Source organism: Acinetobacter sp. V102_4 (assembly GCF_031799005.1).
Classification (GTDB): Bacteria; Pseudomonadota; Gammaproteobacteria; order Pseudomonadales; family Moraxellaceae; genus Acinetobacter; species Acinetobacter calcoaceticus.
On sequence record NZ_JAVQNR010000030.1, the window covers coordinates 1 to 57671 of the forward strand.

The following is a 57671-nucleotide window of genomic DNA, read 5'->3' on the forward strand; positions in this document are numbered from 1 at the left end:
GCTAAATTCATCTAACGTCTCCCAATTTGGTTGAATTACATAAGAAGACCAACTCGATAATTTTTTATTTTCTGTCTAAATAAGAGATAAGTAACTCTTTGATCATTACGCATTAACAGAATCCACCCCACCGAAGTGAAGTGAGTTCTATTCAATTTTAAACCTTAGTTTTTATCAATTACTGTCCTGTTCCAAAGGTCCTACTACCCGAATTAAGTTTGACACGCAATCGCTGATCGTATTTTTCTGGAGTAGCAAAATAAGGGATATATGCAATCACATTCTGACATTGCTGAGTATTAGCTCTCTCAATACGACCAAGAGCTAAAGTCCCTTTTTCTTCAAATCGAGCTTTGGTAGTAGGTTCATTGGGTGTATAGAAAGTACCTAGCCCATTCGTAATCTCTTGCCAATAATTCCCAACAGCTAAAGCAAGACCAAAATCATTCTGGTGTTTATGTCCATCGTAAATCAGCATTAAATGGCAATGGAATCCCGCTGAGTGTCCACCCTGCTCTAATGCCCAAACAAACCCCTCTAAATTAGAAAAACAACGGTCACCATTTGAAATCCGATTACGGAGAATTTTCATGTGCTGATCAAATAACTGGATATTTACTAAACTCTGTACATGATCTGGATATTTCAAATCCACGCGTACAATCAAAGAGCGTGATTTTTGCTGTAAAACACGCTCAATATATTCAGTTAGGCGTTGTTGATTCCGTAGCTCTTGCATTTGAAATGCATGACACTCATTAAGAACATTGGAGTAATTGGTTTGTATTACTTGACGTAAAGTCACCACTTGATGCTCTAGGAGCATATCTAATCCATCATAGCTTTGCCCTTGTAAATAACTCTCGATTAAGTGAATTAAACAAATAAAAATTTGAATGTGTTGGCTGTACCACACATTCGGACAATACTGAATATGAAAGGCGGGAATCAGTTCTTGTAACTCTCTAAGAATCTGATCATTACTGATTTGATTATTCTGGATTCTCTCGATGAAGCTTTCGATTGCAATGAGAGTTTGAGCTTGGTTAGACATTGTACTTACCTAAGTTAAGTTTAAATCATAGGTAAGTCATATCGATTATTTTTTAATGGTGATTACTTGCTCTATGCTTTTAGGCATTGAGCTTAGATAGTTTGAATAAGGTGAATTAGTTCTTCACTTAAGCTACAGGAGAATAGATTTCTAGATACATATTTATATGTTGAGCTACTAACACTGAAATGGATTAATTGTCTTAGGTAAGAATAGATCTATGTATTAGATAAGAATGAATCCAATAGATAAGAGTACTAGACAAGAATAATTAATATACCTGCCACTGGAAACAAATTCTTCTCACGACATTATGAAGAATAAGAAGGTTCATCTGATAGGAAAGCCTTACAAGAAATGAGATCCATAGCAAGCTAAAGTTACAACAAATCCCTTCGTATCAATCTAAGTAAAACTGAAGTTATATAACTCCCTAACGGAGATCTACTGAATCTAAATCAGGGAACCTCTTATACTCCAGCATTTATTTTTTATTGGGTTGCTCATGGTATGTGCAAAACGCACGCATTATTTTGAAAGGAATAAACCATGAATGCGTCAACAAACCAAACTGTCTTTGTAATGAATAAAATCATCAACCTAAGACAGGTTATTGATTTCACTGGTCTCAGTCGAGCAACTATTTATAACCTGTTAGATCCAAAATCTGAATATTACGATTCATCATTCCCTAAGCAAATTCGCTTAACTACAAACCGCGTAGGATGGTCAGCGTTAGAACTCAACATATGGATTGAATCAAAGCTAGCACAACGTTGAGTTGTGTTAGTCATTTGTTCGATAATAAATTATTGTGAAAATCTACGTTTAGAAGAGTTTCTCTCTTTATAATTAAGTTTCCCTCTTATAGATTTTTGAGACACGGGAAGAGAGTAGCATATGCAGTAAAGATCACGATGTGCTAAATAGAAGCACTAAGTTCTTAAATACTTTTTCAGATTTATTTTTGGAAGAGTAGTTTCTTCTTTCATAACTCTCCCTAAAGTATAAAAAATATTTAATTGAACAATTAAATTATTTTCATTTATCTAAAATCATTTAATAGCATAAAAGCTATATCTTCACCTTTTTTTAACACTCTTACTCATCCTGTTATTGAGATAATAAGCCAAACAATTTGAATCACCATCAAGGATAGAAAGATAAGGAGTTTCGCATAAATCTTCACCACATAAAATATCGACAGAAAGAGGAAGATCAAAGATTACATTTCTAAATTTATTTTTTTCATAAAATCTTAGGACCAATACAATCAATGACAAAGAATTTTAAAAATCTCAATAAAAATATATTAAAAAAATCACAACATTATAGTGAACATAAAAAATAACTTACAAATTACATTTACTCATCAAGTAACTGCAGAAAAATAAAGTTGTTTTATATAGTTATTTTAGAAAATTTAACAGAATTCCAGTTCAAGCCTAACATTAAATTCACACCTATAATCAATTGAATAGAAGAGTACAATGATTATTTAAAAATATAATAAAAACAACCACACAAATAGGTATCACTACGTGAGTTAATCTTTCAAAATCTCAACCCAATTAATTTTTTACTTTGAGTAATTATCCGATCTTTTCCTGTTTAGTATGAAATTGTTCTTTCTAGAAATAAAACGTATATTCCGACAAAATTACAAATATTGATAAATGCAAGTAAAGGTATCTAATAAATTCTTCAGAAAGCTGACCCATGAATTCAAACTAGCACCAAGCACCAAGCACCAAGCACCAAGCACCAAGCACCAAGCACCAAGCACCTTGTATAAAATCACAATAATATTAACTCTGTAAATCCACTGTATTTCTACAAAAAAACTACATATTTTTTATTTTCTATTGTCAGTTTTTCTATGTATTTCCCGTTATAATTAGGGAAATTAAGTTTAGTAGATTTTATAATGAAACAAGATTATTTAGAAGAAAGTATTTCCTTTTTCTCTGAAAACTCTAATCGCGAATTAGAATTTTTCTGGGTGTACTTCAGACCTGACTTAGAACCAAATATTCAGTACAACTATGATAATCATACTGCTCCATTACTCCCCCCTCTTGAAAAAATAAAAACAGACTTAACTGATCTTTTCAATAAATATAATGATTTAGAACCTCTCCTTATACAAATTAAAAAAATAAAAATAAATAGAATATTGGAGTTAAACCATATAAGTTGGATAAATCAGAAAAATGAACGTCAACTTAATTTTGTATTTTCAAAAATACAAAATGAATTTAAGGAACTAGCCATTAATAACTCATTTGATACTACAATTAAAGTTCAAAATAATAGATATTTTGATAATATTTTGAAATTTAAAATACCGCAAAAGCAAGATGAAAAAAACCAAAAAACAGAAGATTATACATTTACACCAACTTCTTATCAGATAAATATATCTATACCATTACCTTTACCAAAAAAAACATCTAGAAATAAATATGAAATTTTAATTTATAATATAGATTTATTAAATATAAATTTAGAAAAAAAATTAAAACTACTAGAAAAAATTCGAGAACAATGGGAAATTAGCATTAAACAAAACGATAAATATTATAGTTGGATAGATTCAAATAACATTGAGCAGATAAAATGGATTTTCAATTATTTAGAAAAAAAGGGGATGTATATGAAACATGGTTTTTATTTCAATGAGGAAAATTTTACTCCTTATAATAAGCTACTTATTATACTTGACAATATAAATATTCTTATTTTTTTTCAAGAAGAAATTGCCATTTTTAAATTTTTTGAAAAAATTAAAAAATCATGGAGTCAGCAAAATTATAGGAATTCAGGAAAATTAAGAAAGCCTTATCATCTTCCATTAACAAAAGCTGCTCAAACACAACTCGAAAAATTGGCAGAGCTTAAAAATACAAAAAAAGAAAATATTATTGAAGAATTAATAGCTCAAGAATATTCAAAATATACAGACTCGAATGGAAAATTTAAATATTAATAATATTAAAGAGCCAGACACAATGCTGGCTCTTTATAAACTATAAGTTTAAATCACTCAAAAATACCAAACTTGAGATTTCCAAATTACGCAACGCGTCCGTTGATTTAGAGGAAGAACATTACCTTCTAAATCAAAGATTCTAATAATTTCATTATTTGAATCACGCTGGCAATTCAAAGTAGCTTCGTCCCCTTCACTTTGCATAAGACGCACTAAATTTTTACCCATATTGCTAAACTCCTTTCTAGAAAAAGAGTTTAATCACTCATTTCATAATTAAAAGAGTAATGCGTCACTAAATGACGCTACACTATGCTTTATCTTTTCAATTGTTCATTTTAGATTCACTTACACAAATTCTTAGGCCTCGAAGTATTCTTAAGTTTCACGCAAAAGCTTATGCAAGAAAAATTATCCAATACAGTTAACTATACAAAGAAGCACTTTTGACTTTGTATCTTCACTTTAAAAATGAATTAATGATAGTTTAATAATACATGGATGAATTTTAACCAAAAACCTAGAGTCGTTTAAAGTGGTGATATTTCAACTATTCCAATCCAAGTTTTCATGAAGGCCAAATTACAGAGAAGAAATAATAGATAAAAAATAAGCCGATGTAAAAACAAAGGCTTATTAGAATTTGTGGAGAATACTTTTGAGATCCAACTCTACAAATACCATAAGATTAAACTATAGTCCTTAGGACTATTCTATATATTTGACTCTCATTTTAAATCTATATTTAAAATGGCAGAACATAAAGACTTACCATGGGCATCCAATGATAATGATCGAGTAACACCTCCTTTTAAAATTCCGCGAATTACGAAATTTAAAGCTCCAATTCTAGGAAGTTCATATCGCTCAATACTGAATTCATCTACCAAAAAGTGTTGTAAGGCTGGTTGTAATTGTCTAGCAATAAGGTCCGTAGTTAAAATTGCACATAAATCATCATAATCCTGCACATCAAATGCAATAACTGAAATATTGGAACTGTCGCCTTTATCTCCAGTACGGCTGTGTGCAACTTCATATAATTTCATATTTTTCATCCCATAATGACTTGAACTTGAACTCGATCACGAGATAAAAATGTTGATGCAACAGCCAGTACCTCTTTTACACTTTTTACTGCACCACCACCACCATAAGGTCCATTGGTATATAAAGATTCAACTTCGTTAGCTACCGCAACTGCATCATGTTTTTGCTGACAACGTGCGGCTACGCGTAATCGTACGTCCCAAGGATTCTGTGCTTCTTGAAGAGAATAGTCACCAAACAAAGAATCTACACCTATCATATCCGCTCGAATTTCATCGAACTTAACATCTGTTTGTTTTAAACGGCTAAGAACGATATCTCTAGCAAGTTTTGTTCGTGCTTTAGCATTTGGCCCACCATAAGAGATTTGTCCCTCGCCAATAAAACCATCAGAAAAACCAACCGTCACTTTAAGGTTTTGAGGTTTCTCATAGCCCGTCCCTCCATAAACAGCAACCTGATCTGGTCCAATTTGTTCAAAATAGACATTAGAAAAATCAGCTGTTACATCAGGAGTTTTATAAGCATTAGGTTGATGAATTTCATATAACAGTTGCTCTTTACAGGTGGCTTCACTGACTAAACCACCAGAACCTTCAACTTTAGTGATTACAGCTTGTCCTTGACGATCAACTTCAGCAATCGGAAAACCTAAACGGTCTAGGTTTGGCACATCCTTAACTCCAGGATCTGCAAAATAACCACCTGTGACTTGCCCTGCACATTCAAGTAAATGACCGATTAATGTGCCTTTCCCCAATTTATCCCAATCAGTATTTGACCAATGAAACTCATGGATTAAAGGTGCAAGAAATAAGGAGGGATCGGCTACTCGCCCTGTAATAATAATATCTGCATCTTGTGCAAGTGCTTCTAAAATTCCATCAACTCCTAAATAAACATTTGCAGAAACTATCTGTGAAGACAATTGCCCAGCACTTAGACCATTATCAAGAATCAGAGATTGATCAGTAAGCTCAGTCAATACATCATCACCTATTACAGCTGCAACCTTGATATCAGCAATCTTAAGTTCTGTTAATATTTCCCGAATTTTTTGGATTGCAGCGACAGGGTTTGCTGCTCCCATATTACTGATGACCTTAAATCTGGTTTTACCTTCTTTATCCTGAATAAATGGCAATACACCACGGAAACGTTTTTCCAATAGAACATCATAACCATCATTCGGATTTTTAAGTTTAGCTTGATTAGCCAAAGCAATTGTTCTTTCAGCCAAACATTCAAATACCAAATAATCAAGGTTACCTTTTTCGGCTAATTCAATAGCTGGTTCAACTCGATCCCCCGCATAACCCGCACCACTACCTATACGAATTTTATTTAAAATATTCATAATATTACGCCTTTAGAATGGAAATACGCCAAATACAGCCGCAGCAATTGTCATAATTACAGAAGCTGCAAATAAATATGGAATCGTATATTTTTGATGATCAGCTAAATCTAATTTACATAACCCAACAATCAGAAATGTTGCGGGTGTTAATGGGCTCACTGGAAATCCTGTAGTCATTTGACCCAAAATTGCAGCCTGTGCAACCTGTACGGGTTCAATACCAAATGCACTTGCTGTATGTGCAATAACTGGCAACACCCCAAAATAAAAAGAGTCCGGATCAAATAATAAAGACAGTGGCATTGCCACAATGCCTAAGGCAAATGGAATATGCTGCCCAGCACTTGGTGGAATAAAATTTACTGCATGTTGTGACATTTCTTTCAACATGCCCGTTCCTGTCATCACACCTGTAAACACGCCGGCTGCCAATAAAATGCTTACCATGCTTAAAGCAGCCTTTGCATGTGCATCAATACGTTGTCGCTGCTCATTGATATCAGGGTAATTAATAAGCAAAGCAGCAACTACACCAATCATAAACATTACGACTGGATCAATTTTGCCGCTGATCATTACACCTAAAACAAAAATTGTAATGAGAACATTTGGCCAAAAACGATGTGGGCGACGTAAAGCCTGACTTTGTTCATCAATGTCATATGTTAAGAAATCAGAATCACCGGAAAGATTTTTTAATCCAAGGCGTTTTTCTTCTTTTTTTCCTAATAGATAAGCTACAGTAAATGTAAAGATCAAACCTATTATCTGGACCCAGATTAAAGGTGTAAAAATTTCTGTAACCGGAATATTTAAAGAAGCAGAAGCACGAATGACTGGCCCAGTCCAAGGTAAAAAATTAACCCCACAAGCCAAAGATGCTACACAGGCTAAAACCCGTCGATCCATTCCCAACTTATCATACAACGGCAGCATTGCAGGAATCGTAATAAGAAATGCCACCGCCCCTGAACCATCCAAATGAATAATTAAAGCGAGAAGCGCAGTTCCCACAGTAATTCTCGCTGGCTTTAAACCAACGGTTTTCAATATACGGTTAATAATTGGGTCAAGCATTCCCGCATCAGTCATGATGCCAAAAAATAAAATAGCAAAGACAAACATCCCTGCCATTGGGGCAATATTTTTAATTCCTGAAATAATAAATTTACTGGTTTCTAATCCAAAGCCACCAAGCAGTGAAGCTATGATTGGAATGGTAATTAATGCAATTAATGGTGATAACTTTTTTGTCAAGATACTGACAAATAATAGAATAATCGTGATTAATCCTAATCCTGCTAACATAATATTCCCTTTTATTAGCTCCTATTTTCACTTTTATCCTATGTGTTTTTATACTTTCACTGAATCAATATTATTCAAATTTAGTATTCGATTTTTCTGAATATAAAATAAAAAAGTATCTTGGATATTATGTTTTTTCTGAGATATGAGTGTTAAATTGAAGAAAATTTAACTTTAAAAAATAAATAATGTATCTTTGAGCTTTAGAAAGCCTATTAATTTAAAATTTCTGAACAATGGAATGTAGTAATGAAACAAGGATTAAGGCACATCAGAGCATTTCTCACTGTCGCTGAACTCAAAAATTTTGCACGAGCTGCTAATAAATTATGCATATCACCTTCAACGCTTACTCTACAGATTCAGCAACTAGAAGATGAACTTCATTTAAAGTTATTTGATAGAACTCGTCATAGCGTCAAAATTACCCCAGAGGGACAACAAATGATCATTCCTCTGAAATCAGTATTATTAGAATATGAGCACGCATTGGAACTTAGTCAAAATATTTCCGAACATGTATTAGGAACAATTAATATTGCCGTTTTACCAACGATTGCCAGTTCATTACTACCATGTTGGATTCAAGAATTTAAAAAAGAATACCCTCTAGTCAAAATTGTAGTACATGATTTAAATGCAAATGAAATTCATGGGGCTGTCAAATCTGCTGTAGCTGATATTGGTATTGGTACTATTGAGACTGTTGATCCTCACTTAGCTTTTTATCGTTTATTTGATGATGAACTATTAGTTTTTTCCCCAGAGGGGCATGATCTACAATTCAAAGAACAAATCTATTTTAGGGATGTCATTTCGTTCCCTCAAATTGTTACCATGCCCGGAAGTAGCGTGTATAAGACATTTAATCGTGCTCTTGAAAATATTGATTTATCAATTGAAAATATTGATGTCGCATGCGAAGTCAGATATTTAACTACAGCAATAGGGCTCATTAGTTCCCATATTGGCATCGCTGTTTTACCCGAATCTACCCCAATATCACTATATGAGAATAAAGTAATTAAACAAAAAATTATTGATTTCCCATTTAGTCGAACCATTAACTTGATTAAACTAAAGTCTACACATCAATCTATTATTACTGAAAAATTTATCAAGATTGTTCTTAATACATTTAAAGATATAGGCTAAATTAAGTAATCCTAATTTAGCTCTTTCTTATCCCTAATTTCATCCTAGTCTCACATTTAAATAAAAATTATTTAGTCAAAAAACACTTTAAACTTAGGCTATCTATGAAAGTTACTTAAATCTATTCAGAATTTCGCCACCCTCGCTCGGAACGGCCCAGAAGTCACTCAGCTATAACCTTAAATAATAGTTTGTTTTCTAGAAGATCAAATTAAACTCAATTTACCTACTATCCAAAGTCATCTAAATTATTCTTATTTTGACTATTCCAATCCAAGTTTTAATGTGGGGTAGTATGAGGGGTAAAACAACAGACAAAAAATAAGCCCTTGTAAAAACAAGGGCTTATTTAGAATTTTGGCGGAAGCGGTGACAGTCATACTAAAGAAATAATATACTGATAAATAAAAATAAATAATTACACTATTAATATTTTACTACCATTTTTACTACAATAAAATTTCACTATTTTTTTATGTAATTATTCACAACCAATCATGTTTCATGCTGCCCTATTCTATGAAGTACATAAGTCAGGATAATCTCATGCACCACTCAGAACAATCATACATCAGACAAGTTGCTATACGAATTCTTCAACATTCCGATGACTTCGCCAAAAACCTTGACAAATTTACCCAATGCTTAATCTTACTCATTTTGATCTTAAGTACTTTATTTCCTAAAAAAGAGAAAAGTCTAATACTAAGATTTAAGTTACTTTTGTATGGGAATACGCAAAGCCATCTAACTTTTGCAATGCAAACTGAATATGCTCTGCTTTGAACAAATCAGATTTTCTTTTTGCCCAACGTTCACCAGCACTCCAGTTCGCTAAACCGTCCTGAATTGCTTCAACATTAGGTTGATAACCTTCTTTATAAATGAGCCAGTCTACTGTTGCCAAAAGCTCCATACCGAATGGCGATTCAAAGCCTTCAATCAATGTTGCGGCTTCTTCTACAGTAGCCATATAGTCTTTTGCTTCACTTATCAAATAAGCCTGAACTTTACTTTTCTGCTGATCATTGAACCATATTACATCTAAAGGATCACAATCAGGAATACGTTTATCTGATTTCAAATAGCTACCGTCCATCGCATTCAACAAATGGTCTAAGTAGCAGCATAAGGTCCATAATAATTCGCTTGGAAATTCAATTTTAATTCATTCGATAGTTGTTTCTGTTCAACAACTCGCTGTAAAAACCATGCTAATTTTTGGATTTCTAATAAACTACATTCAATCCCTAATACCCAGTAACGACGCACTAATTCTGCAATCATAGCTCGTGCAGGTGTAAGTTGAGATATACCTGTTTTCTTTGCTACGTTTTGATACTGTGTAGTGGGTTCAAAAATCAAGATATCTACATGTTCTAAATCAGATAATTCTGTCTCAATTTTTGATTTAACATTACTCCAATTTAATCCACCATTACCTGCACCTAATGGTGGAATTGCAATAGATTGGACTTGATGTTCAACTATAAATTTTTTGAGGTCCTGCAAACCCTCTTCAATCCATTGAAATTTGGATTTATCCCGCCAATGCTGCTTAGTTGGAAAGTTAATAATCCAACGTGCCCCCATTAACTCATTTGTTTCAGTCACAAACATTTTTCCAGTCACAACTTGCCCAGCTTTACATGCTTGACTATAAGCAGCCATGTTTTTTGGAAAACGCTCCTTAAACATTAAAGCAATACCTTTCCCCATGACACCAACTGTATTCACGGTATTCACCAATGCTTCTACAGGAGCATCTAACAAATTTCCGGTTGTATAACGAATCATTAGAAATACACCCCTTGTCTTACATGCGCAGGAATATTGACATTTGCTTGTTGCAACCACTGTTCTATTTGAACTTTGCCTTCTTTAGTATAGCAGATCACCCTAATCAATGCTTTTGTCGGGCAGTGTTGATGAATTAATGCTTCAGCTTGATAGCGTTCAAATTTTGCAGGATCATCCATATCTCTTTGAAAATCTCTTGTTTGCAATATAGACCAATCAATTTTATCTAAATCTGTATAAAATTCACTCCATTGATAATAGGCATGGCTATTTGTAAAAACAAAAGGAACTTGCTGTTGTTGTAGCTGATACAAACTAGCAACTAAAATAACAATTTCATCATTAGTACGTTGACGTACGCCACCACGACCACTTTTTATATTCAGTAACATTGGAGGAAATGGCGTGAAATAAAATGGAATATAATCACTTAGCACCCCCTTTATTCCAACAGGAACAGGATGCTGTCGCCGTTTCTCAATCAGTTCTGGACTACCTATCTGAACCCAATTGGCACATTGTGTTGAACTATTATACTATGTAAACCATTTTGTAGTATCCACGGAATATTGTCACGATGCACAATACGCCAAATCAATGCTTTTTGCGGATTGAGTACATCACTATAATTTCGTCCAACCATCTTGCACTACAATGAAAATAAACCTGATAAAACATAGCATAGATTCAGACTCCCCCTCTATAGTTTTAATATAGGCCGAATATGTCTGTTTTTTATATCCATAAATAAGTGTCCACTTATTTGTTAGTGGACACTTGAAGGATTGGACTGCTAGAAAAGTAATCATTCACCAGATGCTTATTGTCCACTTCCACATTATTGACCCAAAATAAAATCGAGTCATTACTCCCCATAGTTTTCGTTCAACTTCCCGTGATTGATCAGCTGACAAAACTGATTATCCCAGTGAAGTCTGTGAACATGTATCCATAAGCTACCTGATGAAGTTGAAGCAGCATATTTACGTGGAGCTTATCTTGAGATAACGTAAAGGATTGATGACTGATTGGGCAATCATATATCATGCACAAATAACCTGCAGCCAAGTATTACAGTTCAAAAAGACTGCAATCCCAATTACAAAAGCACCAAATACAAAAATAAGAGATAGAGGAATTTTATCTCTTATGAGTCTGAATTTTAATTGCTCATCTATCCAACTGATTTGATGTTCCCCAAAAAATTTGTAATGAGCATACCAATTGCTAAAAAGTATCTGTTTACTTATGCAAAGAGGAAAATATCTAGTTTCTATATCTTGTAACCTAGCTTGATAGGCAAATACATCTGAATTATCAGGTAAACATTTAACATCAAAATATAATGATTTCAACTCATTAAAAAGCTTCGTTAATTCTGTGCCTGCATTCTCATACCTATTTTTGTCTTTATCGTAAAAACTGATGTACAGTCCACATATACCGATGATTACAAAAATAGCAGAGACTAATTTTGTTGAAAGCGCGTCAATTACTAGTCCAAGAATACCGACAGCCGTTGATATAAATCCAATCCATCCTGGTAACTTCTCAATAAGATCATATGTTGCAAAATTTTTTTTTGCTCCGAATCCGACGTTATATCCTGTTTCAGCAATATATTTTAAAAGCCCCGCTTTATTCATTTTTAATCCTCAATGGGTACATGAATACGGTCACGGGCAACGACCACACCATTCTGAATGATGTAACATTCAACTAAATGCTCGCCATTGAAGCTCGAATATTCTTCAATACTTTTATTTCCATTGTCCTCAATAATTTGCCCACGAATACAGTTACGTCGTTTAGCCTCTTTACCTCTATTTAGAATTTTCCATTTAACTGAGTAATTTTGTAAATTTGTTGGCGTTGTATTTTCCTCAATATAAAAACTTAAGCTGCGACCATGATTTAACTTTTTCTTTCTACGTTTAAAACCTCTTAAGAAATCAATAAACTCCCCATCTTTTGTTACTCTAGACTCAATTTTGAGCTTATAGCGAATATCTACAGGATATCGATCTTCAATAAATTGTTCTGTATGTTCATAGCGCATATCGTCGATACGAATAGACATACTCGCTTTTTGACTTGGCGCTTTAGGGAAATTACGACCATAGATCATTCGCCACTTAGAATAAGCTTTATCATCAGTTCCTAATGAAATTGCTTCTAAACAAAGATCATAAGCATCTTGTGCGACATCTTGAAATTTAGCCTTAACCTTTACATCTTGATTGCTACCCAAAGCTTGATAATGATCACGATCAGGCTGATCTACTAAATATTTAAAAAATCACGACTTAACCAATCGTAATATAGATAACTCTTATCATCATATTCTGTTGTAGATTTTATGAAATTATAAGCTAGCGTATCAATGAGTAATCCTCCCATTGATATACCATGCTTATTTTTCCATGCACGTACCATTTTGCATAAACGACGTAAATTTCGATTCTTAGCATCATTCATGACTTTCATTTCATCAATCTCTGCTTGTGGCTTTGTTATCTTCCAACTTCCCCCATTATAAGTATCAGGATACTTATAAGATCCGTCCTCCTGTTTAAAAACAGGTTGTACTTCAACATGAAAGTTAGTGTATTGAACACACACGACTAAACGATCTACAAAAACTGTAGTTCGTGGGTAGCGCTTTAAAATTGCATCTTTCGTATCTTGTAGAAGTTTTAATTGCCCACTGTCCTTATAACTCTCCCATTTTGAAGAATGGCATGATATACAACATGTCTAGATCAGAAATACCCTCTATTGCAGTCCAACGTCCATACGACCCCACTTGCAAACAATTATCAGTTTTAGATTCAGTGCTACGGAATTCTTGATTTAAAGCCTTAGTAATCTCTTGATATCTACTTGTAATTTGATCTTCATTATCAATTTTAAGGTTACTTAAAAAATCTTGGAACATTTGTGAAACTGACATAATTTAACCTTTTAATTCAAGATAATTATATAGTTTCACTTTAGCATATCCGAATGTGTTTAAAATATAATAAACTAATTCATACGACAATTTATGACGCACAACTCAAATGTAAAACTTTAACTTTTATAATTCTCAAAAAGAAAGTTCACCAATTACTGCAAGCATTACTGAATATCCTGAACATGGTCAAATCATAATTCTGTTGATGTTACACTGACTTTAATTTATCCGTGTAAAAACCCTCAACAATATTTCCTCCTCTTTCCTTCCCACCTCAAAGCTGGCATTAGCATATCTATGTCGTGCTATATGGCAGAGAATTGAAAGGGTTGGTTATTCTGAAAGTGCGTATGAAAGCTGGCAAAGAGCATCAAATGCCTCTGTCAAAACCAGCCTTTGAATTATTAAAATCCATTCAGGTAGACACGTAATCTCCAGGCTATATTGCCCCTAAACAAAATCAAGTGATTACAACTCATTGTTTCCGTTCTACATTCCGAGACTGGTCTGCTGATAAAACTGATTATTCTCGAGAGGTCTACGAGCATGTGCTTGCCCACAAACTCAGATGAAGTAGAGGCTGCCTATTTGCGTGGAACCCATCTTGAAAAGCATAAAGCATTGATAGCTGATTGGACAATGTTTTTGCAATTTCCCAATCTACAACACCATTAGAGGTCAGATAAATTAATAGTGAATTTCTGTGAGAAGCAATATAAGTTCAACCTAAATATCTAATTTTGGTAAATCTTTAACAATCTTCATTGTCTCCAAACTTACCGTAATCACACGCAAAAACAACTCAAGCGAGTATGCCGCATTATTCATTGTTTCAATAGCCCAATCATTTGCATCGTTTACGATACTGCTCTCTTTATGCGTAGAAACGCCTTGACGCTCCATAACCCACTCAAGTGCAGACTTCCCATTTACTACATATTCATAAGCTTCCAAAGGAATATTTCGAATCGTAATTTTTGAATTATAAACTACCGTTTCTTTCTCACCTTTTTTTGCGAATTTCATTTTTTCAACATAGAAATCATCATCTGTTAACTGTTCATAGGCTATATTGCCCGTATCTAATGGTGCTGGATAAGTGTCTACATTTTCATAATTCAAATGCCAATATGCTAAATCACGACCTGACTGACTAAACACCCAAAAGTCTTTGGCTTGTTTAACACATGGGATACGGGGTAATTCTTTAGTTAAATTATCTGCAAAGCGTGCACGGTAATCTTCACTATGAAGTAAGCCATAAACATAGTAAAAAATATCTTCTTTCGTAATGACTTCACCAGGATAAGCTTCTTGAAAATGCTCTAATCCTGCATCGCTAATTCCATCTTTACGAACAAGCTTAGGCTGCTTTTGTTGCATATTTACTTGATCATTATCAGTTTGGCTTTGAACTTGTTCTGTAAATAAATCACCTTGTGATTTTTCAAACAACTCACCTTGATCTAATGTGTTTTGACTCATTACTTGTTCTCCTCTGTTTCGTATAGGTACAAAGGAAAGCATTGCACATCTCCGATTAGATGCAGATCTGGAATCATATCTGTCATTAACACTGAAAAGCCTTTGTTGCCAGTTATCGTCAAACATATTGCAAGATTCTGGCTCATTTGTTGCTCCTCTCGTTGTCTGTTCCGTAGAGATAGAGTGGGAAGCACTGTCCATTGGCTTGTAGTTGTATGTCTGGAATAGTGTCCGCCATAATAACGGAGAAGCCCCTGTTTGCCATTGTGGATATACAGATAACAAAGTTCTGAGGTTGATTTGATGGTCTTTGGGGTGTATAATTTGCGTTGCGTTGCGTTGCGTTGCGTTGCGTTGCGTTGCGTTGCGTTGCGTTGCGTTGCGTTGCGTTGCGTTGCGTTGCTCAAAGATTCAACATTTAATTGTTCTTCATAAGTATAGAGTGGGAATCCCTGTCCTCCCGAATGTTGCATATTAAGATCGGGAATACTATTTGTAATAATCGCAGAGAACTCTCTACCGCTATTTCCAGTTCCACTACAATAGATTAATTTATTACTTATTAATTCTATTGGAAACATATAAGGCATTTGATACGTTCGCTCAATTAACTTTTTATAATAAAATAAATTAGTTTTACTAAATGGGCGATACAAACTATGACAAAAATATTTATCTTCTTTTTCCAATAAAGAAGATCTATTAAGTAATGATTTTAATCCATCGCTCCAACTAATTTTAGTACTATCATAAGTTAAAGCAAACTTATCAAAAGCAATATTCTCTTTATTAAACCTTTTTAATTCAGAATTATAAGTATTAATCAATATATCGATACTTTCATCCAATTTTTTCTTTGAAAAATTATATAGCCATGCATCTCTCCCTGTAGCAATTCCACGAGAATGATTCTCAAATAAAGAAATAACAGTTTTGTCTTTTTTATTTCCCATCCCAATATATTGACTAAAGCTATCATCACGTTGCTTTACCCAATCATGATGCTCATCTGGAGTAATTTCTTGCCAACCAATAGTACCTTCAATTCCATTGATACTTTTGAACTCTGAGATTTTTTCTAATTTTTGCTCGCGAGTTAAATAATCACCAATATCATGGAAATAAATTTTCCCTTGATGTGCTGCATGAGGATTTTTCACTAGAATTGAAATTGCAATGGGTGCACGACTACCGCTACCAAATATTTTCCCACCCTCTTGGCGAGACTTTTCTCCAGAAGTTCGTTGGTTTCCTCTCAAATGAAAAATATATAAAGAACTAAATTCTTCTACTAAGCATTTTCTCAAACCATCTGCAGTATTTGCATCAATCCACCCAGCATTCGTCACAAATCCAATTACACCTTGCTGTTTAATACGATCACTTGCCCAACGAATTGCTCGTATATAAGAATCATATAGTGCATTTTTATTAGTAGCTTTTGAGTTTTCCGCATAGGTAGTACGAATACGTTCATCAAGCAATGGATATTTTAAATTTGCATTATTATCATTTGCTGAGTCTTGCCCTGCTGAATAAGGGGGGTTCCCAAAAATTACCCGTATATCTAATGCTTTTTGACGTTTACGACGCGCACTATTATCCACTAAGACTTCACTAATCAAATCATCCTTTTCAGCCATTTGAAAGGTATCTGTTAAACATATCCCTTTAAATGGTGAATATTCATCTATAATTTGACTATGATAAACAGCCTCAATATTAATTGCTGCAATATAATAAGCGAGTAAAACAATTTCATTCGCATGAATTTCATTTTTATATTTATAAACTAACTTATCTTGCGGAATTAACCCACTTTGCAATAGTCGAGAAATAAATGTCCCCGTACCAGTAAATGGGTCAATAACATGAACCCCTTCATCGGCAAAACTTTTACCAAATTCTTTTTGTAAAATATCATTGACACTGTGAATAATAAAATCTACAACCTCAACAGGCGTATATACAATCCCCAAACGCTCTGTCATACGAGGGAAAGCATTACGGAAAAATTTATCATATAACTCAACAATAATTTTCTGTTTAGCTTCCGCACTATCAATATTAGCAGCTCGTAATTTCACACTATCGTAAAAACGTTTTAATGCTTGAGTTTCGCTATCTATCTGATGTTGATCTAACACATCTAAAACCTTTTGCATTGCAAGTGCCATAGGGTTATTAGAAGCAAAACTATATTCATCAAATAAAGCATCAAATACGGGTTTAGTAATAAGATGCTGAGCTAGCATTTCAATGACTTCATCATCACTAACCGCATTGTTTAGATCATCACGTAATTCATTTGCAAACTGCTGAAATACTTCTCTTTCATGAATACATTCAGGACGTTTTAAAATATCTGTTATTAACTTGATATGCGTTTGTGCAATTTTCGCAATATCGTTTGCCCAATCTTCCCAATGGTGTTTATTTCCTACCTTTTGAACAACTTTAGCAACAATTGCCCGTTCTATTTCTGTAGATTCAAAGCTAAAAGATTGCTGCGTTTGTTCATCGTCTTGTTCTCTTTTTGGTCTTGGTGTTTTACCAATAACTGTCCCACCTTGACCAGCACTTTGTTTTTTAGTTTTCTTTGCAACTTTATTAGTGATCGCAATCACTTCCATTTTAGAACGATCAATGCCTGTCAAATCCATTTTATTGATCATGGCATCAAAACGATCGTCATGAGAGCGTAAAGCCTGTAATACTTGCCACACAACTTTATAAGTTTGATTGTCATCTAATGCTTTATTCGGTTCTACACCTGGTGGAATTACAACAGGCAAAATCACGTAACCTTTGGTCTTATTCGGTGCTAAACGCATCACGCGTCCAACCGACTGCACTACATCGACTTGTGAATTACGTGGAGTCAAGAATAGCACAGCATCAAGTGCTGGAACGTCTACCCCTTCTGATAAACAACGGACATTACTTAAAATACGGCAAACTGGTCGTTCATTACCATTTTCATCAAATTGCTTTTCAGGATTAGCTTTGAGCCAATTAAGCTTTTGTTCTTTTAAATCAGCTCCCATTCCACCATCAACATGGTCAGCTTCACAAACTAATTGATGTGAAATTTCATTTCCTTCTTTGGCTTCTGCTTCCTGATAAGCTTCTACAACTTGCTGAAAAATACTTGCAATATTTTTCGAACTAACTTGATGTTTTCGGGCTTTTTGAGATTGTTCGATGACCTGACAAAAAGCCAAAGCTCGTTGCATTGGGTCTATATCTTCCGCAGTGTCAGCATGTATCCCTTGTTTAGATAAAGCCTTCCAACATCCAACAATACGAGCTGCATCATCTACAACAATTTCATTACTATCCGTAATGGTTTTACCAATCTTTTCAATAATCGTATCTGAATCAACAGTTAAAACAATAACTTTGTAATCAACAAGTAAACCTAATTTAACCGCTTCTGAGAAGTTAATTGTATAAAGAGTTTCACCAAATAATTTAGTGTCATCCATTGAGTACAAAGTAAAATCTTCTGCTTTATTTTTTACATCATCAGAATATACACGGGGGGTTGCTGTCATATACAGACGTTTTTTCCCGAGAATAAAACCAGAGTCATGAATTTTGACAAAGTTTGAATCATTTTCACTATCATGTGTTGCACCAGTTGTTCTGTGTGCTTCATCACAGATAATTAAATCAAATTCCCCCATTCCATAATCATTTTGGGCATCACTAATAGTGTTAATAGAATGGTATGTAGAAAACACAACTGTCATGTGTTCACTATCGTGTAAATTTTCTACTTTTTCTCGTAATTTTTTAGCATCTGTTGTTGCTGGATACTGAAGTTCATGTGCTAGTGTCGTAATCTGATCAATAATAGAATTCTTTTCTTTCTTTTTACCTACTTCGCTATCCGAACATACAGCAAAACTATGCAGAGGCGTTGTGGACTCTTGTGTCCATTCCGTCAATGTTTGAGAAAGCAATGATAAGCTTGGTACTAAAAATAAGACTCGTTTTCCTTTACCTGCACATTCTTCTGCAATTTTTAAACTAGTAAAAGTTTTTCCTGTGCCACAAGCCATGATCAGCTTGCCACGCTCTAATTTTTGTTCATATAAGCCTGCTTTTGCATATGTCAAAGCTGCCTTTTGATGTTCTCTTAATTGTTTTTTTTGTTTAAAAACAACCTGTTTCTTATCTGCAAACTGTGACCAATCAATCTGACTATTTTCTAAAGTAAATAAGTCAATTTTAATTACTGGTGGGTCTTGATTATCTAATGCGTCTAAAGCATTGACAGACCAATTATTAGTTGTGCTTACAATAATACGATGCGCGAAGTATTTTTTACTTGCTGCGGTAAAGAAGCTATCTATATCTGTCTTTTGTAATTTATAATTTTCTGCATAGAGTTTACATTGAATTGCATAAAACTCACCTTCATTGGTGGTTGCAACTAAATCTATACCTGTGTCTGTACCTTTTAACCCTTGCTCAAATGCCCAATCAGAATACATCTGTACATTGGTAAATAAATCAGCATAATAAGATTCATTTTTAAAATATTGGATGCAAAGCTGTTCAAAATACGTTCCTTTTTCTCGTTCTGTTTTTGCTGTTGTTCTAAATGTATCTATCAATTGAAAAAAAGATGACATATCGTCCCCTAAACTAAAACTATTATTGTCGCTAACTTACTATTGTACTGATAAGTAAAAAATTGGACAGATGGTATTTAAAATTTTTCTATCCAGAATAAATAAATTACCGCTATGCTAACAATATATAAATATCCTCCTTGTCTTATCCATATCCAAACTTCTCTCCTTTCTGCTATGCAGCATAAGGAACTAAGGTATTGGCTGCAACTTGAATATCGGTTTGTCCACCAAGAGCACCTGTAACTGCCATCGTCACTGCATTCAGCGCGCCCACACACCTGAACTCTTATAAATAAATCGCATTTTGGCGATACAATGGTACATGATCTGCATATTTACTAATAAAGGCATGAACCAATAATTCTATTGTAGGTATGCTTTTATCAATTACCATTACAGGCATTGGTTCTTGTTTATGGGCATTTTTATGTTTTTAAACAAAGCCAGTTCGTATTTCTTGTTGATCATTTCTAGGAGTTTGTTCTTTTGTTTAATCTTTTCTTGTTTTGCTACACGTTGATGATTCGTAACATTTAGCTTTTCATTTTTATAAGCAACTGTTGAGCAAATTCCAGCAACTGCTCTGAAGACAAATGTGATAAATCTGGTGAAATGGTTTTATTCATTCATCCAGTATAACTAGATGGATGAATAATAATGAATAGTACTTATAGGGAATTGTGAAATAGAAATACTAGAGTAAATTTCGGTGACTACGTCTTCTAAACCAATTCTCTTCCATGGCAGACCCTGAATGAGCGCCTGTAGTTGTGGTTGATTGAGTACAAGTTAGTCATTGTTCCAGCTTTAGGCCATTGGAATCTACCTTCTTCTAGCTACCTTACACACAGCCAAATACCGAGTCCCTCATGCACTAATACTTTCATATACTTCCATTTCGTTTACCTTTATTGATAAAATCTAATTTTTCATTTATAAAAAATAAAATTATTATTAATAATTAAAACTTATATCATAATACCTCTTTAGCTACGACCATTAAACAAAAGCACCCATTTAGGCGCTTTTGTTAATATTAATTACACTTTAAATTTATATTTAAACAATCCAATTAAAAGTATGTTTGATGCTAACTTAGCAGAAAAATCTAGAGGTGTATTTAATACCAAAAGATTCGCTCTTTGTTCAATATTAGCAGTCACATTAATCACAATATTATTGGAAATATTGAAGCCAGTTGACTGAGTAATTAGACCATGGCCTGAAATATAGTTCGAGATTACTGTACGTTCTGGAACACCAGGAACAGGTAATGTAATTGATAGCTTTCCGCTTGTAAGAGCTGAACTAAGTAAAATTGAGAATTCAACAGTAATATATTTGCCTTCGACACTATAATAGCCAACAGAATCTGCAATAGTTAGATCCGGATTTATAGCACCATTAACTAATATATTGGGAGTATACGAAAGTCTTTCATCTGGAAAATTATTATCAGTCGTATTATCACGAATAATAATAGTGCTATTAACAGAAACAGGTCCATCAATCCACTTTTTGGAATATGATGATTTTGAACTAAATGTGTTATTTATGATTTTTAGATTTTCTGGTTGGAGTGTTGCTTGGAGTACACAAGCATTATTCTGTAGATCACCAAAACCATCAAATATATTATTTAAAACCTTTATATTCTTAGCAATTCCAGTTGTTTTAACCACACCAAAAACTAGATCTTTTGCAGTTGTACCCATAATCAAAAGACCATCTACGTCCGTATATCTATGAACAAATGAAATCCCTTTATCACGTGAATTTGCAATATTGTTTTTATTAATAAAATTTGTCCATGTGTTATTGAGATCCTTAACATCAATAGCTCTAGGTACTGATACAACACCTTCGTATGAGCTTGATTTAAAACTAGCAATAGCAATGTTATTAGAGAAGGTTGGCTTAATTAATGTACAATCATCAGAATAAACAAGCCGACCCGCAATAGTTATCTCATTATGAGAAATCGATAACCCATTGATATAGTCTTTGATAGCATGTGTTCCTGTTATTTTTACAAGAAGTGAAGTAACATCAAAACGGTTATTGTGAATTTTAAAATGCCGCATCCCACTCTCTAGAGAGTGCATAGCTGGGGTATCACCGGCAACAATTAAATCAGAATCACAAGCAATTTCAAGAAAGCCATTTGCTCCACCCATTCCAGCTCCGCCATTTCTAAAAGTAAAACCTCGACCTGAAACACGAGCAAATGAGTTGTACCAAGACACATCACAATCATCAAAAACTGCATCAATATCTAAATATTTATACAAGAGTTTAAAGCGAAATATATATGGTATTGCTGGATTATCTGAATCAGGATAGACAGCTTTTAGTGAACCATTAAATCTTATTGAACGATATCTGGTATATTCAGATAGAACTTCAATTCCATTTCCGGTGGGATCAAACCATAGATTAGTCGAAGAGCCATCCCCGTACATTTCAAATCCAAAGCCACTATTAGGGGCCAATATTGTTAAGCTTGATAATCTAAAATTTCCACTTGGGATATACATAAATCGCTTACCACCTTGTCGCATGGTGTTTTCATTCGACATGATGTAATCAATACATTTTTGAAAAGAAACCGTATCGTCATTACCTATTTGATTTGTAGCGTTCCAATTCCCATAGGCACCAAACATATACACATCTGGCACTACAATATTTTGACGAACCCAACCTTTAAGGACTAAACCACCATCATTTATTACTGATTTTGTTAAGTCAAAACTGAAATTCCCACCTCCTTTTCCTTTACCAAGATAATAGGACTTCACATATACGGTTTGACCATTTTCAGGATTTTGAATATTCAATAATTCACTAATACTTTCATATACTTCCATTTTTAGTTACCTTTATTAATAGAGACAAAGTTATTTATTCGAGTACCACATTTTGATTATTCCAATTGAAATGTTTGCAAAACTTTCCCTCCAGATTATAAGCAATAAAAAAGCCCAATACTTCAAGCAAAGGGCTTCCTAATTTTTTACAAATAAGACATTTCATTAATATTATTACTTTTTGTAATTTTATATATCTAAAAATATTAAAAAACAGATCGATATATCGCTCCAGGTCATTTACGAATGATAAATTGATACTCTAAGTTATTACCGCCCGTTACATCATTTCGAAGCCAGAGCCAACCATTGGTATCGATATATCCCCATATATTAATTGTATTGAGCACGCCTTCCGCATAATAAGCAGTAGACAATTGTGTAGGTGAATTAGCATTTGTTGATACAGATGACTTTTTATAACCAGCAACAGCTGACTCAAAGTAACGGTCATAAGCTGGGTTTGTGCAAATTGCTTTTTCAATAAAGAATCGGCCACAATCCCCTACATAAGCAGATTTTTTATAAGTTGTACCAGTAAAAACAACCTTAGAATAAATTGTACGGTCTACCTCACGATATCCTGTAGATGTATATTCAGACAATAATCGTGAATCGGATAATTTATATGGAAAGTCCTTGAAGTAATCGTTGAATGTACAATTTTCAAAGCTTACATTTGGCGAGCTGATTCGAGATAAGAACGTATACTTTTCAGCCTCAGCTTGTGTTCTATTACTGAATGTTTTTTCCCAATCAAAACCAACGAATTTAATATTTGATTCATAGTCGATTTTGATTTTTGGCACTGTAGTTGAAATATCAGCTGTATTATAACTGCGTCCAGTAATCACAACACCACGGCTATTTGTAAAGTAAAATTCCGTTCCTTTGTGATTCTCAACAGATGCCAATAAACGTGTTGAATGAGTCAAGGAACCTTGAATAGCATTAGCACCATCTGGTGAGCCTGTACCACAGCCATCAGCATGTACAGATAAATCTGAATAAGTGAGTGCTGAAAGATCAATACCGACACCCTGAGAGTTCGTAACATAAAGATTACGTCCCGTTACTGATGTACCGGATATAATCCCAATACCAAGTGAGACAGTATTATCCGTCAAAATATTGTTAACTTGGGACATCCAGCAATCAGTTTGGAAATACCCTTTATCACACCCAACTGCCCGTAGGTCATTTCGACTTCCATAAATATTTGCTCGTAAATAGAAGCCATAACCTGTTCCAGCAACTGAACCATATCGATAAACAGAAATACCTTCAACACGATCATACATACCGTATAAATCACCATCTTTAGGGCATGCAAAAATAACTGCATCAATATTATCCGTAAGATAACCACTACCCACATGATTAGTCGTAGTTTTGATGAATTCAGTTGCTCCACGTCCTGCACCTATTAATTTTGGTACTCGATAGTAGACAGAGGTTCCTTGTGCAGCATGGATTTTAGAAATGATAATAGGATTAGTCGTTCTAAAAGTACCTATCCCAATTTTAACAGTGCGAGGCAAATTGAATGACGCTGCATAATACAATGCCTGATTCACTGTTGCACAAGACCATACAAATGTTGAATCTTGACTCAAGCCATAATTCTCGGCATCAATTTCAGAACTACCGTCAATGCGAACCCAACAACCATTTCCTGTATTGGCAGGGTTGTAATAAGTATTAAAATTAGCAAAAGCTGGTAAAGTTATTAATGGATCAATAGTGTATCCACCGTCATGCTTACTTTTACTTTCTGTTCCGTTCCATACAAATAAACCGCCACCAGTCCTAGGATTTATTAATCCAGACATTGGGGGATGGTAGGATAAAACTCGAACAATCTGACCATTTCTTCTCGTGACCACACTAATAAGATCATTAAGTGTATTAACCACTTGAATAGTTTTATCGTTAATTTGTTCTTGGTTTTCTAAACCATCAATTACATCGATTGCATTTACTGTTGCCATTTTCTCACCTATTTGGAATTAAGATTCAGAAGTACTTAGAGAAAAGTGATTGAAATAGTTCTAATTTGAAACTTTTCATACACTAAATATAACTATAAGAATGTATATTGAGTCGCCATTTATGAGTCCTCTACAGTTGTTAATTTTTATATCAGCCCATGTCAACCGTATGGAAATTTTTAAATTGATTGTATTTACTACCATTTCTGCTATGCGAGTTGTTTGATCGTTCGTGCGTGCTTTACAATAAAAAAAGCCCATAGCTATTAAGCTAAGGGCTTAGTAGTTTTTTTGCAATTTAGTTTGAAATCATTCCAATATATTGAAGATTTGTTGCATTCACTGTAATAGTTGCTGTTGTTCCAGAAATGCTTACGGAAACTGAACTACCTGAGGTTGGTAAGGCTGCTATTCCACTCTGAGAGATATCAATAATTACATTATCGGTTTTCAAGGCTCCAGTTACTCCTGATTTAACAATTAACCCTAAATCACCAAATGCCTGCAATGAAAAGTTAGCTGTATTCGATGTACCATTGCCAACATAAAAATCAAAATATTTTTTCCCATTGAACCTACAATTGGATGTGCTTATAAAATGTAAATCATTTCGGAAAGCATTAGCATCAGCATATGTAAATTTCATATCACGCACTAAAATTCGATCTTTTGCTGTACTTTGCGCATCAAAATAAACAGAATCATTCGTGTTTTCTAATTCACCTCCACTAAAATTCACAATTGGAGAGAACAAGCTAAATCCCCCTGAATATTCTCTATATTTAGCAAGCTTGGAGTTAGTGATGTTAAATACCCCATCTGCTTTATTAATTAGAGTTGCAGGTGAGTTATCAAATCCGCGTAACTTTTCAATGTTGGCATAAACTTTTGTCCCTACACCTGCATTATCTAGAATATTCAGCGTACCCACTGGTGTATCAATAATTTCAAGAATCACACCTTCGTTTCGCTTTGCGAACCTATCTAAATAGATACTTAAAAAATCATTATAGTTAAACTTCAGGTTATCTATTTTGATATATCGAGGTAGCTTAATACTTGAGCTAGCTGGAGATTGATTCGAATCAAAAAGTGCCATTAATACATTGGATTTAACAATTCCGCCATTGATCACAAAAGTCTCAAAGAACTCATGACGAATTGGACTTCCTGCTGGAATAGTATTGAGAGCATTCCGTTGACAGCGAGCAAATGCAATTTCAGCATTTAACTCACCTTCAATAATTGGATTGGTAATAATCAAGTTACCATTACACCAGCCGCCAGTATCATCACGACTACGTAAGATACCGTCATTTTGATAGGCTTTTCGCAATAAGAAATGAGGATTCTCAATAATAAGATCCCCTATCATCGTTACCAAAATTCCCCAGTTTCCAATTGTGCAGTCTTTAATTTTTAAATAATCATGACATGGCTTATGGAAATCAATTCGATTAAGCTGGCTGTTCTCAAAAGTCACACGCTTACAGTTATTAAAACCTATAGCTCCCCAACCATAGCCATCTGAGCAAATGTTACTTAACTTCATCTGAAAGTTTTCACCTGCCCAAACTGTATAATTTGAATCATTATTACTATTAATAAATACGCTGGATGTATCAAGACCATCAATTTCGATATCGTGACAAGTCGTTTCAATTCCTATTTTAGATTTTATATTCGTTGCCAAAGAACTATCATCATGAAAACGAAAACCTGAAAGTCGATAACGGTTCCCATTTTTAACTCTAACAATAGTCAAACTACTAGAAACTAAAGTTTCATCAATTGATAATCCTTTACCAATAAACTCAGTATCAGCAACTTTTTGAGATTTAACTTGAGTTATGGCAGACATATCAAAATCGTAAAAAAAGGTTGATGCCATTTGCCCTTTCTTATATACGCGATTTAACTCAAATCGTGTCATTGTATCGCCACGATATAAGTACATTGGAGTCGAAGCATATATTGTTATAAAACTGTCATTAAGGGTTGTATCACTCTCCAATACAGGAATATAGGTCGCATTTGCTGACAAAATTCCTTGTGTTTTTAAGAGTGTTACAATTTCACTTGTGCTGTCATAGATGGTTATCTTAGCTCCACGATCAACTACAAATCCACCAGAAAAATTAGGACCAAGCTTAAAGACCGTTCCAGTCAAATCGTAATCAAAACCTATTGTGATTGATTCAGCCCCATCTAAATAATATGTTCCACTGAAATTCCTTAAGGGTTTCCTATAGTTTTTAGATGCTTCAAAAGCTTTAATGATCTTGTCATCAACAGGCACATTACCCTCATTCTCAATCGAGAGCATACTAAAATCAATGTAATCATTAAGCTGCCGAACCCAACCATTAATAATTACAATTTCATCATTCTGTTGAGCTTTTTCTGAATCATAAATAAAGTGACCACCACCACGGTTTTGTCCTGAATAGTATGATTTCACATACACAGTTTGACCATTTGCAGGATTTTGAATATTTAATAATTCACTTATACCTTCTACTACATTCATTTTTAGTTACCTTTAATTTGTGAAAATTGAGACTTCTCTTCTGCTGACATTTTGGTACATTCTACCTCATGTTCAGGAGTTTCGATTTTGAGAACAAAAGCCGAGCAAGAAACTGTCTATAAATTAAAAGTAGGGAGTCGAGTTGAAAAATACCTATCAAATTCACTATAACAACAAAGCTTTTCATTTATTCTTGTCTAATAACATTTAAATTATTAATCGCATTCAAATGACCCTGTTTAGCCGATTTTTCATACCAGTATTCAGCTTGTTTTTTATCTTTTTTTACATAAATACCTTTCTCAAAAAAAACCCCTAAATTATATTGTGCTTCTGGATTACCTAATTCAGCAGATTTTTTCGAAAACTCAAATGCTTTTTCGTAATTTTCCTGATCTAAGTACATTTTCGACAACCCATCATATGCTCGTGAAGGGTTATCTTGAGTACCTAATAAGTACCAACTTTCTGCCTTTTCATAATCTGGTAATTGACTAAAATCTTTGCTCCTATATAACTCCGCCAAATTTACTTTAGCGTCTTTATTTCCTAATTTATTCGCTTTTAAATAGTATTCCTCAGCCTTTTCAAAATCTCTTTCTCTACCCATTCCTGCATAAAAAATCATTCCTAAAGAATTTAATGCTTCATTATTATTAGATTTTGCTGATTTTTCAAACCAATAATAAGCTTTATCAAAATTAGGTTGAACTTTTTCAGCGCCATTAAGGTATACCCAACCCATTAAATTTTCTTTTTCATCCAAAGTTAATTCTTTAAGATCGAATATCTCACATTGCTTACTAATACTCCCAGCTTGCTTGCACTCTTCTTCTAAAGTAAGATTTTTGTCATTTCTATCGAAATTTGTACAAGATAGTAATCCGCTAACGGCTAAAAATATTAAAAATTTTTTCATAAAAATCTACCTACAATAATTAACAGCAGTACAAATTGAACCAGTAGCTCCTGCACCTGCTCCAACTATCACATTACCTGAATATGTTTGAGAGCCATCTGTATTCTGGCAAGCTTGCGCGCCTCCTCCAATTAGTGCAGCACCTTTAGCACTACCACAAACGGAACCACCAGTAGAAAAACCAGATGAAGTATTTGTATTTGTATAGCTCTGCCCACCACTACCATAAGCACTTGCCTCAGCTCCTGCACTACCACAAACTGTTATTGCTATACATTGCATAATTTTTCCATATTGATCTTGTGTATGTCCTCCACCAATACCAACTGACGCTCCAGCAATAGCTGTTACTCCTAAATTTACATTTGACATTGTTGTATAAGGAACATGTGTCGCGGCTTTTACTGGCGCTGGTGGTATCATTACCTGATTTCGATAAGCGGTGTCATTCTGCATTCTCCAGTTATGTTCAGACACTTTGGCCCTCCCATATTCCATTAGTCCAGGAGGAAATGCATTTGCCCAATCTAGCCCCATTGGATCAACCCATTGATTTGGGTCACTTACATAAGTAGAAGTATTCATACCTCCCTCTAACCCAATCGGATCTTTACTGATATATCTTGCACTATAAGGTTCATAATAACGATAGCGGTTATAATGCAGCCCTGTTTCTTGATCGTAATATTGCCCTTGAAAGCGTAAATTATTTTCTTCGAATGGGTTATCTTGATTTAATTTTTTAATTTCTAATGCCGTTCCCCACGTATCTTGTAGAATTTCCCAGACACATTCTCCTCGGGCATCCGTCATGCTTTGTGGCATTCCCACCTGATCACAATGGTAAAATGTAATTTGCTCTAAATCAGTTCGCTTTTTACGAAGATCACGGTTCCAAACGGGGTCTTTATAAATAGAATATGGTTTTGTTTGATACTCCTGATAATCAGGAGTCTCTATCAGTTGAATGAAATCCTGATAACCTGCTTGTAGTAATGGAACAAAACTATCAGGCTCATAAATATAATGTTTGGTATAACTGGCCTGTTCCGATTTGAGTGATTCCCATATCATTAAATCGCCATCCCAACCAAATAATGTGAATGCATTGGCTGTCTTTTTGTAGAGTCGGCGACCAAATACATCGTAACCATATTCTGTAACGAGACCATTATTATCGCTTCGAACGAGCCTGTTTTGATTATCCCAAGTCAGTTTCAGGTTTTTACCCGCTTGAATCATCTCTATCACATTACCTTGAGCATCGTATTGGTAATGTTTACCTTTATAACTTCGAATAAGGTTATTCTTAATTTGGCTTGGACTGAATCCCGAGTCAGAGTCAATCAAGTTACCCGCTGGGTCAAAGCTAAAGCGCTCTGCTTTAGCTGCACTTTGAGCTGCGATTAAACGCCCAATGGAGTCATATTGATAATTAACTTTCCCCAAACGGCTATCTTCAACTTGACTCAGCAAGTAGTTTTCATCGTAGTGATAATGTCTATGTGCTTGGTACTGTAAATAGTCTTGGGTGTCTTGCTCCGGTTGAATGAACTGTGAACTCAACAACCCTACATCATTATACTGTTTGCTTTGAATGAGCCCATTGACTAATCGTCGTGTTGTTTCTCGATGCAAATCATCACGTTGAAATGAAGCAATCTCTTGATGATTTAAACCTATTGCATAAATGTATCCTGAACCATAAACAAGATGATTTAATGTTTGGCCATCAGGTCGAATTGTTTTAATTAAATTTCCAAGCTCATCATATTCATAGCGCAATACTGCTGTGAGTGGTTGAAGCCCTGAAATTTTATAATGTTGATGTTCTCTAACCAATTGTCCAAGCGCATTGCGATAGAAGTCAATTTGGCTAACATCATTACGGGCTCGGCTCAGTTGACTATTGAGGTTATAGTCAAATTGTTCTGTTTGTTTCTGCCCGGTATGTAAATGAGTAAAGCTTTTTGATGCAATCTGTCCATCTGCATAATAGTCGAATTGGGTCAGAATATTGGGTTGACGGATTTGAAGTAACCTGCCGTTTTCATTGTAATTATAGTGCTTTTCCTCTCCATCAAAGGCTTGCTCACGTACCAAATATCCATACGAGTTATATGCAAACACGTATTCTGCCTGATTCTGATTGATCAGCTTTTGGATACGTCCTTGTTTATCCCATTGATAGGCTATGCGATGTCGATTGGCATCAATACGCTGCGCTAACAAGCCAACTTGATTGTACTGATACTGCGTGACCAAGCCTTTCGTATCCGTATGTTGAAGTAAGCGTCCTTCTTCATCATGTTCAAAGTGTTCTTTTAGCCCATCAGGATAAATAATTGTTTCTAGCTGGTCCTGGTTTTTACCGCTATAGATAAATTGTACTTTCTGCATATCGGCATTATTTTGAGAAAGTAATTTTCCACTTTTATCATATTCCCAGTAACTACTTTTATCAGAGCAATCAGTATATGACGTCATCTGTCCCAATTCATTATATTGAATTTTCTTAACACCACCTTTTGCATCAATGACCTCAACCAATTGATTATCATTATTGTATTTATATTGCGTCATCTGCCCTAATGGGTTGATCTCTTTACTGACATGACCTCGAGTATTATATTCACGTTTCCAAATGTTACCTTCAGCATCTTTAATTTCGATTGGCATATTATTTTTATCATATGCAAAACGAATCACACCGCCATTGGGCTGGACAATTTTAACAAGCTGATCTTGATCATTATATTCTTGTTGCGTCTCTCGCCCTTCAAAATCAATTTGACGAGTAATGCGCTTTTGCCCATCACGGCTGTACCATGATTCACGTCCATCAGCTAAACGAGTTCGATATGTGAATCCATTAAGGTCAAAGTAATAGTAAGTTGGAACATCATAAGCATCGTAAACCGCCACTTGACGTAAGCGCGGATGCCATTTTAGTTTGGTATGGAAACTGCCATCATCTGCCCATTCTTCGATTGCTTTCGCTTTGGCATCAGTGGATTCATAACGGATATTTTGTCCACGCCCTGTACGGTCTGTATAGCGTGTTAGTTGATGGAATGAGTTATATTCATAGGCTCTTATATGACCATTCTGGTCAATAACTTGAATCAAGTTACCTTGGGTATCATAGTCATAACGCGCTAATGGTTCAGCTTTATCATCTATAAACACCGCCATGATTTTAACTTGCTCATTAAAAGCAAATTTTAATTGGTGTTCGGCATGCTCTAATTGAAAGTCAACACTTTGCAGATAAGCAACTTCATCCCAAACAAGGTAATTTAAATTGATCTTTTCTTGTGTTTTTTCATTAAATTGTTGAATGAGTTGATAAGGCCCTCCAACTGAAAACTGATGGAATTGAAAAGTCCATTCCCCACCAAAGTTTAAAAGCAAATCTCCATTTTTAAGAGGCTGAATCATCCATCCTTCATACGGAACTTCATAAGCTTCAAATATAATAGATGCAGGCAATTGATGCTTACGCCCCTTACTATCGATAAATAAATAACCTTGGGCAGTCTGTTGAATCATATTGGAAAATGGCATCATCCAGCGCGCACCGATCATACTCTGCTCAAACTCATCCATTTGTGAGTTATATTGGCGTATAAAAGAAAAACCTATTTTTGGTAAATAGAAATCTGCATGTTGAACCCGCTCAGCACCAATTGAGTAGCTAATACTTTTTCCTGATTGTGAATCATCCCCCTCACATGGTGGAGCATTTAAAGCATCTGCCTGTAAACTCACAAACTCTAAAGTATCTCCTTTGGTATGCTGTTCATATTCACCCGTTTGGTTAATAGGCACACTCGCATTACCTTTATTTTCTAATGCTTGTATCGCTTTTAATGTTTCTTGTAATAACCATGCCAATGTATATTTTTGGCCCGCATTTGCTTGTTGTTGTAAGGTTTGGCTTAAAGTTGTTACAGCTTGAGTGGCTTCTTGTTGTAAACGACTTTGAATATTCGGTTCAATCTTAGGGGTTAAATTTGCTTGGGTGGGCTTCCCTAATAAATCAATCAGTGGAACGGCCCAGTTAGTAAATTTAAGTTTTGGGTCTCGTTTCTCTGCACTTGCACCTGCTTCAGTGCTTATTCCTACACTTATACCTGTTGTAGGGGTCGCCATGCTCTGTAAGATGCTGTTGCCCAGTGTTGTAGCACTGGTCAGTAAACTGCTTAATTTCGCCTGAGTTTCTTCTAAAAAGTTCTCTAGATCTCCAGCAATCATGGCATTCAGGTGTAATCCTAAACGCTTAATATCCGTTTCTTTAATTTTTCCATTTTCCGGATATAAGCATTCTGCCATTAAACCAAACATTGGACGTAATGCCATGCGAGCATGTGCTTCGTTATTGGGTTCTAAAAATAAACCAATTAGATTTGCAGCAAGAAGGGCCCCACGCTGTACAGCGATATCTCCAGTTTTTCTATCCGTTGCGTACAACATGAGGTCGAGTACACTACCCGTCAATGCAAAAATATTAGCCACTGTTGTTATATTGGCTTTAACTTTGATCTGTTCTAATGTTGTGTTACCACACACTTGTAAATAAAGCTGCACCTGACTAGCGATCATTTGCAAGTCGGCTACATCGGTCACGCTGTTTAAATTAAAAACAGCAAGTTCAACAGTAGGTTGTTCTTTCATTTCTTTCTGTTGTGTATTCTCTTTAACCATCAATATAAAACCTTTAAATCATTTAATGACAACAATGCTGATCTACGTTGGATTACACTATTCATCCAATCTATTTTTTTGTCCGCACAAAAGTATCCATAACACCTGGCTGAATCGGAGAATCTAGTGGTGTGGTCTGAGTTAATTTCGCTGTCATTTGATCACTCAAAAAAACTTTGCCTTGTTCTTTAATTACGGCAAGAGACTGGCTTGGATGTATTGCCACTTGAGCAAGACTTTTCATTTGATCAGCTGATAGAGTGAGATTAAGTTGTTTTGATACTGTGTTAAGCGCGGTATGGGCCACTTGATTTTTAATCTGCCCTACTGTTTGGTCAACTAAATGAGTTAAAGTATTCTGACCCAAGTCTTTGAAACTATTTTTATCCATTGACAGAAGATGATCTTTCAACTGAGATATCGTATTTTCTCCCACGGCTCCTAATGCATTTTTCATGAGTCCTTGAGCGCTTACAACTAGCTCAGCCCAGGTATAATGACGATTAAAATCACTACTTTGTACCCATGCACTGGTCTCATCTTTCTCAAAAACCACTTTAGCAGGCCCCGGTGCAATACCTGTTACTTGTGCAAAACCATTTCCATCGAGTTTTCCAGCAATTTGTTTACCTAATGAATCAATCACCTTATAGCTATTTTGCTTGAAGAAGTTTTCTCCACCATAACTTCTGAGCAATTGCAAAGCGCCTTGCATTGGCTTCGCTTTAGGTAACTGAGGACTGTCTGCGCTCACACTTGCTCCAGCAGTAAACAGATGCTGCCCAGCCTTCACCTCAAACTTGCCACCTGTAACAGGGAAAATACCTGAACCATTGATCTTGATTTGGGAACTACCCGAAGTGATGACAATTTCTTTAGCCGCAGTAATTTCAATTCGGTCTTCTGTAGAAATAATCTGGATACCTTTACGGGCAATAAAGTCAGCGCTATCATCCTGTGCCTGTATCTCAACCTTGCCCTGACCCGCATAGAGTCGTGCCCCTTCTTGAGCCGAAAAAAGGCTGATTTTATTTTGGGCATGCGCAATCAGGTTCTTTTGGGTGCTTAGATTAATACTATCACCAGCAGTTTGGCTTAACTGACCATCTGCACTTAAGTGAATATCTTCATGACTCTCTAGAGCGATGCTATTAGGTGCACTTAACAGCATAATGGCTTGTTTAAATGCTGCGGCCTTCTCTTGATCCTGCTGCTCAATCTGCTCTAAGAACGCTTTTAGGTTCTCAAGCACCTCCAATGGATCAGTTTGCTGATTTTTAGCGACTTCACTGAGTGCCTTAGCATTGTTAAGACTATCTTCTATTTGCTGCTTAGCTTCATTTGTATCGAGGTGTACCCCTTGGGCTTGGTCCTGTTGATGAGTCGTCATGAGTAAACCACTGCCTGCTCTGACTGTCCCCCATTGATCAGTCCTTAGTTCAAAACCTTCTCCACGACCTTCGCTTGTCGCGTTGTCTTTTGGATAGCTTAAGTTACCCAAGTTTAACTGACTGGCAGCATGGCTGCTTTGTAGCTGGGCACTGATTTGCCCAGTCGTATCATCAAAACGTAGCTGGTTAAAGCCTTTTCCATCTATTTCTTCTGAGCGAATACCACTCAACTTTTTTGTGTCGGGTAACTGGCCTTTCTGGTCAAACTGAGTTGGGTGACGTTCGGCTTCGTGGATACGTCCGACTACAAATGGACGATCAACATTACCGTCAAAGAAATCAATCACCACGATTTCCCCCACGCGTGGTAAGAAGCGTGCACCATAGCCCTCTCCAGCCCATGGGGTCAATACATCAACCCACGCTGAATCGGTGTCATTGTCATTACTTCCCGCTCCACCATCATGACGATGGTCATCACTTCGGGTAAACAGGAAACGAACCTTTATACGCCCCCACTGGTCAACATGGATAGTTTCACCTTCAGGCCCCACTACACGGGCACGTTGCGGTGAGGCTTTCGGTCGGTTTTGTAGAGCTTGGTATTCCGGGACTGTCTTGATATGACGACGCTGTAAAATCAGTTGATTGCCTTGCCGTTCTTCATGATCATCAATCTGACTGTTGATGAACCAATGGCTTTGTTGAAGCAAGGTCTGAATTTGCTGGTTTAAATCTTTCGGTAAGTTGTTCTGATTATAGTAATGCTTCCCAATGATCAAAAACTCTTTGTCTGCCCCACTATGCAGATCAATTTCAGGATGTTCATTGAGTTCAAACCAATAACCAACGTGTGTATCTCGAACTGTGGTTTTTGCAATAAACTGCTTGGACTGGGCATCATGGTAAGCCGTTAGATTCTGATTGAACTTATCCAGTTGTTGATCGCTTGCGGATGTTGCACCATCTTCCCCATTCAAATCCTGCATCCATGCCGGACTAAAGTGCCAGGCATCTTCCAGACTTAAGCTGTGGTTGTCATAGCTAGCACTATGTTGATGTTTACTTTGTACATTGCCAGCCCCATCTGTTTGTTGTAATACATCTGACTGCCAACGCTGCACAAAAACAGAAGTGGGTTGCAAACGACGTCCAGCGATTAGGCTGGTCATGCTATCAAATTGTTCTGTTGCACTGCTACGATGGTAACGAATCGTTCTTCTTGTCAGTGTCTGATACTGGTTATTGTCATCAATCAGACGCAACTTTTGTGGCTGAATATGATCTGTATTGCTCGCTACTGTAAGCTCCTTTTCATCAATCAACCAGTTAATGCCTTCACTTCGCCATAAACGGGTTAAAAAGTCATAATCACTTTCATTCAACTGCATCACGAATGGACGTATATCATACTGCTGTTCTAATCCGCTTAGATCTAAAGTCAGACTCGCAGCAAATAATGGGCTTTTCCCTTGCCATTCTTGAAAAAGAATTTCAGTTATTTCTTTCACACTTTTATTCATAAACACACGACTGTTTCTGCGTTTATGCCAAAGATAGCTTGGGTCATTGATTGTGAGCTTATATAAAGTTAAAGCACCGTCACTTTGTCCCTGTGAGGCTGCTGTAATAATACCTGTCGTACGAAATAGTTGTCCTTGATCTGTCACCTGATCAACAGCAACCTGTAAACCAATAAATTGCTTGAGTGCAATGTGGGCATGGGTGGATAAACAGATCAGCTCCGCTGTCATACCCTGATTAAGATGTTGCTGCCCATCAATACGTTGTAAAAAAACTTGACTATTCAGGGATGAATCTGAAAACTGAAGATATATCACACGATGCTGTGAGAGAAAACCAAAACCCTCTAGAATTTGGAAGATATTATTAAACATCACTTTTTTATAAATTTGAGTCATAATTGATCATATTCTATAAAAAATATACAGGACTGTCTATCCAAGGTGATAAATTGATGCGACGTACTTCAGGAGCTGTAATGATTTGAAGAAACCAAGTAAAAAGCAAAAAATGATTTTAACGACAGCAATGAAGCTGTTCACACAAGAGAGTTACATCCCTGTCGGTGTTGACCGGATTATGACTGAATCTAATGTCGCCAAAATGACTTTTTATAAATATTTCCCCTCAAAGGAAGAATTAGTACTAGCCTGCTTACAAGAATTAAAACTCGATATTCAAATGGGTGTGGAACACAGTATCTCTGGTCAAACACACCCTTTAGCAAAGTTATATCAACTCTATATGTGGTATATCAACTGGATCAGTCAAGATGAGACCAGAGGATGCCCATTCCATAAAGCACGCATGGATGTCGGAGAGCTATACCCTTCTATTTTTATCGTATTAGATGAATATCAAGACTGGTTGTTCCAACTCACATTGTCTTGATTTGAACAATTAAACGTGAACAATCCTACAATTTCAGCTCGCTTATTCATCAATATTCTAGATGGTGTAATCAGTGACTCTGCTTATGATAAAAGTCGGCTTCAGCCCCAAAAGACATGGGCTTATATCAGAACATTGATTGGATTTGAAATCCGCTAAAAGGTAAATCACCTTTTAGCATTGTAATCGTATTAATAAGATAGAGATAAAAAACAAAAAATAAGCTTTTACAAATTTTTAAATCAATTCAAGATTTTGAAGAAAATGCCCAAGCATCTTGCGAGTTTGTCATATCCGATATTAATCTAAAACTAGCTGGACCATAGTCTTCATCTACAATCAAATACCCTTTAGTATTGTTTTTCATTGCATCACATTTGTTGTTCTGCAAATGATAGCTAGCAGTATTTACCAATAGGTTTCCCGTGATTACTCCAGTGAATATACAATTCGCATCTTGCGAAGCCATCTGTCCTTGAGAATTAATTTCAAGGGGAATAGTCACATCATTTGCCAATGATAATGTATAAGTACCACTCAATGAAGCGATATTTACTTTTTGGCCGGTAATTTCTTCAACATGATCAAAATGCTTGATGGTAGTAACTTTATCCGCTTGATTGGTATACCACATCTGATTTTTAGCATCATATGTTATAATAATGGATGCTCGGTCCTGCTCATCATTAAAGACCAGAAGCTTATTACCATCAATACCTGAATAATATTTACCAGTCATTGGTAATTCTTGATCAGTTTCAATACTAACAGTATAAGTCCCTATATCTAAACTTGGAGCGAGCTCAACTTTTGATGGTGTATCTTTTTGCTCTTGATCTTCATTGCTACTATTACATGCAACTAATCCTAAGCTGAGAAGTACAACAATTAAATACTGTCTCATAGCTTCCCCCTATTTATTTAAATAAATCTTTTAAACGAATTTTTAACCATTCTTGAGCTGCAGGGCGTTGATCATAAGCAACTTGCATGGCTGTGACAGAAATTTTACTTTTGACAACAACACTTTCATCTGACATTTGAGAAGTAGTTGGAGCTGCAGTAGTAATAGTGGCGCCCATATTATTCGTTTTTGCATCAAACTTTAATGTATACTCGTCATAAGTACCTATTTTAGCAAAAGCAAATGGCGTACTTGTTGTAAGTGTTGCTGGGAAATTAACATTTAAGGACATGCCATTAGGTAATAGTTTACCTTTTGCTTTAGTTTGTAATTCATTAATCAAGCTAATTGTACGTTGCGCTACAATCTTGGAGTTAGCATTATTTATATTAGCGTTATCAGTCGTATTAGCATCGGCACTTAACGCAATCGATGGAATACCTCGGCCTGCTGATAATTGCACATTACCAATCGTGCCAGAATTAGTAACCACTTTACCAATATTTTGACCTTCATTAGGCCCAGACAACACTAGATCTGGTACTTTCCCCCAGCGGTTCATAGCAACAACATCTAGGCCATACATAGTTGCCATAACTGGAGTACCATGCACATAGTGCCAATCACCATTCGTATAGCCTGATTTAGTAAATGGACCTACAGACAGTACGGCGTTGCCCTTATCCAGCAATGACTTACTATGCGCAATCCGCACAATGGGTTATAAAAGTAAAGTGACAGGTCATGGATTTCGGGGTTTGGCATCCACAACCCTACACGAACAAGGCTATACGCATGATGCTATTGAAGTACAACTAGCACATAAAACAGGTAACGCCGTTTCACAAGCCTATAACCATGTCCAACACTTAGAATACCGAATCAGAATGATGCAAGAATGGTCAGACTTTATAGATCAACTTAGAAATAATCTGCTTCTATACCCTAAAAATAAACGCGCCTAAATTAGTGCGACGAATAAAGACGCTCCACAACATGCAATGAGTAGCAATTACTTTATAATAACCTTGTTAAGTCTAGGTTAGCTCCCGAAAGTCGGACAATCCAATCCGATTGACTTAACTTTTTCATTGGGAGTTGTGGGAGACGTTTATGGGCTTATTAGATTTAATTAAGGAAGATGAGACCTTTGAGTTTATTTCATTAAAAGAGGCTATCAATTTACTAGCAATAAAAACAAAATCCACCACTTTTAGCGTCGCTACCTATCTATTGAATAAGAATGTCGTATCTACCCTTGCTTGTTATCATAGAAGTACAGACTATAAATTATATGTCTTCAGTACACCTAGCTATAAAATATTTATATTCAGTTCAACCTACAGAAAATATAGAGCTCTTTAACTTTAATATTTATGTCACTTATAAAGTATATAAAAATTAAACACAATAACATTATTGGTTTTTTAAATTAATTCAGTGGTCTATTTTTTATTTTAACAAACGGTCAATTAAATGAAGCCTACATCGACTAAAAAGAATGCCTTGCGACTGGTATTTTGTTTAAGCCCTCTTTTGCTTGCTGCTTGCGGTAATGATAAAGATGAACAACTAGGTACAGCTAACAATGCTCAAATTGCTTTTATGTCAGACGTTCATTTTCTTGATATTTATGGGAATTTAGGAGCATCCTCTTCCTTTAAAGGTATTCCAACAGAACATGGCAATGCAACAATTCGAACCATGTATGCTGAATTGACATCAACCCGTTTGTTCAATGAAAACTATTTTGCATTTCGTGCTGCATTGGACAGTGCATTAGCAAAGGGAATTAAATTAGTCGCATTTCCAGGAGACTATTCTGATGATGGTCAACCGATGAATGTCAATGGTTTTAAAAAAGTGCTACAAGAATATGAAAAGAAAGGCATGCGTTTTTTTATCGCACCAGGTAACCATGATCCAGTTTCACCTTATGATAATGAAGCAGCAGGTAAAAGTGATTTTATGGGGCTGAATGGTCAACCTCAAAAAGTTTATGGTCTGCAAAATCAAGCATGTTTAGATGCGGAATCAGATGTTGCTTGCACCAATGCCATGATGGAACAAGGTTATCATTCTCTAGTGACCACATTGGGCGATTATGGCTTTATGCCAAATAAAGCTGATATTTATTGGGAAACTCCGTATAGTAAATATACAGAGAAAACTTATAATTTTGCCCAAGCAACAAATGAAGCAAAAATTACAAACCGCCAATATGAAATCTGTAAAGAAGGTGAAGGTGGCGTATATAAACAAGTAAACTATACGAAATGTACTAATATTCCGGATGTCAGTTATTTGGTTGAACCAGTACCTGGTGTTTGGTTACTGTCAATTGATGCTAACGTATTTGTACCTACAGATAAATTTGATCCAACCAATCCACAAAAATCTGATGGTTTTGTTGGTGCTGGTAATGCTGGTTGGAATCAAATGGTAACTCATAAAAAAACAACAATGAAATGGATTACTGAAGTCGTACAAAGAGCGAAGAAAGAAAATAAAAAACTAGTTGCATTCTCACATTATCCAACAATGGATTTTTATGCGAATCAAACAAATAATATTAAAGCTGCTTTTGGTGAGAAAAGCTTCCAAGCAGAACGTGCTCCGTTAGATATAACTACAGCGCAAGTTGCGACAACAGGTCTACCCTTACATATTGGCGGTCACATGCACTTTAATAGTACTAACGATTTTAAGGATAGTGCTGGAAATTATTTAGTCAATGTACAGTCACCATCATTAGCTGTTTATGGTGCAGCTTATAAAATTGTAGACTTTATTAGTCCATCAAAAGTGGATATTAAAACCATTAAACTTGATGATGTACCACGTTTTAATGAACTATTCCCTTTATATAAAAAGGAATATAATTATATCGTTTCAACGACTTCTGAATCCGATCCAAAACGATGGAACAAAGCAATTTTAGATACGAAAAATTATAAAGAATTTACGCATTTTTATTTTGGACAATTATCTCAACTGCGTTTCATGAATGAATATTGGCCATGTTATATGCGTGATTTAGCAGAACAGTTGAATTTGGCTCAAATATTGACCATGAGTCAATTAAATACAGCTGTGACCTATGCACAAATTGGTGATATTCAAAATACGTTGAAACTTAAAGTGAGTGAAGGGTGTCTAGCAACAAGCCAACAAACACTTACAACATCTTCGACACAATTTACAACTGACTGGAATATTGCGAAATCAAAAGCAGAACAATTGGCAAAAAATGCTAGTTTAAATTTGAGTGATATGGAAAAAGTCTCTGCTTATGATTTTTATGGTGACTTCCATAGAACAATTTATGCAGGTGGCTTAGCATTAGATGATATGGGTGCTACACGAGTAAAACAGTATAAATTACTGATGAGTAGTTTCCCACAATCTACAACTGCACCAGTGCTGCTAGAAGGAAAAATATCAGATAGCAATCCAATTCATGTACCGTTCCAATATAAATTTAAACAAGTATTCAATATTTTGAAAGGTGTAGGCTCTGGAAAACCAAGCGACCACTTTATTATTGATTATGCAGATAAAACTGTAAAAGAAGCAGGCTCTAGCGGCCTCTCATTTAATTAAAACCAAGCTTTAGTAAACTAAAAAAGTATATACAAAAATATCTTTTAGTAACCGCACTCAAAAGTTAGTCATCTAATTTTTGAGTGTTCTTATAGTTAGATTACGATCCTATAGCTACTATGTGGGATTATGAAGAAATAGACTGGCTTGGAAACAACTCTAGATATGAGGAAGCTTCAAATTTTATATTTTCAGCAGTAAGAACAAACCTATTTGAAATATTCTCCAATGACAAATACTTCATTACATCTGATAATTTGAAGATACTATCAACCGAAAATGGGCATTATATTGATAGAAAAAATAAATCCAATAAGCAGTTGATATTTAATAAAGTATCTAAGGTTAGCTACTTTATTCACTTAGGTAGCTAGGGCTACCTTTATTTTTATTTGCTTTTATCACCCCATCAAGCCGTTGCAATGAACTGCAACAGCTGTCTATTTCAATCTATGAATAGGATGGGTACTTAATGTCACCACTTAATCAAGAACAGTTTTTACGAATCAAGGACCTTGCCAATTATCCTGAAAAACAAGCGACCACCCACACATAATCCATGACCAATGCACCAACCAATGGCTTCAACACTTCACAGGCATTTAACAGAGCCATCATTTCCTGACGCGCTCTAGAATTTGGTATTGAGTAGTAATGAAATCTCATCTACGGCAGGCTTGAGCTCGGGATCGTCATTCTTGGCTTTAAGGCTTCTTCCATTTTGCCAGCAACTACAGACAATTCTTAACTGATGCAACTTGGCTCTCGTAAATCCCCCATCCATTTTCTACGTCAGGACCGTAACAGATAGTAATCAAGTGGCATCAACCGAGACTGGGATATGCTTGATAAAACTGCTCCCTGCCAAATGAAGAAAGTGCTTTTTAAGCTCTTCTGAGGCACGTAATAACCGATATGTTTTATAGGGGCCTAATACTTCCCAACTCAGTATTTCATTATTCCTATACTCACCACGACTCTAACAATGTGATGATACATTCAACCATTGAATGACTATTCCCATCATGGTATCGCTGTAATTTGTCACATTGTGATTTTAAAACTCATTTATTCAATAGATAGAAGTAAACCCCCATTAAAATACGGAGTCCAAAACACTGATGTGGAGGCAAAAGCCTATAATAAATTAAATAGCTAATAATTTAAGTACATCATCTGACCAGATGAGTAACATACTCTTAGTATTAAGTTGATCCAATCCTATTCTCCCACAGCAATACAACGTTTTATCGATTTTTTCTTAGGCTGTATAATTTTTGAAATGTTCAATTTTAAAATCAGCTGGTTCAATTACTGTTCTCACTAATGCATTCAAAGAGTCATATTTATAACTATCCTTATCAATGCGCCGAAGTCTAACCCTAAGATAATCATTGAACTTCTTATCTATGCATGTATGTATTTCATTTTTCTCAGCTTCTGAAATTTCACTCATCTCAACCCACCCTGAACTCAAGCAAAACTATATGTTAAATATATATTAACAATAGTATATTCAATATAAGTGAAACTTAAGTATTTCATGAACGGATCATTGAAAGAAAGCTGTTTTCTCATTAAGTCAAAACTAAATACAGTTAATTTAATGATAGAAATATCTCATCAATAATAGCCTTACTGCCTCATCGAAAATTGATTTCATCAACAGACTGTATCCCCCTTAGATGAACTTTCTTATACGCAATATGGTAGAGCTAGTACTAACCAAAGACAAAAGTCGATATCATTAGTAATCTAGGGAATAAGAAACATCAAAAGTGATAAAGCGCGTTCAGGAATATACTTGAACCAGTTTATATTGTTCCTCTTGCCTTTCCTTCTTCTAGCCACCAGCATTGATCATGACTTTTCAATTGTAACAGTGACTCGATGACCTTATTTATTAAAACTTAGTTTAACCCACATTACAGCAGCACTCAGATAATGGAATAGCTCGTAAATGCATATGGTCAGAGTTAAATCATTGTAATTTTGGATCGAGAAGAGCCCAAGGTACCTACTTCAGTACTTCAGGCACTGGTACAAAATTTGGTATATTTAATTCGAATAGCCATTCCAAATGGTATAGGCTTAATTGACACCTGAAAACTGCCTTCTATTTTCATAAATCAGATCCATTAAAAAGCCGCTTTAAGCGGTTTCATAATTATGCATAGAAGTAATCTCTTAAAATTCGTTCAAAAAATTCTAATACTTCTTTTTATTATCACCTTTAGGTACTTACCCCAAATAAAGGATTCTATTTTTTCAGTAGTAATAACTAATCCTTTATTATCAAATGACATCATCCTTAAAGTGCCAAGTTCTTTTATTTCTGCACTCATAGTAACTAAAAACTTAATCCAAGCAAGCATAAATATAAAAATTTGAGACTCAAAATAACCAAAGACAATAATCAACTCCCTGCAGGACCTTATATGCCATAATTCCAATGTACCGACAAGACTTGCCTAAGATATTCAATTTAAGCAACAAGCTCAAAACCAGCGGCATAAAGCATATAGATAAAGAAACCACAGGTTTCCTCAATAAAGAACAACACTCTAAAGCATATATAATGATTTACTTCAATATATTTTTTGTTTAATAATTCCTCAACAATTGCAATATACTCTATCCTCACCTACTATTTATAAAATCGCTAATGGGGAACAACAAAAATGATATATGTTTATTATGCTCTCTTATGTTTCTTCTCAAAACTAAGCATAGCTGGCTTAAGTATTGGCTTTTATCATGAGGATCTATTTTTCACTATAACTGGAACTCTATTTATTTTGGCCTCATTCCTAACCTATTTAATGATCAAAGAAGTTCGCAAAGATCCCTTTGACAAACACTAACTAATTGGAGAAAGTCAGAACTAGTAGATTTAAATTTTCAACCTAGTAAGTCTACAATGCAAGAAGCCCACTCATATGAGCGGGCTTCCCTACTGTATTTCAGGGCCATGCTATAATTATAATTCTCAAAAATTCTATTAATCTATGAAAACCTTCTCTTTTGGTCCATAGTAAAACTGACAAGTTACATATTTTCATATCAACTTAGCTCTGCAGTCCACATAAAAAAGCCTATTTCTACTCCTCAATAAGAAATGGGTTTAGTGAACATCCACCCAGCCCTGAAATACAAACGAAATAGTGAGCACCTTACCCAATCTCATTGGTAAAATAACAGTCACACATAATAATATATATTTAAATATTTTATTTTAAATACACTATAAAAAACATTCAGTTCATTGAGAGTCTATCTAATGAGTTCAATAAAGCTTTCCATTATAAATTTTTCTCTTATGGATTATTCTAGAATAACCCTAATCCTGTTTAAGCTATCACTTCACTAACTTGAATCGTTGGCTTATATGGTTATTTTACTTGACTATCTGAAATATGCTTTGGAAGAAAATACACTAAAAATGCACCAATGAAAGCAAAAGCTGCAAGGAAAAACATGCCTCCATCAGTTGATCCTGTCAAATCTTTTATCCAACCAATTACAAAAGGGCTAGTAAACGCGGCCAAACCAGCAAATGCATTAATACCCGCAATACCTGCCGCTGCAGTTTTTCCGTCTAAATAAGCAGTCGGCAAGCTCCAAAAAAGCGGTGAACAGACCATACAACCACCGGTAGCAATTGACAACATGATAATTGCAACAGCTGGATTATGGCCAAAAACTGTTGACAGAATTAACCCCGTACCACCTACAATGAAAGGGAGAATCATATGCCAACGACGTTCACTAGTTTTGTCAGAGTGGCGACACACTAGTATCATAGAAATAACAGCACAGGCATTTGGAATCGCTGTTAACAAGCCAATTTCAATTAATGAGCTAACGCCTGTTGACTTAATCACTGAAGGCGTCCAAAAAGCCAAACCTGACAAACTGGACACAGTACAGTAGCAAATCAGTGCCATGTATAGAACACGCTTGTCCTTGAGGAAAGCCATCAACGAGCGATGTTCAACTTTTTTGCTACGCTCCATTTGAATATTTACAGTCAACAATTCTTTTTCAGATGAACTGAGCCATGAGGTCTGTTCGATACTATCATTTAAGAATCTATAAGCCACGAGTGCTAAAAATACCGATGGTAAGCCTTCTAAAATGAACATCCACTGCCAACCACTTAATCCATATAAGCCATTGTATTGCTGCATAATCCAGCCAGATAGTGGCCCCCCAACAATCCCTGCAAATGGAACTGCTGTCATAAATATGGCAATAATTTGACTGCGGCGTATCGCTGGAAACCAATATGTTAAATACAAAATAACCCCTGGGTAAAATCCAGCTTCAGCAGCACCCAGCAAAAAACGGCAGACATAAAACTGTGCTGGTGTATGTACCAAAGCCATACACATTGAGATGATGCCCCACAAAATCATAATACGAGTGATCGTCTTTTTCGCCCCAATCTTATGCATTAGCACATTGCTGGGAACTTCAAACAAAAAATAACCGATAAAAAATACACCAGCACCTAGGCCATAAACCACCTCACTGAATGCTAAGTCATCCAGCATTTGCAGCTTTGCAAACCCCACATTAACCCGGTCTAAAAATGCTACGATATAGCAAAGCATAAGAAGAGGAACAATTCTTATTGCCACTTTTTTGTAAAGTGCATCCTCATTTATTGCTGTTTTAATTTGATCACTAGTTACGCTTGAAGCATTGATTTTTCCAGCTTTTGAAAAATGTTCAGTCATACTTGCACCTTTTTTTAGGAAAAAAAATCCTGCTAGGCGTGCAGAACACACCTACTTTTTTACTGCATTAAGAAATTAAAACTGAGGGATAATGGCGCCTTTCTGTGCCGTAATCAGACCATAGGCCTCTGGGCGCCTGTGCTTTTCAAAGTTAAATATTGTTGACTTATAAGACGTACATAAATCTAAGTCACAGCTTGCAATCGCCAGCTCATCACCTTTAGTACTGCATGCTGCAACAACCTCGCCTGAAGGCGCAATAATACATGTACCTCCGATCATTTCACAATTCTCTTCATTACCAGCTTTCGCAACACCTACAACCCATGTGCCATTCTGGTATGCGCCAGCCTGCATGACCAGTCGATTATGAAACATAGACAAATCATCATGTTCAGGAGCAGGAGGATTATGTACTGGGGTGTTGTAGCCCAACAAAATCATTTCAGCACCTTGCAACGCCAAAACACGGTATGTTTCAGACCAGCGCCTATCATTGCACAACGCCATCCCGAAGATGCCATTAAATGCTGGCCAGACACTGAACTTTTTCCCGGCTTCAAAATAACGCTTTTCTAAATGCTGAAATTCGCGCCAAGGCTCATGCTCTTGATGGCCTGGCAAGTGCACTTTGTGATATTTGCCTATAATTCTGCTATCTTTACCCACTAAAATTGAGGTGTTGTAACGATGGTATCTATCCTCTTCCTTAGAGAGTTCGGCATATCCCAAACAAAAACCTACACCAAGCTTTTTAGCTGTATCAAACAGAACTTGGGTTAAAGGGCCTGGCATTTCAGTTTCATAAAATGCATTCAGTTCCTCTGGGTCTTCCATATACCAACGCGGAAAAAAAGTTGTCAAGGCCAGTTCAGGAAATACCACAACATCACAGCCCATACGGTGCGCGTTATACATATGCGCCAGCAGCCGGTCAATCACATCTCTCTTAGAATCACTCTTTTGAATCGGTCCAAGCTGCGCTGCAGCTACATTTATTATTCTCGACATCGTTCATTCCTCAATTATTTTTCCATTCGCTAATTCATAAACCATGTTCAGCAGCAAGTTAGCTCCGACTTCAATATCTTTGCTTTCTGTAAACTCTTCGACGTTATGCGACAGCCCCGCCACACTGGGAACAAAAATCATTCCAGCGGGACACATGCGTGAGATAATCTGCGCATCATGTCCCGCTCCGCTTGGCATTTTTTTAACCTTAAGGCCTTGTATATTTGCCATTTGCTCAATCCGGTTCACAATTCTCGGGTCAAAGCAGACAGGATCAAAATTTGCCAAATCATGATGCTGTAGCATCAGTCCAGCATCTTCAGCAACCTGACTAGCAAACGTCAAAAGCATCTGTACCGCAGCATCCAGATATTCCTTATCTGTATTACGCAAGTCCATAGTGAATTTGACATGATTCGGAATGACATTAACTAAATTCGGCTTCTGCTCAAATAGCCCCACTGTCACAAGCTGATTGGGGAAGCGATTCGTTAATTCATGCCCAAAATTGACAATTTGCATTGCAGCCAAACCTGCATTATGCCGCAAATGCATTGGCGTAGTCCCAGCATGATTGGAAACACCCTGAATATTGAACTCGATCCAGCGAATGCCTTGCACACCGGTAACAGCACCAATTTGGATGCCTTCATGCTCAAGTACAGGGCCCTGTTCAATATGCAGCTCTAAAAATGCATGCAGCTGATTATTACCAACAGAGTTATCCCCCTTATAGCCAATAACTTCTAAATTTTCTTTAACTGTTGATCCATCAATCCCAATGGTTGAGTAAGCCTTTTCAAGATTCAAATCCCCCTGATAAACTAAGCTGCCCATCATATCTGGAGCAAATCTGGAGCCTTCTTCATTGGAAAAAAAAGCCACAGCAACGGGATGCTTCGTTTGAATATTTGCCTCATTCAAACTTTCAATTACTTCTAAACCGGCCAAAACACCCAGATTGCCATCATAACGACCTCCAGTCCGAACAGTGTCAATATGCGAACCCATCATGACAGGAGGACAATCCAGTGTACCCGCGCGAATACCGACAACATTGCCAATTGCATCAATTGAAATATTAAGATTCAGCTCTTCCATCCACTGAACAACCAAATCACGACCTAACTTATCTTCAGCGGTTAATGCCAGCCGGCATACACCACCACCATCAATCGCGCCGACTTCCGCAAGCGCCGCAATACGCTGGAGCAAGCGTTCATTATTAGTTTTTCTCACAATCTTGCTCTCCCCCTTTGATCTGTGTTGCCGATGCCCCTATGATGCTTTGATATAAATCTGGATCTGTAGCACCTTCACTGCCAATAATCAAAATACAGCTCGCTTCATTCAGCTGAAAACGTTTTCGCATCACCGGATCTAATGTCGCCGCTACACAGCCAACCAAACCAGCAACTGCGGACTCACCTGCGACCACTGGATGGGCAGCAGCATCTTTAGCTAAAATTTTCATCATTTCTAAAGCTGACTGGTCATTGATCGTCATGAAATAGCTAACAGCATCTTTCAATATTGTCCATGCCAATACGGAAACCTCACCGCAAGCCAGCCCAGCCATAACTGTGTTCAAGTTTCCCAGGACTGCAACTGGCTCACCTGCTTTTGCACTTTCATACAGACAAGCAGCCTCTTCTGGCTCAACTACAATAAACAGTGGCTTGTCCTGTTCCAACTTTTCCCAAAGGTGGGCTGTAACTGCAGCAGCCAAACCACCAACTCCGCCCTGCAGAAAAACATGGGTGAGTTTTTGATTACTCGGCAGTTGAGATAAAATTTCATCCGCCATAACGGCATAGCCCTGCATGACATCTTTGGGAACATCTAAATATCCCTCATATGATGTATCTGAAACGATAAAGCGGTCATGCTTTTTAGCATCTTCATCAACTTGACGAACTGCATCATCATAATTTCCTAAAGTACGGATGACTTGTGCACCATAAGATACAATCGCATCGGCTCGCCCCTGACTAACAGTACTATGAATATAAATAATGCATTGGCAGCCAAAAGATTGTGCGCCCCAAGCGACTGAACGCCCATGGTTTCCGTCAGTAGCGCAGGTTACTGTAATATGCTGAGTAATATCTGAATATTTACGTGAAACTAAATCTTCTGTAGTTACAGTTTCATTTGGATACTGTTTATTAATTTCCTTAATTAGCAAACGGCTAACCGCATAAGCACCTCCAAGTGCTTTAAAACTACTAAGGCCAAAGCGCTCAGATTCATCTTTATAGTAGACTTCAGCAACATTTATCTGCTGAGCGAGCTTGGATAATTCTAGCAATGGCGATTTTGTATAATTGGGCCATTTTTCAATTAAAGATTTGGCCCGTTCAAAATTCCGCCCACCTAGAATGTCTAAATATTCACAGCCATATGGTAAATTTAAATTAACATTGGGGTTGATAATACTCTGTACATCATCCAATTTAAGATCCTCAAACATTTTGTTCATCATCTTCCCTCTATATTTAGATAATTTAATTGATCATGTAATTTTTCAACTTTTTCCAATCTCAATTTAGCCTGCTCCCCCTGCTCAAATGCAAATTGTGTACAAAGGCCGTTAATCAGTGAAAAAGCTGCAATATAAGAATCAAACATTCCAATACTGTGAGTCGCTGTACGGAACACTACATCTGCATGAGTGGCTAAATCTGTAAGATTCAAATCTGTGAACATAATGACTTTTATATTTTGTTTTTTTGCATGCTCAACAATTGGGCCCAGTAAAGAAACACGGCGACGGTAGTCCATCACAATCAAGCAGTCATCTACTTTCATATCTATAATTTCTTCAGTAATATTCATGCTGCTTGCAGAAGGCAAAAGCTGAATATTCTCCCGCAGCTGCGTCAGCATTCCCCAGGTATATTGGGCTAAATTTTTTCCGTTGCGGAAGCCTACGACATATACATTCTGGCTGTTTTTAATCAGTTCAATCGCTTTCTTAATATTCTTCGCATCAAGATGTGCATAAGTCTGCTTTAAGTTTTTTACTTCACTTTCAACATAAGATTCAAAATAATCAGAAACCTGATTTTTATTTTCTTTTTTGGCTAAGCCATATAAAGGAGAACCTTCATCTATATACGTACGTACCTGCAGACGTACTTCTGAAAATGACTTATAACCCAACCGTTTAAAAAATCGTACAGTAGTGGCTTTCGAAACCCCTGCAAGTTCTGCAAGCTCAGTTGCAGAATATGTTGCTAAGCTGCTGATGTTTTCAAGCGTGACTTGTGCTAAACACTTTTCACTCTCCGTTAGAGAATCACCTGCAACATTAATACGGTCAACAATGCTATCGTTTTTCATATGAACCCATTGAAACTTTTATTTCACTATGTAAATATAAATGCAACAAATGGACCAAAAATACAAAATAGCTAAAAAATTTAAGATATTGATATTGTTAAATAATCTTAAAATAAATATATATGCATGGAATTTATAGCAAGTAGCAATCTGTTCAAAATTGATTCATAATAATTTTTTCAAAATCAAATTGCTCACTATTAGTTCATTTTTCTTTTATTTATATTCGATACAAAATATAGAAGTATTGACTTACCTGCATGTTCAGGGCAATTAGTAATTTCCTAATTAGCACGAATCAAGAAGATGAACTGAACAATTTAGTTTTTTTAAGTTCCTTCTATGCCCTCATACCTTTTATTCTTAATATTATCTGCACTAATGTAGCTCTATTGTATTTTTGCTTATCTACAAGAATATATAGATGTGAAATCTGAAAAAGGGATCACCGACAAGCAGAAAGCTTAACTGTCATTTTTGACTAAGTGTTCAAGCATCTTAGTATTTATACTATACGGATGATCTAACTCAACTGATTCTATAAACAAATGAAATTCACAACTGATCGAAATTTTCTACATATGTTTGTAATAGATAAAAGGTTATGACTAATGGTAATTATTTATCCTATAACTTTTTCTTCTGATATTTTAAGGGCATAAAAAACCACATCATTGCTGGCATGGCTTATCATGCTTTCTATAGTGAATATACTCCGTTCAAATACAGCTCACTATCCTAGTAGCCAGCTCCAACCCTCCAAATCAATCCGTGTAGTATCAACCCGATACTTACAGAGAAAAAGATCAAAGCTATCTAAAATAGTTATGCATAAAAACCCACTATTATGATCATATAACTTTTATGTATATCTCCTCATGAGAATTTGAACACTTATCACATTGCTCCATCAGTACAAAACAAACCAGAACTAGTCTTAGCCTAAACTATCACTAGCTCTTTGAGAATATAGGAATATTCATCCTGTAAGTCATCGCGTTCTCATTAGCATTATGCTGTTACAATACCTGCCGATGCACTCAGCAAAACAACGAACCAAGGTGGTAATTTCCAAAACGTCAATAACAAATATGCCGTTACAGCCAAAGCAAAATCAATAGGTCTCAGTATCGCACTTGTCCAAACTGGATGATAAAATGCAGCCAACAAGATACCGACGACTACAGCATTAACTCCCATCATTGCACGTTGTGCAGCAGGATAATGACGTATTTTCTGCCAGAAAGGTATTACACCAAACACAAGCAGAAATGCCGGCAAAAATATTACAATTAAGGTAATGAACCCTCCCAACCAGCTATTAGGTGTTGGTTGGGCAGCAGCTCCAAGATATGCAGCAAAAGTGAATAAGGGGCCTGGTACAGCCTGCGCTGCACCATAACCTGCTAGAAAAGTATCATTGGTAACCCAACCTTCACCAACCACTGATGCCTGCAAAAGTGGTAGTACAACATGCCCACCACCAAAAACCAATGCCCCAGCCCTATAAAAACTATCTATCAACATGATGAGATGGTTATGAGTGATTGAGGCCAATAAAGGCAATATCAGCAGTAAACTAAAGAAAAAAATCAAGGACAACACACCAACTTGCCAACTCACTTTTGTAGTCAGCATGGTTTCGGGCAAAGATGGTACTTTCTTTAAGAGGGTCATCCCGAAGATACCACCACCAACAATCACAATAATTTGCCCCGATGTACTGGGTATCAAACTGAGCATTACAGCAGCAATAATAGCCATGCTTGCTCGCAAGCGATCTGGACAGAGATTTTTACCCATCTGCCATAAGGCTTGTGCCACGATGGCAACAGCCACAACTTTTAGGCCATGCAAACCACCATCCAAAGTACTCCCCAAATGAGATAATCCCAGTGCAAATAAGATTAAGGCCACGGCCGATGGCAAAGTAAATCCGAGCCATGCAGCAAATGCTCCCCAATAACCTGCACGTGACAGCCCAAGTACAATCCCTACCTGACTACTTGCCGGTCCCGGTAGAAATTGACATAGTCCAACTAGATCTGCATAAGCATGGTCACTTAACCATTGGCGACGCTCAACAAACTCAGTACGAAAATAACCTAGATGAGCAATCGGTCCACCAAAAGAAATCAAACCTAATCTTAGAAAAACAAAAAATACCTCCCAAACTGAAGCTTTATCGATAGTATTATGTTGTTTAGTGGATTTATTCATGACAAGCTACTCAGAACCCCATAGAAAAATGTGAGCATTAGAGTATGGACTCTCTTGATTAACATATTTTGAAAGTTATTCAGCCGACACTTTACATTCAGAATAACGGTCTATGAAATATCATTAATTTTCGAAATTCAATATGAATGACTCAAATCTACAATCAATTGAAGGATGGGCTTAACCAGATATTTACTGTCTGAACTGTATACTAATCCGTCTTCTGGAACCCGACTACTAAAAAGTACTTCAAATAGAAGCTCAGTAACTATCCCCTATGCACAAAAAATCAATTTGTTGATCTTATTATTACCAAATTACGTATAAAACCTGCCAAGATTTGGATGGAGCTGTTGATCACTTCTTGTTACACAAAATGGGTTCTATATCACCAGAGCTTGGTACTATATTGTTTAATGCTAACTACCTTATATCTTTGTTCTTGTTAACTTCAATTAAGCACAGTCCATGTTCTAGGCATTTTTGATACCATTAACTTCATCTCCCCAGCCTATCCTACTAGATTAATAAATGCTTGAGTTATAAAGAAGCCTTCTTAAAAGGGAAATAATTACAGATATATTTTACTCTATTTCAAAATAATGCTTTCCTGTCACCATTTTAATTCTAATACCCCTATAGTTTCGAATCATTAGGTCTTTTTTATCACCAGTGATTCGAGATACAAATTGATCATCAGTCATCAAATCTAAATAAGTTTTATATCATATAATCAATTTTTTAGGTTCTTTCCCACCTTCTTTAAACTCATCAATATGCATATTAAGTTCTTTAAAATTAATATCCATAATTCACTTTTCTCCTACACTTCCACTTTAATTTAACAAGTTTAGTACTACGATAAAGCATGAATAAATTATGGGTTCTTAAAAATTATAATTATTCAATTTCATTTCGAGTTTCTCAGCAAAAGAAGACTCCTAAAAGTGTTATACAAAAACGGGGCTTCCATGCGGACACAGAAACACCGCTATCAATTAATTATTGATAGATAATTGTGTATTGAACAGAAGTATTTACTTCACCAGCTGTAGCAGCGCCGGTTGCATAGTATTCAGCATAGTAGTTAAGGTCCACACTACCACCCTCAACAACATCAACCCATTGTGAATTTGTTTGGGCGGCACCCTCCGCAACTGCAGCTGCAAGTACAGGTATGACTTGATTATTGCTACCTAGAAGTTGAATATCAACGTTTTGAGCACCAGCAGTATTTTGGTTAAGTAAACGACCAGAGTTAAAATCAACCGTTGGACCAGGTTCAAAGTAAGTAGCTACTTTACCTTCAGAACAGTTCTCCAAGTTGATTTGGAAAGGAGTACGGCCAGCTGTAGAGCCAACATTAAATAAAGTTTGTTTAGAAACAGTTGGAAGGGTAACATTGAAATGAGTACCAGCTGGTGTACTAATTTTGCAAGTAGCATCTGTGACTGAACCATTAATTGTAATTGTACCATCCTCAGCTTGAGCATTCGTAATCCCTACAATCGAAAGAGCAGTAATCAAAGCAAGTTTTTTCATAGTATTTTCTCGTAAGATTTAGATGAAGAAAAAGATTTTTATTACATTTGAAATAGGTATAAACATTCAAAATGTAATGCACAAAACTTAACACTTACAACAAAAAATGTAAGATATATCACATAAACTTACATACTTTAAATCTTATCCGTGACTAGAAATATCTATTCTTCTAAATACCCTGTACCCTGACTATAATTTAATTCATTGAAATATTATAAGTTTCAATTTTAAAGCTGGTGCAAATTATGAGTTTTTATTAATATAAGAATGTAATGTAACTTTCATTAATATAAGCTAGCACTTGCTTAGTAAAGCTAGTGCTAGTCTGACGAATAACTATTTTTCTCCTATACTTTAAAAGCATAAAAAAGCCACATTGAGAGAAATGTGGCTAAAGGTAGACTTGAATTAATTTTAAGATGCAGCGTAATGAATAGACTTTGAATAGCCACTAATATTCTAGACACACGTTAGCACCATTTCATGAAACGTCTCAAAGTCTCTTGGTGACTGTTGATTGTTAGCAACATGTCGACGCTTCACGTTGTAGAACATCTCAATATACTCAAATATATCTGATCTAGCTTCAGCACGCGTTGAATACATCTTCCGTTTAACTCTTTCTCGTTTTAGTAACTGGAAGAAGCTCTCAGCCACTGCATTATCGTAGCAGTTACCACGACGACTCATACTGCTTTCCAAGCCATGTTGTTTTAGAGCTTCTTGCCACTCATAACTTGTATATTGGCGCCTTGGTCTGAGTGAACCAACACCTTATTTGTGGGTGATCTACGCCAAACAGCTATGATTAGCGCATCTAAAACTAGCTCTGTTGTCATCATTGGTTTCATTGACCAGCCTACAATTAACCGCGAAAATAAATCAATCACTACGGCTAAAAACAGCCAACCTTCTCGCGTTTTAATATATGTAAAATCAGTCACCCAAGCCTGATTAGGCTCAGTTGGATTAAACTGTCGATCTAATGTGTTAGCTTGAACAGTAGGTTGGAAGCTCTTTGAATACCTTGGTTTACGATAACCTCGTTGAGATTTCAATCCTTCACGTCGCATCAAACGATGCACTCGATTAATACCGCAAGCCTCACCAACATCACGCAGATCACAGAAAATCTATGGTAGCCATAAACACCGCCTGATCCAAGCCAGAACTGTTTAATCAGTCTTGATAACTGTTCACTGCGTTGGGCTGTGGCGCTCAATGGTTGTTTTAGCCATGCATAAAAACCACTGTGATGGACTTCCAATGTAGAACACATTCTCCGGACAGGCCAAAACTGCTGGTTGTCCTTAATAAACGCGTACCTCATTTGAACTGGCTTGCGAAGTACGCCGCGGCCTTTTTTAAGATGTCTCGTTCTTCCGTGACTCGTTGTAGTTCTTTCTTGAGTCTGGCAAGCTCTTTGGCTTGGTCAATCTGGGCTGATGCAGTTTGACTGGATTTAGGATCATATTTCTTAACCCAAGCGTAAAGACTGTGAGTTGTTATTCCAAGGCGATCAGCAACCTCGGCAATGCTGTAGCCTTTCTCTGTTACTTGTCTAACAGCTTCAATCTTGAACTCTTCGGTATATCGTTTGCCACTTATAAAATACCTCGTTAATTAGTTATATTATCTAACTTAATGGTGTCTATAATATCGGTGGCTATTCAGACGATTGATTTTGTGAATTATGTGATCGGTAAATTTCCTTTCATATTCAAAGTATCCAGATAGACAATGACCATGTACTCTAACCCAAGTTCCACTAGCATTTAAATGATTTGGCTATTAATCGTCACTATATAAAAAACAGAGTTGGACTTTACTTATTACTAGAACAAGTCGATTTGAAGATTTTCATGATCAGCTAGGTATTACTTGGCAATTACTCACAGAATACATTAAATATTTGGTAGAAAATAATTTTTTGAAAAAATCTTTATTGTATAGTACCAAAATGCCATGAATATAAATTGACATAAAATGGATTGACATTGCAACCTATTTAAAAAACCTTAAGCACTTGGGGGAAATATGATATGAAAAATACCAGTAATTCTCCTACACAGTTTAATAAAATTTTTCAATATTACTCCTCCTCAGAAGGCTTCCATCCATAATCATATGAGATGTGCATCCATAAAAGCTGATGCACAATAAAAAAAATATACAATATGATCTATCCTCATTAAAAGATCTTTGAGTAAAAGACTTAGCCACTTATTCAGATTAACAAAAAAGGAGGTAAATCTTATAACATGAACACTTAAATTAAGTACTCCCTCAACTCAAATATTCCAGACTTAGGCGGCTTTCGCAACTGATTCGTTCTTTTGAGTCGCCACTCAGTTGACAATTCTAGCACCAATTATATTTACTAGATAAAGGAGGAGGGAACTAGTCAGTACTACTTTAAACAAGCCTATTTAATAAAATGTTCCGTTATCTAAGAGCTAAAAAGAAACACCTTAACACAAGCTGTTCCTTCAAATCTGTATTCCTGTTTTACTCCCTAGGAATACAACAGTATTTTCTTGGCTGGTATCTTCAACAATAACATACAGAATTCTTTCCTTAGAATCAGAATAAGCTATACCATTAACTTGTTTTTCAACTGCATTACAAAGTGTATTATCAAAATACCATTTTACATTATAGTACGGTGAATAAGGCTCAGGTGTTAACATACCAGCAAAAGCACAACCATTTTGATCTTTACCTGATAATAACCCACTACGAGAAATAGTTAAATTTACATACTTGGATTCATGAACACTGATAGATTTACCAGTATACGATCCAACAATCTTTGTGAGTTTCGAAATATTCTGGCTTTCTACATCATCATAAGCAATTACAAATACAGCTTGATTAAATAAAGGGTAATTCACCGTCCCTTTTAAACTTTTTTTTGTATCAACAGTCCCTTTAATTAATGTATTATAGGACACTGTTCCACCAAAATTGTAGTTTCTCCCCTTAAGAGAGCGAATGGTATTACCAGACATATTAAAAATGCCCGTAATAAGCCCCTCCGTGTTCTTTTGACCTGGTACAGAATACAGAAATCTAAATTTATTGTTTTTATCTACTAAGCCAATTACAGACTGACTACCGTTTAAATTTCCTCTATATATTCCCAAAAGTTCAGTATTTCCGGCTAGTACACTACTACTGCCTGATGTTGAAGATTCATCAATGTTACTACCAACATCACATCCAACTAAAAAAAAACAGAATGGAAATACAACTATTAGCATTAGCTCCTTCATACTTTCTCCATATCTAAAATGTAGAGTACCTTAAACTACTAATTAACATATAAAATAACTATACCAAGCAACTCTCTATTTTCATCATTTGATTATTAGTAATAAAACACTGCACGGCATTAAATAATGCTATATTCATGCTTTTAGTTAATCCTGTAAGTCTTAGCCCTTTACACTAGACTGCCACATACAACTTAAATTTACAGTGATTATGCGAAATTAAACATTAAAAGAAAAATTTCTCTAAAATAACACTCCTGATTAGGGTAATATAATGACCTCAGTATTAAATATAAAGTTTGACCATACTTGCCCCTCTCCCTAGACAGGCAGGTCTTTTATTTCTCAAACCTGATTCGATCATGCTTGAAATAAAATTTTACTTGCTCAAGTTCAC

General features: G+C 35.8%; 35 protein-coding genes and 8 pseudogenes. 11 read left to right on the forward strand and 32 right to left on the reverse strand.

What is annotated here, in order from left to right; translation table 11 throughout:
* Positions 1 to 178: 178 nt before the first annotated feature.
* Positions 179 to 1054, reverse strand: coding sequence for an inovirus-type Gp2 protein (locus tag RMB13_RS01905; protein WP_311084254.1), 876 nt, complete (start codon positions 1052 to 1054; stop codon positions 179 to 181).
* A 549-nt stretch (positions 1055 to 1603) separates the two neighbouring features.
* On the opposite strand from RMB13_RS01905, the gene RMB13_RS01910 reads away from it, so the two are divergent.
* Together RMB13_RS01910 and RMB13_RS01915 are read left to right on the forward strand one after the other, a co-directional pair.
* Positions 1604 to 1834: an AlpA family phage regulatory protein gene (locus RMB13_RS01910; protein WP_311073672.1), complete on the forward strand. Its 231-nt coding sequence runs from the start codon at positions 1604 to 1606 to the stop codon at positions 1832 to 1834.
* Positions 1835 to 2981: 1147 nt separating this feature from the next.
* The gene (locus RMB13_RS01915) at positions 2982 to 4043 is read left to right on the forward strand and encodes a hypothetical protein (RefSeq protein ID WP_311084255.1); all 1062 of its coding nucleotides are present in this window, start codon (positions 2982 to 2984) and stop codon (positions 4041 to 4043) included.
* 57 nt (positions 4044 to 4100) lie between these two features.
* On the opposite strand, the gene RMB13_RS01920 is transcribed toward RMB13_RS01915, so the two are convergent.
* The 4 genes from RMB13_RS01920 to RMB13_RS01935 form a co-directional block, all read right to left on the reverse strand.
* A complete protein-coding gene (locus RMB13_RS01920; RefSeq protein WP_311084256.1) occupies positions 4101 to 4274 on the reverse strand; it encodes a hypothetical protein in 174 nt (57 codons plus the stop codon).
* A gap of 500 nt (positions 4275 to 4774) precedes the next feature.
* Positions 4775 to 5095, reverse strand: coding sequence for a hypothetical protein (locus RMB13_RS01925; protein ID WP_311073677.1), 321 nt, complete (start codon positions 5093 to 5095; stop codon positions 4775 to 4777).
* Between the two features lie 5 nt (positions 5096 to 5100).
* Entirely contained in the window at positions 5101 to 6453 is a 1353-nt protein-coding gene (locus RMB13_RS01930; RefSeq protein ID WP_311084257.1) for an acyclic terpene utilization AtuA family protein, read from the reverse strand.
* Between the two features lie 12 nt (positions 6454 to 6465).
* Positions 6466 to 7764 (reverse strand): citrate:proton symporter, encoded by a 1299-nt coding sequence (locus tag RMB13_RS01935; RefSeq protein ID WP_311073681.1) that lies wholly within the window; start codon positions 7762 to 7764, stop codon positions 6466 to 6468.
* 249 nt (positions 7765 to 8013) lie between these two features.
* Between RMB13_RS01935 and RMB13_RS01940 the strand changes: the two genes are divergently transcribed.
* The gene (locus RMB13_RS01940; protein ID WP_311073682.1) at positions 8014 to 8919 is read left to right on the forward strand and encodes a LysR family transcriptional regulator; all 906 of its coding nucleotides are present in this window, start codon (positions 8014 to 8016) and stop codon (positions 8917 to 8919) included.
* A gap of 712 nt (positions 8920 to 9631) precedes the next feature.
* On the opposite strand, the gene RMB13_RS01945 is transcribed toward RMB13_RS01940, so the two are convergent.
* From RMB13_RS01945 to RMB13_RS01955, 3 genes are read right to left on the reverse strand one after another with little or no spacing between them, the layout of a single operon-like run.
* Positions 9632 to 10003 carry a hypothetical protein gene (locus RMB13_RS01945; protein WP_311084258.1) on the reverse strand — a complete coding sequence of 124 codons (372 nt, stop codon included), beginning with the start codon at positions 10001 to 10003 and terminating at the stop codon, positions 9632 to 9634.
* 32 nt (positions 10004 to 10035) lie between these two features.
* Positions 10036 to 10716, reverse strand: a complete 681-nt coding sequence (locus tag RMB13_RS01950) for a macro domain-containing protein (RefSeq protein WP_311084259.1) — start codon at positions 10714 to 10716, stop codon at positions 10036 to 10038.
* Positions 10716 to 11219: a DUF4433 domain-containing protein gene (locus RMB13_RS01955; RefSeq protein WP_311084292.1), complete on the reverse strand. Its 504-nt coding sequence runs from the start codon at positions 11217 to 11219 to the stop codon at positions 10716 to 10718. The genes RMB13_RS01950 and RMB13_RS01955 overlap by 1 nt, the downstream gene beginning before the upstream one ends.
* 340 nt (positions 11220 to 11559) lie before the next feature.
* On the opposite strand from RMB13_RS01955, the pseudogene RMB13_RS01960 reads away from it, so the two are divergent.
* Positions 11560 to 11754 (forward strand): annotated as a pseudogene (locus RMB13_RS01960) (integrase); the annotation flags it as partial.
* Between the two features lie 8 nt (positions 11755 to 11762).
* On the opposite strand, the gene RMB13_RS01965 reads toward RMB13_RS01960, so the two are convergent.
* On the reverse strand, positions 11763 to 12365 hold the full coding sequence (locus RMB13_RS01965; RefSeq protein ID WP_311084260.1) for an SLATT domain-containing protein: 603 nt from the start codon (positions 12363 to 12365) through the stop codon (positions 11763 to 11765).
* 2 nt (positions 12366 to 12367) lie between these two features.
* Positions 12368 to 13672: pseudogene (locus RMB13_RS21785) on the reverse strand (SMODS domain-containing nucleotidyltransferase).
* A 440-nt stretch (positions 13673 to 14112) separates the two neighbouring features.
* On the opposite strand from RMB13_RS21785, the pseudogene RMB13_RS01985 reads away from it, so the two are divergent.
* Positions 14113 to 14350 (forward strand): annotated as a pseudogene (locus tag RMB13_RS01985) (hypothetical protein); the annotation flags it as partial.
* 51 nt (positions 14351 to 14401) lie between these two features.
* Here the strand turns inward: RMB13_RS01985 and RMB13_RS01990 are convergent.
* From RMB13_RS01990 to RMB13_RS02025, 10 genes and pseudogenes are all read right to left on the reverse strand, one after another.
* Positions 14402 to 15160 (reverse strand): type ISP restriction/modification enzyme, encoded by a 759-nt coding sequence (locus tag RMB13_RS01990; protein ID WP_311084263.1) that lies wholly within the window; start codon positions 15158 to 15160, stop codon positions 14402 to 14404.
* The gene (locus RMB13_RS21790) at positions 15160 to 15306 is read right to left on the reverse strand and encodes a type ISP restriction/modification enzyme (RefSeq protein ID WP_409070784.1); all 147 of its coding nucleotides are present in this window, start codon (positions 15304 to 15306) and stop codon (positions 15160 to 15162) included. Before RMB13_RS21790 ends, RMB13_RS01990 begins: the two co-directional genes overlap by 1 nt.
* Positions 15303 to 15425, reverse strand: coding sequence for a type ISP restriction/modification enzyme (locus RMB13_RS21795; protein ID WP_409070785.1), 123 nt, complete (start codon positions 15423 to 15425; stop codon positions 15303 to 15305). Before RMB13_RS21795 ends, RMB13_RS21790 begins: the two co-directional genes overlap by 4 nt.
* A 157-nt stretch (positions 15426 to 15582) precedes the next feature.
* Positions 15583 to 19803: pseudogene (locus RMB13_RS01995) on the reverse strand (DEAD/DEAH box helicase); the annotation flags it as partial.
* 1043 nt (positions 19804 to 20846) lie between these two features.
* The gene (locus RMB13_RS02000; protein WP_311084265.1) at positions 20847 to 22676 is read right to left on the reverse strand and encodes a hypothetical protein; all 1830 of its coding nucleotides are present in this window, start codon (positions 22674 to 22676) and stop codon (positions 20847 to 20849) included.
* Positions 22677 to 22912: 236 nt separating this feature from the next.
* Positions 22913 to 24667, reverse strand: coding sequence for a hypothetical protein (locus tag RMB13_RS02005; RefSeq protein ID WP_311084266.1), 1755 nt, complete (start codon positions 24665 to 24667; stop codon positions 22913 to 22915).
* A gap of 298 nt (positions 24668 to 24965) precedes the next feature.
* Complete coding sequence (locus RMB13_RS02010; protein ID WP_311084267.1) at positions 24966 to 27197, reverse strand: hypothetical protein; 2232 nt, start codon at positions 27195 to 27197, stop codon at positions 24966 to 24968.
* Between the two features lie 187 nt (positions 27198 to 27384).
* Positions 27385 to 28116, reverse strand: coding sequence for a tetratricopeptide repeat protein (locus tag RMB13_RS02015; protein WP_311084268.1), 732 nt, complete (start codon positions 28114 to 28116; stop codon positions 27385 to 27387).
* 6 nt (positions 28117 to 28122) lie between these two features.
* Positions 28123 to 32823 (reverse strand): RHS repeat-associated core domain-containing protein, encoded by a 4701-nt coding sequence (locus tag RMB13_RS02020; protein WP_311084269.1) that lies wholly within the window; start codon positions 32821 to 32823, stop codon positions 28123 to 28125.
* Positions 32824 to 32893: 70 nt separating this feature from the next.
* Positions 32894 to 36112 carry a type VI secretion system Vgr family protein gene (locus RMB13_RS02025; protein WP_311084294.1) on the reverse strand — a complete coding sequence of 1073 codons (3219 nt, stop codon included), beginning with the start codon at positions 36110 to 36112 and terminating at the stop codon, positions 32894 to 32896.
* Positions 36113 to 36221: 109 nt separating this feature from the next.
* On the opposite strand from RMB13_RS02025, the gene RMB13_RS02030 reads away from it, so the two are divergent.
* Both RMB13_RS02030 and RMB13_RS02035 read left to right on the forward strand, forming a co-directional pair.
* A complete protein-coding gene (locus tag RMB13_RS02030) occupies positions 36222 to 36629 on the forward strand; it encodes a TetR/AcrR family transcriptional regulator (RefSeq protein ID WP_311084270.1) in 408 nt (135 codons plus the stop codon).
* 15 nt (positions 36630 to 36644) lie between these two features.
* Positions 36645 to 36788, forward strand: coding sequence for a hypothetical protein (locus RMB13_RS02035; protein WP_311084271.1), 144 nt, complete (start codon positions 36645 to 36647; stop codon positions 36786 to 36788).
* Positions 36789 to 36876: 88 nt separating this feature from the next.
* Here the strand turns inward: RMB13_RS02035 and RMB13_RS02040 are convergent, their stop codons facing one another.
* A complete protein-coding gene (locus RMB13_RS02040; RefSeq protein ID WP_311084272.1) occupies positions 36877 to 37533 on the reverse strand; it encodes a hypothetical protein in 657 nt (218 codons plus the stop codon).
* Positions 37534 to 37546: 13 nt separating this feature from the next.
* Positions 37547 to 38197: pseudogene (locus RMB13_RS02045) on the reverse strand (5'/3'-nucleotidase SurE); the annotation flags it as partial.
* Position 38198: 1 nt separating this feature from the next.
* Between RMB13_RS02045 and RMB13_RS02050 the strand changes: the two are divergent.
* The 3 genes and pseudogenes from RMB13_RS02050 to RMB13_RS02060 all read left to right on the forward strand — a co-directional run.
* Positions 38199 to 38498: pseudogene (locus RMB13_RS02050) on the forward strand (tyrosine-type recombinase/integrase); the annotation flags it as partial.
* Positions 38499 to 38646: 148 nt separating this feature from the next.
* Positions 38647 to 38898 carry a hypothetical protein gene (locus tag RMB13_RS02055; RefSeq protein WP_311084273.1) on the forward strand — a complete coding sequence of 84 codons (252 nt, stop codon included), beginning with the start codon at positions 38647 to 38649 and terminating at the stop codon, positions 38896 to 38898.
* A 111-nt stretch (positions 38899 to 39009) separates the two neighbouring features.
* The gene (locus RMB13_RS02060) at positions 39010 to 41136 is read left to right on the forward strand and encodes a metallophosphoesterase (protein ID WP_311084274.1); all 2127 of its coding nucleotides are present in this window, start codon (positions 39010 to 39012) and stop codon (positions 41134 to 41136) included.
* A 1261-nt stretch (positions 41137 to 42397) separates the two neighbouring features.
* On the opposite strand, the gene RMB13_RS02065 is transcribed toward RMB13_RS02060, so the two are convergent.
* The 9 genes and pseudogenes from RMB13_RS02065 to RMB13_RS02105 form a co-directional block, all read right to left on the reverse strand.
* The gene (locus RMB13_RS02065) at positions 42398 to 42592 is read right to left on the reverse strand and encodes a hypothetical protein (RefSeq protein WP_311084275.1); all 195 of its coding nucleotides are present in this window, start codon (positions 42590 to 42592) and stop codon (positions 42398 to 42400) included.
* Positions 42593 to 44528: 1936 nt separating this feature from the next.
* Entirely contained in the window at positions 44529 to 45878 is a 1350-nt protein-coding gene (locus RMB13_RS02070; protein WP_311084276.1) for an MFS transporter, read from the reverse strand.
* A 75-nt stretch (positions 45879 to 45953) separates the two neighbouring features.
* The gene (locus RMB13_RS02075; RefSeq protein WP_311084277.1) at positions 45954 to 46889 is read right to left on the reverse strand and encodes an N-carbamoyl-D-amino-acid hydrolase; all 936 of its coding nucleotides are present in this window, start codon (positions 46887 to 46889) and stop codon (positions 45954 to 45956) included.
* A gap of 3 nt (positions 46890 to 46892) precedes the next feature.
* Positions 46893 to 48128, reverse strand: coding sequence for a M20 family metallo-hydrolase (locus tag RMB13_RS02080; RefSeq protein ID WP_311084278.1), 1236 nt, complete (start codon positions 48126 to 48128; stop codon positions 46893 to 46895).
* Positions 48115 to 49371, reverse strand: a complete 1257-nt coding sequence (locus RMB13_RS02085) for a diaminopropionate ammonia-lyase (protein ID WP_311084279.1) — start codon at positions 49369 to 49371, stop codon at positions 48115 to 48117. Before RMB13_RS02085 ends, RMB13_RS02080 begins: the two co-directional genes overlap by 14 nt.
* Complete coding sequence (locus RMB13_RS02090) at positions 49371 to 50234, reverse strand: MurR/RpiR family transcriptional regulator (RefSeq protein WP_311084280.1); 864 nt, start codon at positions 50232 to 50234, stop codon at positions 49371 to 49373. Before RMB13_RS02090 ends, RMB13_RS02085 begins: the two co-directional genes overlap by 1 nt.
* Before the next feature lie 1011 nt (positions 50235 to 51245).
* Positions 51246 to 52454, reverse strand: coding sequence for a chromate efflux transporter (chrA, locus tag RMB13_RS02095; RefSeq protein WP_311084281.1), 1209 nt, complete (start codon positions 52452 to 52454; stop codon positions 51246 to 51248).
* Between the two features lie 1002 nt (positions 52455 to 53456).
* Positions 53457 to 53996 carry a fimbrial protein gene (locus tag RMB13_RS02100; RefSeq protein ID WP_311084282.1) on the reverse strand — a complete coding sequence of 180 codons (540 nt, stop codon included), beginning with the start codon at positions 53994 to 53996 and terminating at the stop codon, positions 53457 to 53459.
* Between the two features lie 462 nt (positions 53997 to 54458).
* Positions 54459 to 55607: pseudogene (locus RMB13_RS02105) on the reverse strand (IS3 family transposase).
* 211 nt (positions 55608 to 55818) lie between these two features.
* Between RMB13_RS02105 and RMB13_RS21800 the strand changes: the two are divergent.
* A pseudogene (locus RMB13_RS21800) lies at positions 55819 to 55981 on the forward strand (winged helix-turn-helix transcriptional regulator); the annotation flags it as partial.
* A 507-nt stretch (positions 55982 to 56488) separates the two neighbouring features.
* On the opposite strand, the gene RMB13_RS02110 reads toward RMB13_RS21800, so the two are convergent.
* Positions 56489 to 57274, reverse strand: a complete 786-nt coding sequence (locus tag RMB13_RS02110; RefSeq protein WP_311084283.1) for a hypothetical protein — start codon at positions 57272 to 57274, stop codon at positions 56489 to 56491.
* Between the last annotated feature and the right edge of the window lie 397 nt (positions 57275 to 57671).

What these genes read in the sequence shown, in the direction of transcription:
- RMB13_RS01905 (WP_311084254.1), bottom strand. Translation starts at nt 1,054, where the DNA reads ATGTCTAACCAAGCTCAAACTCTCATTGCAATCGAAAGCTTCATCGAG.
- RMB13_RS01910 (WP_311073672.1), top strand. Translation starts at nt 1,604, where the DNA reads ATGAATGCGTCAACAAACCAAACTGTCTTTGTAATGAATAAAATCATC.
- RMB13_RS01915 (WP_311084255.1), top strand. Translation starts at nt 2,982, where the DNA reads ATGAAACAAGATTATTTAGAAGAAAGTATTTCCTTTTTCTCTGAAAAC.
- RMB13_RS01920 (WP_311084256.1), bottom strand. Translation starts at nt 4,274, where the DNA reads ATGGGTAAAAATTTAGTGCGTCTTATGCAAAGTGAAGGGGACGAAGCT.
- RMB13_RS01925 (WP_311073677.1), bottom strand. Translation starts at nt 5,095, where the DNA reads ATGAAATTATATGAAGTTGCACACAGCCGTACTGGAGATAAAGGCGAC.
- RMB13_RS01930 (WP_311084257.1), bottom strand. Translation starts at nt 6,453, where the DNA reads ATGAATATTTTAAATAAAATTCGTATAGGTAGTGGTGCGGGTTATGCG.
- RMB13_RS01935 (WP_311073681.1), bottom strand. Translation starts at nt 7,764, where the DNA reads ATGTTAGCAGGATTAGGATTAATCACGATTATTCTATTATTTGTCAGT.
- RMB13_RS01940 (WP_311073682.1), top strand. Translation starts at nt 8,014, where the DNA reads ATGAAACAAGGATTAAGGCACATCAGAGCATTTCTCACTGTCGCTGAA.
- RMB13_RS01950 (WP_311084259.1), bottom strand. Translation starts at nt 10,716, where the DNA reads ATGATTCGTTATACAACCGGAAATTTGTTAGATGCTCCTGTAGAAGCA.
- RMB13_RS01965 (WP_311084260.1), bottom strand. Translation starts at nt 12,365, where the DNA reads ATGAATAAAGCGGGGCTTTTAAAATATATTGCTGAAACAGGATATAAC.
- RMB13_RS01990 (WP_311084263.1), bottom strand. Translation starts at nt 15,160, where the DNA reads ATGAGTCAAAACACATTAGATCAAGGTGAGTTGTTTGAAAAATCACAA.
- RMB13_RS21790 (WP_409070784.1), bottom strand. Translation starts at nt 15,306, where the DNA reads ATGAGCCAGAATCTTGCAATATGTTTGACGATAACTGGCAACAAAGGC.
- RMB13_RS21795 (WP_409070785.1), bottom strand. Translation starts at nt 15,425, where the DNA reads ATGGCAAACAGGGGCTTCTCCGTTATTATGGCGGACACTATTCCAGAC.
- RMB13_RS02000 (WP_311084265.1), bottom strand. Translation starts at nt 22,676, where the DNA reads ATGGAAGTATATGAAAGTATTAGTGAATTATTGAATATTCAAAATCCT.
- RMB13_RS02005 (WP_311084266.1), bottom strand. Translation starts at nt 24,667, where the DNA reads ATGGCAACAGTAAATGCAATCGATGTAATTGATGGTTTAGAAAACCAA.
- RMB13_RS02010 (WP_311084267.1), bottom strand. Translation starts at nt 27,197, where the DNA reads ATGAATGTAGTAGAAGGTATAAGTGAATTATTAAATATTCAAAATCCT.
- RMB13_RS02015 (WP_311084268.1), bottom strand. Translation starts at nt 28,116, where the DNA reads ATGAAAAAATTTTTAATATTTTTAGCCGTTAGCGGATTACTATCTTGT.
- RMB13_RS02020 (WP_311084269.1), bottom strand. Translation starts at nt 32,823, where the DNA reads ATGGTTAAAGAGAATACACAACAGAAAGAAATGAAAGAACAACCTACT.
- RMB13_RS02025 (WP_311084294.1), bottom strand. Translation starts at nt 36,112, where the DNA reads ATGTTTAATAATATCTTCCAAATTCTAGAGGGTTTTGGTTTTCTCTCA.
- RMB13_RS02040 (WP_311084272.1), bottom strand. Translation starts at nt 37,533, where the DNA reads ATGAGACAGTATTTAATTGTTGTACTTCTCAGCTTAGGATTAGTTGCA.
- RMB13_RS02055 (WP_311084273.1), top strand. Translation starts at nt 38,647, where the DNA reads ATGGGCTTATTAGATTTAATTAAGGAAGATGAGACCTTTGAGTTTATT.
- RMB13_RS02060 (WP_311084274.1), top strand. Translation starts at nt 39,010, where the DNA reads ATGAAGCCTACATCGACTAAAAAGAATGCCTTGCGACTGGTATTTTGT.
- RMB13_RS02065 (WP_311084275.1), bottom strand. Translation starts at nt 42,592, where the DNA reads ATGAGTGAAATTTCAGAAGCTGAGAAAAATGAAATACATACATGCATA.
- RMB13_RS02070 (WP_311084276.1), bottom strand. Translation starts at nt 45,878, where the DNA reads ATGACTGAACATTTTTCAAAAGCTGGAAAAATCAATGCTTCAAGCGTA.
- RMB13_RS02075 (WP_311084277.1), bottom strand. Translation starts at nt 46,889, where the DNA reads ATGTCGAGAATAATAAATGTAGCTGCAGCGCAGCTTGGACCGATTCAA.
- RMB13_RS02085 (WP_311084279.1), bottom strand. Translation starts at nt 49,371, where the DNA reads ATGAACAAAATGTTTGAGGATCTTAAATTGGATGATGTACAGAGTATT.
- RMB13_RS02090 (WP_311084280.1), bottom strand. Translation starts at nt 50,234, where the DNA reads ATGAAAAACGATAGCATTGTTGACCGTATTAATGTTGCAGGTGATTCT.
- chrA (WP_311084281.1), bottom strand. Translation starts at nt 52,454, where the DNA reads ATGAATAAATCCACTAAACAACATAATACTATCGATAAAGCTTCAGTT.
- RMB13_RS02100 (WP_311084282.1), bottom strand. Translation starts at nt 53,996, where the DNA reads ATGAAAAAACTTGCTTTGATTACTGCTCTTTCGATTGTAGGGATTACG.
- RMB13_RS02110 (WP_311084283.1), bottom strand. Translation starts at nt 57,274, where the DNA reads ATGAAGGAGCTAATGCTAATAGTTGTATTTCCATTCTGTTTTTTTTTA.